Raw genomic sequence first — 56,863 nt, forward strand, 5'->3', positions numbered from 1 at the left:
GCCCGCGGCAGCGCCGACCCCAGCTTTTCCAGCAAGTGATCGCACTGGAAAACGGACAGGGTCTGGCGCTGCGCATCCGTGCCGATATCGATCATCTCATCCATTTCGCTGCGCAAGTCGTCATGCTCTCCCGTGCGGATGATTTGCGGCGCCGCAAAGCGCTGGCTGTCGGAAATGGTCATGATGTTATCGACATGGTCGACAAGGAAGCCGTAGCGCTCGGCGCCCCGTTCCACGATGAGGATCTTGCCCGCGCTGGCGTCCGGCAAGGCCGGCATGGCGTACAACTGGCGCAGGTCGATGATGCTGATCATTTGCTGGCGTAAATTGAGCATGCCGCGCATGCAGGCCGGCATGCCCGGCGGCGTCGTGATGGCGCCGCTGAAGTCGATGATTTCGCGCACTTGCCCGATTTCCACGGCGAAGCGGGTTTCCACCGTAAACGTGATGTAGACGCGGCGCGGCGCCTTGCGCGTGGTGGCCGTTTTCGCGTCCGTGTCGGCCGGGTACAGGCGCGCGTGGCCGTCGCGCATCTCGACGATCTCGGCCTGCGACAGGATGCCCTTGTGGTCGAGGAAAATGATGTCGCCCAGCCCCTCTTTCGTGATGCAGCCGGCAAACATGGCGGCGCGCGCCTTGCTCAGCAGGGGAATCGGCAGCACCTCGTCGCCAAAGAAATGCACGATGCTGTCGACGGAATCGACGAGGAAGCCCACGGTCGTGTCGTCGAGGCGCACGACGATGATGCGCTGATCGCCTGTTGCGGCCGTGACCGCCGTGCCGGACGCGGGCGCCTGCAGCAGCGCGCCGAAGTCGACGACGGCCACCTGGCTGCCGCGAAAATGCATGCGCCCCAGGCACAGTTCGCTGTTCAGCAGGGAGCTGTGCAGTTCCGGCACCCGGATGATTTCCTGGATGGCCAGCATTTCAAAGGCAAACGTGGCGCCGGCCGCACGGAAGCTGACGCATTGCCGGCGTTCGCTTTGGGCATGGTAGCGGGCCGTGCTCAGCTTGGCGCCCGTCGCCTGCAGGGCCAGCACATGGGGCACGTTTTCGATGCGCAGCAGGGCGTGCGGGTCGAGTACCTGCAGCAGGCGCGCGCCGCCGCCCTGCAGGATGGTGCCGGCGATGACGGCGTGGCTGTCGCCGGCCGCATATTGCAGGGCGCTGCGGGCGCTGGCGGGCACGCGCAGGATCTCTCCCGTATCCTGGAAGACGATGCCGATCAGCACTTGCTGGAAGTCGAGGATGGCGATCTTGTCCGTGGCCACGGCGCGCGGCGCATCGGCGCGGAACAAGCGGCCCAGGTTGACCACCGGAATGACGCTGCCGCGCAAGGTGAACATGCCTTCCAGATACGCGGGCGACAGGGGCAGGGCCGTGACTTTCGCGGGGTAATTGACGACTTCGCGGATGCAACTGGCGGGCAGGGCGAATTCATCGTCGCCCAGGTGGAAGGAGCCGAACAGTTCTGTGGCCGTGCCGCTTGCGCCCTGCGCTTGCAAGCCTGTCGCTTCATGCATATCCATATGCGCCTTCCTTGCGTGGAATCCATTCGGGTTGCGCCACCACATCGGTGACGGCATAGCTGTGCCGGGCGCAATCGATCAGCAACTGGCGCCCATGGCGGCCGCCCAGCGCGCAAAAACTGACGTGCAAGCCGCACTGGTCCAGGTACTTTTGCGCCGCTTCCGCGTTTTGCCGGCCCACTTGCAGGCGTCCATTGCGCGGGCCAAACATGCTGGCGCCGCCCGCCAGCACCACGTCGATATCGGCGTAGTCGGCCTGGCGCACGCCCATCAGGCGCAGCAGCGAAGGCACGGCCTGGCTTACATAGCGTGCCCCCAGGCTGCTGTCGGCGCCCGGCGCTTCCGGCAGCAAACAGTGGGCCAGACCGCAGCACGGGCCATTCTTCCAGATGAAGCCGATGCCGATGCACGAGCCCAGCAAGGCTTGCAGCTGCTCGCCATGCGTGCCCACGCTAAGTTGTCCCATGCCAACATGGTGCAGCGGCAAGCCAGGGTCGAGGATGATGCTCATGCGCTACCCGCCTTATAAATCATGGGAAACTCAAATTGGTAGCCGGTGCCGAGCCGGGCGATGGTTTCCGACTCGCCCAGGATCAGCCGGCCTTCGTCCTTCAGGCTCAGGCGCGCCTGGCGCAGCACGGTTTCCTGGTGCTCGGCATCGAAATAAATGAGCACGTTGCGCAGGAAGACCAGGTCGAACTGCCGCGCCGGGCGCAATGCGTCCAGCAGATTATGCTGGGCAAAGCTGACGTTTTGCCGCAATTCCTCGTTGACCTGGACGCCATACGGCGCGGGCGTGAAATATTTGCGCAGCAAGTCCGGGTGCGACAGGCGGATGCGCTCGACGGAGCGGCCGCTGTACTGGCCGGCCCGCGCCGCGCCGAGGATCTGCTGCGAAATGTCGCTGGCCAGGATCTGGTAGCGGAAGGCGGGCGCTTGCAGCTTGAATTGCTCGCACAGCATGGCGATCGAATACAGTTCTTCGCCGCTGGCGGCGGCCGCCGACCAGATGGACAGGCAGCCGTCCGGATGCGCGCGGGCCCAGGCGGGCAGGTAGCGGTCGCGGAAATAATCCCAGATCGACGGCGTGCGGAAGAACAGGGTGTCATTGGTGGTCACCAGGTCGATGAAATGGGCCACTTCATCGCGGTCGCTGGCCACGCGGTCCAGATAAGCCTGGTAGCTGTGCAGGGACAGCGCCTGCAGCCGTGGCTGCAAGCGCCGTTCCAGCAAGACGCTCTTGCGCGCCGTCATGGCGATGCCCGTATGCTCGCGCACCAGCGCGATCAGGGTCGTCAGCACCTCGGGCGTCAAGGTGGCCGCGTGGCTCATGGCCTACACCACGAAGCCGGAGACAGTCTGGTTCAGGCTGCCAGCGCGCTCGTTCAAGCCGTCCGTCGAGCGGGCGATGCTGTCGCAGTTGGCAGCCGACTTTTCCGTTTCCTCGGCGATGTACTGGATGGCCGTGGACACTTCGCGCGCCGTCAGCAGCTGCTCGTTGGCCGCCTTCGAGATATCGGAAATGGCCAGGGTGGTTTTCGCCACGCCCGAGACGATCTTGTCGAAGGCGTCGCTGGCCTGCCGCGAAATCTCGCTGCCCGTCGAGACGCGCTTGACGGATTCGTTGATCAGCTTGGAGATTTCCTTGGTCGCTTGCGAGGAACGCTCGGCCAGCTTGCGCACCTCGTCGGCGACGACGGAAAAGCCCAGGCCGTGCTCGCCCGCCCGCGCCGCCTCGATGGCCGCATTGAAGGCCAGCATGTTCGTCTGGTTGGCGATTTCGCTGATGACCTTGACGATTTCGCCGATGTCTTCCGACGAGCGGTTGATCAAGTCCATCGCCTCGATCGACTTGGCGACGGCGCGCGCGCCCGCTTCCGCTTCCTGCTGCGTGGCTTTCGCCAGGAAATCGGCATTCGAGGTGTTTTCCGCGATGGAATTGATGGAGAACGTCAGGCCATCGATGGAGGCGTTCATTTCTTCCACCGTGGCGCCCAGCGCCTGCGTGCCCACGGCCACGCCCGTGGCCCGTTCGGCGATCGTGTGCGAGGCGTCGGCAAAGCCGTTGGCGGCCGACACCACGTTGCCGATCACGCCGCGCAAGTCGACGATCATCTTGCTGATGCCGCCGGCCAGCAGGTCGATCGGCTCGTCGCCCTCGGGCACGATATTGCAGGTCAGGTCGCCTTGCGCCGCGCGCGCCACCGATTCGAGCAGGGCATTGACCTTGCGGCTGTCGTTGGCGGCCTTGGACTGGATGCTGTTTTCCAGGTTCACCTGTTCGCTGATGTCGATGGCGAACTTGACCACTTTATATGGCTTGCCGTTCAGGTCGAGGATGGGGTTGTAGGTGGCCTGTATCCACACCACCTTGCCATGGTTGCCCAGGCGCTTGTAGCGGCCCGCGTCGAATTCGCCGCGGTTGAGCTTTTGCCAGAATTTCTTGTACTCGGCGCTGCTCGCATACTCGGGCTCGCAGAACATGCGGTGGTGCTCGCCCTGGATATCGCTCAAGTCGTAATCCATGACGGCGAGGAAATTCTCATTCGCTTCCAGCACATTGCCCTGCATGTCGAATTCGATCACGGCCTGCGCCTTGCCGATGGCGCTGACCTTGCCTTCGTATTCGACATTGCGCTTTTTCAGGGCCGTGATGTCGGTAGCGAACTTGATGACTTTATACGGCTTGCCGTCCGCGTCGAGGATGGGGTTGTAGGAAGCGTTGATCCACACTTCGCGCCCATCCTTGGCGCGGCGCTTGTATTCACCCTGGTCGAATTCGCCGCGTCCCAGCTTGGCCCAGAAGTTGCTGTATTCGTCCGTTTTGACATACTCGGGGTCGCAGAAGATGGCATGGTGCTTGCCTTGCACTTCCGCCAGGGTATAGCCGACGACACGCAGGAAATTCTCATTCGCATGCAGGATGGTGCCGTCGAGCTCGAATTCGATGACGGCCTGGACACGGTTCAATGCAGTATTTATCGCTTGTAAGTCCAGATCCTGGGAGTGGCTGACATGGCTGGCTGCGTCCATAGTATTTCCTTCGGGGTGAGAAGAGGAAGGGGAGCGATAAGGCTGCTTTTATTATTTTTTCTGCTATCGGTTTAAGACAATGATTAAGACAGCGGTGTTATTGCATGGGCCGACACCTGGTGATAATCGGTGAGAATGTGCGCGATGAACGGCCGCCAGTGTTTGCCCCGCAGTATGCCTTATGGTAAATAAATTGTAGAGTATTGATTTGAATCAATAATTTTATTATTCCCCAGCATCTGGCGAAAAACAAGGGGCGGGAATAAATAATGTCAAAATTGTCGTAATTAGCCCATGCTGGCATATAACAAAGTCACTTTTTCGAATAATAAAACGACGTTATTATTATTGTGATTTTATTATTTAAATGAATATCCAAGTGATAGCTTCTACTGGCGCTTGCTGCATGCAGCAGAATCTTTCCGCAAACGATGTTGTACCATGGCGTAACATGCTGACGGCTGCGCGCACGCGACAAAAATAATACGAGCGTTCTTTTATGCGGTATAGTGAAGCTTCATCCCTTGCAACCACCTCATCGCTGAGCAAAAATCAATAAGGAAGAGACATGAGTGCTGAATATCAAGTGAACGGCGCCGTTGCCGTCATTACCCTGGCCAACCCGCCCGTGAATGGCCTGGGCCTGGCGACGCGCACGGCCGCCGTGGCCGGCATCCGCCAGGCGCTGGCGGACGAGGCCATCAAAGCCATCGTCATCACGGGCGCCGGCAAGGCCTTTTCGGGCGGCGCCGATATCAAGGAATTCAATTCGCCCAAGGCGCTCACGGAACCGACCCTGCACACCCTGATCAATGTCGTCGAGCAGTCGACCAAGCCGGTGGTGGCGGCCATCCACAGCGTTTGCATGGGTGGCGGCCTGGAGCTGGCGCTGGGCTGCAACTATCGCGTGGCCGCGCCTGGCGCGCAGATGGCCTTGCCAGAAGTCAAGCTCGGCATCTTGCCGGGCGCGGGTGGCACGCAGCGTCTGCCTAGAGTGCTGGGCCTGGAAATGGCCCTGAACATGATCGTTTCCGGCACGCCCGTCGCGTCCGAAAAACTGGCCGGCACGGCCCTGTTCGACGAAGTCATCGCGCCCGGCGCCGATTTGCTGGCCGCCGCCGTGGCCTTCGCCACCAAGGTGGCCGACGTGCGCCCGTTGCCGAAAGTGCGCGAGCGCAAGGTCGACTATCCGAACCACGAAGCGTTCCTGCAGTTTTCGCGCAATACGGTGAAAGCCATGTCCGGCCCGTTCCCCGCACCGCTCAAATGCGTCGATGCCGTGGCGGCTGCCGTGACGATGAAATTCGACGAGGGTTTGAAGTACGAGCGCGACCTGTTCATGCAACTGGTGCAGTCGCCTGAATCGAAAGCCCTGCGCCACGCTTTTTTTGCCGAACGGGTCGCCAGCAAGGTGCCCGACGTGCCGTCCGACACGCCCGTGCGCGCCATCGCCAGCGCGGCCATCGTCGGCGCCGGCACCATGGGCGGCGGCATCGCCATGAACTTCGCCAACGCGGGCATCCCCGTGATCTTGCTGGAAACCAAACAGGAAGAGCTGGACAAGGGCCTGGCCACGATACGCAAGAATTATGAAAACACGGTCAAAAAGGGCAAGCTGACGCAAGAGAAGGCCGAGCAGCGCATCGCCCTGGTCAGCGGCACCTTGGCCTACGTCGACATTGCGCAGGCGGACATCGTCATCGAAGCCGTCTTCGAGGAACTGGGCGTCAAGGAAACCGTCTTCAAGCAGCTTGACGCCGTCATGAAGCCGGGCGCCATCCTCGCCTCGAACACGTCTACCCTGGATCTGGACAAGATCGCCGCGTTTACCAAACGGCCGCAAGACGTGGTCGGCACGCATTTCTTCAGCCCGGCGAACGTCATGAAGCTGCTGGAAATCGTCCGCGGCGCGAAGACCGGCAAGGACGTGCTGGCCACGGCGCTGGCGCTGTCGAAAAAGCTCAAGAAAACCGGCGTCGTCTCGGGCGTGTGCGATGGCTTTATCGGCAACCGCATGATCGAGCAATACAGCCGCCAGGCCGGTTTCCTGCTGGAAGAAGGCTGTCTGCCGGAACAAGTTGACAAGGCGGCCGAGAAATTCGGCTTTGCCATGGGCCCGTTCCGCATGGGCGACCTGGCCGGCAACGACATCGGCTGGGCCATCCGCAAGCGCCGCTACGTGGAAAAACCGGACGTCACGTACTCGAAGACGGCCGATCTGCTGTGCGAATTGAAACGCTACGGCCAGAAGACGGGCGCCGGCTGGTACGACTACAAGCCGGGCGACCGCAAGGCGTATCCATCGGAACAGGTCAACGCCATGATCATCCAGCACTCCGCCGACATCGGCGTGGCGCGGCGCAAGATCAGCGACCAGGAAATCGTCGAACGGCTCGTGTATGCGCTGGTCAATGAAGGCGCGCGCATCCTGGAAGAGGGCATCGCCCTGCGTGCCTCGGACATCGACATGGTGTATTTGACGGGCTATGGCTTCCCGCTGTTCCGCGGCGGCCCGATGTTCTATGCGGACACGGTCGGCTTGCCGAACGTGCAGGGCACGATAGCCGGCTATGCCAAGGGCCGCCACGGCGAAGCGTGGACGCCGGCGCCGTTGCTGGTGAAACTGGCGGGCGAGGGCAAGGGTTTCAATAGCTGATGTTGGGCTGTTGAATGACAAAGGGCAGATTTCTCTGCCCTTTTTTTATTTCTTCTTCGCCACCATCTTGACCGCCTCGTTGACGATGACGGGGTTGTCCTTCTGGATGTAGTAGCCGGCGCCCGTGATGCGCTCGACGGCTGGCGCGCCGGACAGGCGCTGCCAATCCTTTTCCTGGGCCCGCACCACGTTCTCGAACGAACCCATTTCCTCGATGCCGAACTTGTCGCGTACCAGCAGCATGGCGGGCACGCGCAGCGGGCTGCTCATGTCGACATGCTGCAGGCACTGCGTCTGGGCATCGAATTCGGCCGATTCCGTACTGTTGAACATGAGTTTGCGCCGCGTTTTGACGAGCATGGCGTAGGCGGACGCGTCCGTCTGCAGGCGGTTCCATTGCTGCGGGTGCGTGGGATCGAGCAAGACCAGGCCGGCCACGTCCTGCGGGTACAGCCTGGCATACACATATTGGTACAGCCCGCCCAGGCCATGGCCGACCAGCACATACGGCGGCTTCAGGCCCGCTTGCGCCAGCAGGGCGCGCTGCTGGGCGGCAATGGTGCACGGGTCGCGCGGCGTGGTGGTTTTTTTGCTGTCGCCGTAGCCGGGACGGTCATACACGAGCACGCGGTGCTGCCGAGCTACTTCGGGCACCACCTTGGCCCACACATCCTTGCCGTCGCCCATGGCCGACTGGAAGACCACGGGCAAGCCGCCCTGGCCGCTCAGGGTGTAGGCGATGCTGGCGTCGGGCAGGGCGGCCGTGGCCGGCACGCCGGGCATGACCGGGGTCGATGGCAACAGGGAGCAGCCGGAAAAACAGCCTGCCAGCAGCAGGCCTGCGCTGGAGAGGAGCATGGTGCGCGCGGGGCGGCCGACGAATAGATGATGCATGAATCTCCTTCTTGGTGCACGGACCGGGGACGGGTATGGCTTGCCAGCCATTATAGGCAAATCGTGCCGAAGTGGAAATGCCGAACAGAGGCGGATTTCCCGTCCTGTCAGCCGGCGTCGGCGTGATGGCAGACGGCTTCGATGCGGTTGCCGTCCGGATCGAACAAAAAGGCCGCGTAATAGCTGGCGTGATAGTGGCGCAAGCCGGGCGCGCCCAGGTCGATGCCGCCGTGCGCCAGCCCCGTATGCCAGAACGCTTCCACGGCCGCGCGCGAGGGGGCCTTGAAGCAGCAATGGCGGCGCGGCGCGTCGTCGGGCGTGGGGCCGAGGCGCACGGAAAAATAGCTGCGCTCGGGATGCTGCGCATCGCTGCGCTCGCCATAGCCTATCCATGCATCGGCATGGTCGCTGCCCACCTTGGGCACGCCAAGCGCGGCGAAGATGGCGTCGTAGAAGCGCTCGGCGCGTTCCAGGTCGCTGACGGTGAGGGAAACGTGATCTAGCATGGGTACTCCGCTATAAAAACAAGGACGGCCATAGCATAGCCCGGATCAGGGCGGCCGTGGGCGGAAGTGACCGAGTGATACTGTTGCTGGCCGACTGCCGGTTAAGGGCGGCTGGCGAGCCGGGCCACGATGCTGCGGCTGAACAGCTGCACGCGGGGCGCGAACAGCATCACGGCGCAAAAGGCCACGGGCCAGGCGGCAAAGAACGCATGGCGCCAGCGGAGCAGGAAGTCGGCCTGCAGGCCGATATTGAGCCAGGTGACCCAGGCGCTCATCAGCAGGGTCATGACCAGCGACATCAGGAAGGCAAATACACAGCGCAAACGCAGGGCTTCGGACATGGGGCACTTTCAACATGGTAAGGATATGCAGCGTAACGACTTGCAGCAATCTATACTAGAGCCATATTTTTAATTTCAAATTCCGAAAATGCAATCATGCTTGATGATTTAGCCTTATTTGTCGCCATCGTGGAGGCGGGCAGCCTGCATGCGGCGGCCGTCAAGGAAGACTTGCCCGCCGCGACCGTCACGCGCCGGCTGCAAAAGCTGGAAAGCCAGCTCGGCTACCGCTTGCTCAACCGCAGTGCGCGCCGCTTGCAGCCGACGGCGGAAGGCTGGCAATACTACGAGCAGTGCCGTCCCCTCGTGCACGCCCTGCGGCAGGCGACGCAGCAGCTTGACGCCAGCCTGTCGGCGGTCTCGGGCAGCATCCGCGTGCTGGCGCCCGTCAACTTCGCCAGCGGCTTGCTGACGCCGGCCTGGGTCAGCTTCATGCAGAAGTATCCGGACATCCGGCTGGAGCTGGAACTGTCGAACCTGCTGCAAGACCTGGTGGGCAGCGGCGCCGACCTGGCCATCCGCGTGGGCGCGCTCGACGATTCCTCGCTGATGCAGCGCCGGCTGGGCAGCGCCGCGCTGGTGATGGTGGCCGCGCCCGGCTATCTGGCGCGCGCCGGCGTGCCGCGCGACTTGCAGGCATTGGAAAAGCACGAGCTGATCGTGGCCGAGCCGCTGCGCAGCTGGCGTTTGCGGCGGCCCGGCGACGGCGCCGAAATGGTGATCGAACCGCAGGCGCGCCTGCGCGTCAACGAGATGCGCCTGGCCGTGGAGATGGCCGACGCGGGGATTGGCATCCTGCTGTGCCCGCTTTTGCAATGCCGCGAGGAAGTGGCCCGGGGCAGCCTCGTGCGCGTCTTGCCCGACTGGATGCCGCAGCCGCGCCATGTGTATGCCGTGTGGACGCAGCGGCGCTACCTGCCGGCCCGCGTGCGCGTGCTGCTCGAGCACCTGGCGGCGTTTGCGGCGGATAATCCCTTGTTGAACGAAGAGCCGGGCGTTTAGCTTGCCTGTTGCTGCGTCAGCCACAGCGTGAACTGGCGCAGCGCTGGCGTAAAACCGCTGGCTGGCGCGGCACCGGGCCTGGCCTGGGCCAGGAAATACGCGATGGGCGCCTGCATGGCGGGAGAGTGCCGCAGCAACAGCGCCACATGCTCGTCCAGGTTGGCGGGCCAGCCTGGATCGCCATCCTGGCGCAGGGTGTTGCAGGAACGAATCAGCTTGCGCGACGCTTCGCGCTGCAGGCGGGCGATGACGGCAGGGTCGCGCTCGTCATCAAGGCGCTGCGCATACTCGTCCAGCACGCGGGCAAAGTCGCCATTCACGGCCAGGGCAATGGCGCGCGAGGGCGCGAACGGCGCAAAGTGCCGCGCCAGGTCTTCGCCCCACAGGCAGCGGCACTGGTGCTTGAGCCAGTAGCCCCAGCTGTACAGGTGTTCGGGCGCCAGTACCTGGGCCCGGTGGCCGATATCGAAATCGATCTTCATTACTTCCCGGTGGCGCGCCTGCAAGGCCAGGCGCAGCGCTTCCAGCGCGCCGGCCTGCTGCTGCGTGGGCGGATGGCGCAGTACCAGGGTCAGGTCGAGGTCGGATACGCCCGGCGTGGCGTCGCCGCGGGCGACGCTGCCATACAGGTATATGCCGTCCAGCAAGCTACCGGCGTGCGCAGCCAGGCTGGCGCAAACGTCTTGCAGCAAGGCGTCGAAATGGTGCTGCAGTGGGCCGCAGGGGGCGGGAGGAATGGTCGGCATGCCTGGTACGAATCCGCTGGGAGAAACTGCCACCATAGCATGCAGTGGCGGGCGCGCAGGCAATCCTTTCCATTAAGTAATACCGAGCGCTTGTACTTTTCGTCAAGATCGCGTTAAGATAAAGCTGCCCGCTTATCCAGTGGGCAATCTGGTGTTTTTCGCGCAATCCCGTCCCTATCCATGAGAGTAGCAATGAAATATCTGATCATTCCCTTCTTGCTGGCCATCACCGGCTGCGAAGTACTGTATGACGCGAACCGGGACAAGATCGGCGAGTATTGCAACAGCCTCAATAATTTTGACGACCGCAACGCCTGCCGCAAGCGCAACCAGACCAGCTATCAGGAATACGTGCAGCAGCGCGACCAGCTGAAAAAGAGCAAGAGCGACAAATAAGCTCGCCGCCGCAGACGCCGCATACGCTGCACAAAAAAACAAACGCCGCTGACCAGTCAGCGGCGTTTTGCTTTGCGGACCCCGGCCTTGCGACCGGGGCTTGCTTCAGATTAATCGTCAGCGTAGATATTGTTGTCCTTGGTTTCCTTGACGAACAGGGTGCCGATCACGACAGTCGCCAGGGCGACGACGATCGGATACCACAGGCCATAATAAATGTCGCCCTTGAAGGCCACCAGCGCGAAGGCCGTTGTCGGCAGCAAGCCGCCGAACCAGCCGTTACCGATATGGTAGGGCAGGGACATCGAGGTGTACCGGATACGCGTCGGGAACATTTCCACCAGCATGGCGGCGATCGGGCCATATACCATGGTCACGTACAGCACCAGGATGAACAGCAGCAAGACGACCATCGGCTTGTTGATCTGGTCCGGATCGGCTTTCGCAGGGTAGCCCGCTTCCTTGATGCCGGCGCCCAGTTCTTTCTTCAGCGCCACTTCGTGGGCCTTGCTGTCCGCATCGAAGTTCAGGCCGTCCGGCGTCATGACGGCGTTAAACGATGTAAATTCCTTCGTACCGATGCGCACCTTGGCGATGCTGCCCGCTGGCGCGTCTTCCTTCGTGTAGTTCACCGAGCTGTTCGACAGGAAGCCCGTGGCGATGTCGCACGACGAGGGGAATTTCTTGGTGCCCGTCATGTTGAACTGGAAGTGGCAGGACGCAGGATCGGCAACCACCACTACTGGCGAGTTCTTCAGTGCCGCTTCCAGCTGCGGGTTGGCGAAGTGGGTCAGGCCGTTGAAGATCGGGAAGTAGGTCGCCGCGGCGATCAGGCAGCCGCCGAGGATGATGTACTTGCGGCCGATGCGGTCGGACAGGCTGCCGAAGAACAGGAAGAACGGCGTGGCCAGCAGCAGTGCGATGGCGACGAGCACGTTGGCCGTTGCCAGGTCCACTTTCAGGGTCTGGATCATGAAGAACAGGGCGTAGAACTGGCCCGTGTACCACACGACTGCCTGGCCGGCGGTCAGGCCGATCAGGGCCAGGATGACGATCTTCAGGTTTTTCCACTGGCCGAATGCTTCCGTCAGCGGGGCTTTCGAGGTCTTGCCCTCGGCCTTCATCTTGGAAAACGCCGGCGATTCATTCATGGCCAGGCGGATCCACACGGAAATACCCAGCAGGATGACGGAGACCAGGAAGGGAATGCGCCAGCCCCATGCCTCGAAATCCTTTTCGCCGGTCGCCAGGCGGGTGCCCAGGATGACCATCAGCGACAGGAAGAAGCCCAGGGTTGCCGTCGTTTGTATCCACGCCGTGAACGCGCCGCGCTTGCCTTCAGGCGCGTGCTCGGCCACATAGGTGGCTGCGCCGCCGTACTCGCCGCCCAGCGCCAGGCCTTGCAGGATGCGCAGGATGACGAGGATGATCGGTGCGGCGATGCCGATGGAGGCGTGGCCCGGCAGCAAGCCGACGATGAAGGTGGAGCCGCCCATGATCAGAATGGTGATCAGGAAGGTGTACTTGCGGCCGATCATGTCGCCCAGGCGGCCGAAGACCAGTGCGCCGAACGGACGCACGATGAAGCCGGCGGCGAAGGCCAGCAGCGCGAAGATGAAGGTGGTGGTGGGGTCGCCGATGAAGAATTGCTTGGCGATGATCGATGCCAGCGAACCGTACAGGTAAAAATCGTACCATTCAAAGACGGTGCCCAAGGATGACGCAAAGATGACCTTGCGTTCCTCTGGCGTAATCGGCGTTCCTTTGGTGGAAATTTTCCGTACGTCGGCCGAGCCGGATGGTGATGCCATGGTTTGTCTCCCTATGTTTTATAGTGAACTGATGCCGCGGTCTTTTTGACCATTCTTGCAACAGCTGGAGGCGAGTGTGTTCTCCGAACCTTACGTCATGCTTGCTTGAAACTTACAGCAAGCTTACAAATCGATGTTCGCCCGAACTTTGCGAACGACCGTACTTAAATGTGCTATTCTCATTGCGCAGATACCTCACCCCATAATATCCCCACAAGGAGACACAGCATGAATGAAGCCGTCATCGTATCGACCGCCCGCACGGGCCTGGCCAAGTCCTGGAAGGGCGCGTTCAACATGACGCATGGCGCCACCCTGGGCGGCCATGTGCTGGCGGCCGCCGTCGAGCGCGCGCGCATCGAGGCGGAGGAAGTGGAAGACGTGCTGGTCGGCTGCGCCTTCCCCGAAGGCGCGACGGGCGGCAACATCGCGCGCCAGGTGGCCTTGCGCGGCGGCTGCCCCGTCACGACGGCCGGCATGACCGTCAACCGTTTTTGTTCTTCAGGCTTGCAGGCCATCGCCCTGGCGGCGCAGCGCATCATCGCCGGCGAAGGCGATATCTATGCGGCCGGCGGCGTGGAATCGATTTCCTGTGTGCAAAACGAAATGAATACGCATATGTATCGCGACGTCTGGCTGCAGCAGCACAAGCCGGAAGTGTACTGGCCCATGCTGCAGACGGCCGAAACCGTGGCCAAGCGCTACCAGATTTCGCGCGAGCGCCAGGATGCCTACGGCGCGCAAAGCCAGCAGCGCGCAGCAAGCGCCCTGGCTGCCGGCCTGTTCGACGCGGAAATCGTGCCGATGACCACCATCATGGGCGTGGCCGACAAGGCCAGCGGCATGCTGGTGTCGCGCGAAGTGACGATTTCCGCCGATGAAGGCATCCGCGCCGACACGACGTATGACGGCGTGGCGAAGATCCGCCCGGCCATTCCTGGCGGCGTCATCAGCGCTGGCAACGCCAGCCAGTTTTCCGATGGCGCCTCGATGGCCATCGTCATGAATGCGAAAGTGGCCGAAGCGAAAGGCTTGCAGCCGCTGGGCATCTTCCGCGGCTTCGTCGTGGCCGGCTGCGAACCCGATGAAATGGGCATCGGCCCCGTGTTTGCCATCCCGAAACTGCTGAAAAAGGCGGGCTTGACGGTCGCCGACATCGGCCTGTGGGAACTCAACGAAGCGTTCGCCGTGCAAGTGCTGTATTGCGCCGATACCCTGGGCATCCCGATGGACCGCCTGAACGTCAACGGCGGCGCGATTGCCGTCGGCCACCCGTATGGCGTCTCGGGCGCCCGCCTGACGGGCCATGCCTTGATCGAAGGCAAACGCCGCGGCGTCAAATACGTGGTGGTGACCATGTGCATCGGCGGCGGGCAGGGCGCGGCCGGCCTGTTCGAAGTGCTGTGATGTAGCGTCAACCCAGTCTGCGGGCGGCTTCCAGGGCCGCCCGTTTGCATTCCGCGCCCGCTTCCTGCAAGGCGCGCCGATAGCGGGTACAGTAATGCTTCATTAATAAACAAGCAGCCTGCCACCATGATCAAACACATCGTTTTCTGGAAATTGTTAGACCACGCCGAAGGCGCCGACCGCGCCACGAACGCCTTGAAACTGAAAGCCTTGCTCGATTCCTGTTCCGACCTGGTGCCCGGCATATTGAAATTCGAGGCAGCCGTGGCCCAGCCGGGCCTGGAAGCGACCTACGACATTGTCCTGTACAGCGAATTCGCCAGCCGCGAAGCGCTGGATGCCTACCAGAACCACCCCGAGCACGTGAAAATCAAGCCGTTTTTTGGGGCTGTACGGGAAGCGCGGCAGTGCATGGACTATGAGATTTAGTCGTTACGCAACAGACATCCGGGGTCAGACCCGGTGTCGGGAATATCAATAGTAGTCATCAACTTTATTGACAGGAGCATCATGAGCACATACCAACGCATCGTCCTCGCCTCGCGGCCCGCGTCCAATGAGGAAGTGCAGCCGGCGCATTTTCGTCTGGAAACGAAAGACATTCCCGCCATCAAGGATGGTGAATTGCTGGTACGCAACCAGTTCCTGTCACTCGATCCCTACATGCGCGGGCGCATGAGCGCGAACAAGAGCTATGCGGCGCCGCAAGCGCTCGATGAAACCATGATAGGCGGCACGGTGGGCGTGGTGCTGGAATCGAAGCATCCGAAGTTCGCCGTGGGCGACACGGTCGTGGGAACCCTGGGCTGGACGGAAGTGGCCGTGTCGGACGGCACGATGCTGCGCAAGGTCGACACGACGCATATCCCCGCGTCCGCCTACCTGGGTTCCGTCGGCATGCCGGGCATGACGGCCTGGTATGGCTTGAACCAGATCATGGCGCCGAAAGCGGGCGAAACCGTGGTCGTGTCCGCCGCCAGCGGCGCCGTGGGCAGCGTCGTGGGCCAGCTGGCGAAATTGAAAGGCTGCCGTGTCGTCGGTATCGCCGGCGGTGCGGAAAAATGCCGCTATGTTGTCGAAGAACTGGGTTTCGATGCCTGCGTCGATTACAAGGCGGGCAATCTTGAGGCCGATCTGGCGGCGGCCACGCCGGATGGCATCGACGCCATCTTTGAAAACGTGGGCGGCGCCATCTTCGACGCGGCGCTGGCGCGCACCAATGCGTTTGGCCGGATTGCCGTGTGCGGCTGGATCGCCGGCTACAATGGCGAACCGACGCCGCTCGACAATGCGCGCCTGATCCTCACCAATCGCCTCACCGTGCGCGGCTTCATCGTTTCGGAACAGCCGGAATTCTGGCCGCAAGGGCTGGCCGAACTGGGAACCCTGGTGGCAACAGGCAAGCTGAAATTCCGCGAATCCGTGGCCGACGGCCTGGCCAGCGCACCCGAAGCCTTCATCGGCCTCTTAAAAGGGTGCAACTTCGGCAAGCAGCTGGTGAAGTTGTAACCGATCTGTCCTGAAGTGACCGGGCGTGCCGCCAGTTCCTCGCCCGCCTGCGCCCGGTAGCACAGCAAAGCTTTCAATAGATCGGGAGCGTGAAATCCTCGTCGATCTTGCGCGCCCTGGCCGTGGAGTTCGCTTGCAACAGCGACTGGATCAGGGCGCTGCCGAAGCACCGTTGCAGCAGATGTGCGATGGCTATGCCGAACCGCGTCCGCACGTGCATGAGCCGGATAAGGCGAGGGCTCAGTTCCCGCTGTGTACGCTCGGCATACGGGCGAAGGATGCGTTCGTATGCCTCGAAAGCCTGGGTGTGGGTCGCGCACCTCTTGATTTCCCCCGCCAGCACGTAGGCTCCCACCAGCGCCAGAGCCGTGCCCTTGCCCGTGAATGGCGTCGGGCAGTGCGCCGCATCGCCCAGCAAGACCAGTCGGCCTTTTGACCAGGTGGAAGCTTGCACCTGGCTCATCGGCCCGAAGTAGAAGTCCTGGACGGCATCAAGCTCGGCGATGATACGATCGGCCACCTTGCCCCGGCCTGCCAGCGCCGCACGCAGCATCTCGCGCCGCGACGGCGCCGTCGGACTCCGCATGTCAGGTTCAGCGGCAGGAAAGGTCATCAGCACGGTAATTTCAGTCAGGCCACCTGGCCTGAGGTTGATCATCGTACCGCCAATGCCGTTGACGGAGCAGGCCCAGAAGTCGTCTTCCGGCCGCCGGGGAATGTTGAAAAACGCCATGTAGGCACCGAGGTAACGCATGCGCGTTTCAGCAGCCAGCGCCAGGTCTCTGGTCGGCGAGCTCACGCCATCGGCGCAGATCACCAGTTCAAAGTCCTCTGCCGTGCCATTGGCAAAGGTTGCCCGCACACCATTTTCAATCTCTTCAACGCCACTGACGGACGTGCCAAAACGGTATTCGCAAGTGCCGTGGGTCGCATCGAACAAAATACGGGCGAAATCGCCGCGCAGGATTTCGAAATCGCAGGTCAGTCCACCGATACTACCTTTCGGAAAAACAGCCACCACCTTGCCGGCCGCATCGAGCCACTTCTGTCCGCATTCCAGCGTGTTGCGCGCCTCGACCTGTTCCGTCAAACCCATGAGCTTGATGACCTGCTGCGCGGCATCCTTCACATCGACGTTCTGTCCGCCGACCCTGAGCGCGCCGGCCTTTTCGACGAGCACCACCGAGTAGCCGTACTTGGTCAGCCACCAGGCACACGCTGGGCCGGCGATGCCGCCGCCGCAGATCAGGATTTTCTTCGTTTGTTCCATTTGACAGCTTTCGTGGTTGTGATGTCACTGTCCATGTTAGGCGCGCCACGTGTTGGTCACAATGAGCCAACAGGCCATGTTATATTGAATTCTTGCCACTGATACTGACCCTTGAAAGGTGCCCGATGCCTGTTTTCAGCGACGATTCGTCCAGTGAATGGGAAGACCCCGACTCCGTGCCAAGGCCGGTGGTCACGCTTGGCGCCGTTGGCCGCGAGATGGATAGCCACAAGGAGGCGGGTTTCCATCAGCATCGAAAAGGCCAGTTCCTGCTCTGGATGCGGGGCGTGCTGACCTGCGAGGTCGACGGCGGCTTCTGGCTGGTGCCGCCAGGAAGCGCCATTTGGGTGCCTGGCGGCACACAACATCGAATGGATGGGGCCGGCACGGTCGATTGTTACGTGGTGTATGTCGATCCTGCGGTGGACGACGCGTTGCCGCGGGAGTGCTGCACCTTGTCGACCACGCCGCTGCTGCGTGAATTGGTGATCCGTTCAGCGGCATTGCCGATGCGCTACGAAGAGGGCGGCATGGCGTCACGAGTGATGACACTGCTTCTCGACGAAATGGCGCTGGCGCAGCCCGGCCAGGTTCATCTTCCCCTGACGCCAGACAAGCGGCTACGCAAACTGGTCGAGTGGATCATGGCGCGTCCGTCCGATCCGGGCAACATCGAATCGTGGGCGCAGCGGATGGGCATCAGTGCGCGCACGCTGTCACGCCTGGTGTCCCGGGAAACCGGCATGAGTTTCGGACGCTGGCGCAGGCAACTGCATATCCTGCTCGCCTTGCAATGGATGGCCAGGGGCGCCACGGTCCAGCATGTCGCGGAGGGCCTGGGCTACGAGAACGCGAGCAATTTTGTCGTCATGTTTCGCAAAATACTCGGTGAAACACCTGGACGTTACTTGAAATCGAACGCTTGAGCCGCACCACCTGCCAAGGCGTGGCAGGCCGTGCGACAATGGCGGCCCCTCTCTTATTACCGCATGCCATGACCAAGCACACTATCCGCCTCGGCGACTGGGCCACCCTGGGCCCCGACGCTACCGCCATCCGTTTTGAAGTCTTTGTCGATGAACAGAAAGTGCCGTCCGAGATCGAACTCGACGACATGGACGCCGTCTGCCTGCACGCCGTCGCCTATGACGACTTTGGTGCCGCCATCGGCACGGGCCGGCTATTGCCCGATGGCCACATCGGCCGCATGGCCGTGCGCCAGCCGGGCCGCGGCACGGGCGTGGGCGGCGCCATGTTGACCTTGCTGATGGAGAAAGCCCGCGAACGGGGAGACCTGGCGGTGGTGCTGAACGCGCAAACCGTGGCCGCGCCATTCTATGCGCGCCACGGTTTCGTGCAGCAGGGGGAACAATTTGAAGAGGCGGGGATTGCGCATGTGGAGATGCGGCTGGTGTTCTAGGGTATTGTCGGATTACGCGCAAGGCGCGTAATCCGACAATACCAGCACAATCAGTTCTGCGCGTGCGACTGGCGCCATTTGTCGAGGATCACGGCCAGCACGATCACGACACCTTTCGCCACATACTGCCAGAACGACGACAGTCCCAGGATCGTCAAGCCATTGTTCATCACGCCGATGATCAGGGCGCCGATGACGGTACCCCAGACGGAACCCACGCCGCCCATCAGGCTGGTGCCGCCGAGCACGACGGCCGCAATCGCATCGAGTTCATAACCTGTGCCCCAGTTGCCGTTGGCCGCATACAGACGGCTGGCCGACATGGCGCCGCCCAGGCCCGCAAACAGACCGCTGATCGTGTAGACAAACATCAGCACGAGGCCGACCTTGATACCCGTCAAACGTGCTGCCTGGATATTGCCGCCGACGGCGTAGATATGCAGGCCCAGGGTTGTCTTGCGCAAAATAAACCACGTCAGCACGACGACGGCCGCCGCCAGCCAGATCAGCCAGGGCACGGCCAGGAAGCTGCCGTTGCCCATCCATTCGAAGCTCGGAATTTCCGTGTTCAGCACGCTGGTGCCGTCCGCCAGCAGGTAAGCGGCGCCGCGCAGGGCTGTCATGGTACCCAGGGTCACGACGAAGGGGTTCAGGCCGACGAGGGCGACCAGCACGCCATTGAGCGCGCCCAGCAGCAGGCCGACGATGAGGAAGGCGGGAATCGAGAAGCCGGCGAACTGGGCTGACAGCGACATCAGCATGCCTGCCACGGCCGAGACCGCCAGCACGGAGCCGACGGACAAATCGATGCCGCTGGTCAGGATGACGAAGGTCATGCCGGACGCCAGCACGATGTTGATCGACACCTGGCGGAAGATGTTCATGGTGTTATTGCTGGTCATGAACGTCGACGTGCCGTCGGCCGAGAAATACACGGTCAGGCCGTACATGGCCAGGTAGAGCACCACCAGCACGGGCAGCATGCCCAGGCGGCGCATCAGGTTCGAGGCATTGAAGGGTTCGCCGGCGCGCGCGGCGCCGCTGGTGGTACTCGTTGTCATGTTGAATCTCCTGAATGATTATTTTTATGCCGCTTCTTGCAGCGTGGCATAGGCAAGGATGTTTTCCTGCGTGATGTCGTCGCCCGTGACTTCGCCGGTGAGCCTGCCTTCGCACATCACCATCACGCGGTCGCAAATGCCGACCAGTTCGGCCAATTCGCTGGAAATGCACAGCACGGCTGTGCCCGCGTCCGCCAGCTGGTGGATGATCTTGTAGATTTCGCTCTTCGCGCCCACGTCCACGCCCCGCGTCGGTTCGTCGAGGATGAGCACTTTCGGCGCGATGGCCAGCCAGCGCGCCAGCAAGACTTTCTGCTGGTTGCCGCCGGACAGCCCGCCGACGATGCCGTCCGGCCCCGATACCTTCACGTTGAGGTTGCTGATCGCCTCGCGCGTGAGCTGGGTCAGGGCGCCACGGTTGACGACGCCCGCCGTCGAATGCCTGGACAGGATATTCATCGACATGTTTTCCATGGCCGACAATTGCATGAACAGGCCCAGGCTCTTGCGGTCTTCCGGCAGGTAACCGATGCCGTGGCGGATGGCCGCCAGCGGCCGGTGGATATGCACTTCCTGGCCATCGAGCCACACTTGCCCCGATTGTTTCTTGTCGGCGCCAAAGATCAGGCGCGCCAGTTCCGTGCGGCCTGCGCCGACGAGGCCGGCAAGGCCCGTCACTTCCCCCGCATGCAGGGCGAACGAGGCAGGCTTGACCTTGCCGCCGCCCACGTTTTCCACGCGCAAGCGCTCGGCGCCGCGCGTCGTGCGGCGCTGGTGCGAATAAAAGTCATCGGCAGGGCGGCCAACCATCATTTGCACGACTTTCTTTTGATCCAGCTCATCCTTGCCCAGCTCGCCCACATAGGCGCCGTCGCGCAGCACCGTGATGCGGCGCGCCAGGCGTTCCACTTCGGCCATGCGGTGGCTGATGTAGAGCACGGCCAGGCCCTTGTCGCGCTGTTCTTCGATGATGCGGAACAATTGTTCTGTTTCCCGGTCGGACAGGGCGGCAGTGGGCTCGTCCATGATCAGGATGCGGCTTTCATGCACGAGGGCGCGGGCGATTTCCACCTGTTGCTGCTCGGCAATCGACAGCGCCGACACCATGGTGTCGGCGTCGAAGCGGGAACCGAGGTCGGCCAGGATGGCGTTCGTGCGCGCGCGCATTTCGCCGCCCTTGACGGTCCAGAACGGTCCTTGCGGCTCGCTGCCCATGAAGACGTTCTGCGCCACCGTCATGTTCTTGGCCACGCTCAATTCCTGGTAGATCAGGTTGATGCCCAGCGCGCGTGCCTCGCCCGGGTTGCGGATACGAATCGGTTTACCGTCGAGTATGATTTCGCCCGCATCCGGCGTGTACACGCCCGACAGGATTTTCATCAGGGTGCTCTTGCCGGCGCCGTTTTCGCCCATCACGGCATGGATTTCGCCGCTGCGCACCGTCAGGTGCACGCCGCGCAGCGCGCGCGTGGCGCCAAAGCGCTTCTCGATGCCGCGCATTTCAAAAATAATATCGTCGCTCATGACTGTCCTTCCTTGCTGGTGAAACTGGCGCCGCCTGCCAACTGGCTGGCGGCGCCACGTGGTTCAGGTCAGGCAGATCAGTTCTTTACCCAGCCCGTGTAGGTGGCGACGTTTTCCTTGGTGATGGCCGGGGTCGGCAACAGCACCATGGTTTGCTTCGGCGTGCGGCCGTTCATGATGTCGTAACCCATCTGCACGGCGTCGGTGGCCATGCGGTACGGGTTTTGCGCCGAGGTGGCGGCAAACAGGCCGGCCTTGTTTTTCAGGGCGTTCTGGCCATCGGGCGCGCCATCGACTGCCGTGATCAGTTTCACGTCCGTGCGCTTCGATTGCTTGATCGCCAGTTCGGCGCCGATACCGGTCGGATCATTGATGGCGAACACGCCGTCGATCTTCGGATGGGCCGTCAGCAAGTTCGACATCACGGTCATGCCGCCGTCGCGGCTGCCGCCGGCGTTCTGGTTGTCGGACAGGATCTTGATATCCTTGAACGCGGCCAGGGTTTTCTTGCAGCCATTCACGCGGTCGATCACGGACGTGACCGGCGGGCCGTTCAAAATCACCACATTGCCTTTGCCGCCGATCTGCTTGGCCAGGTAGGCGCACGACACGTCGCCAGCCATGGTGTTGTCGGACATCACGGTGGCCGAAGCGCCCACGGCGCCCACGTCAACGGCGATCACGACCACGCCCGCATTGCGCGCTTTCTTGATGGCTGGCGCGATGCCCTTGGAGTCGACGGCGTTCAGGATGATGATGTCGGTCTTGTTGGCGATGAAGTTCTCGATCTGGTCCACCTGGGTGTTCAGGTCATACTTGCTGGACACTGTGGTGACTTTCACGCCAGGGCCACCGAGCTTTTTCGCGCTTTCTTCCGCGCCGCGGCCGATGGCGACAAAAAACGGGTTGGCCAGGTCGCCCACGCTCACGCCGATCGATTTCAGCGGTTTGTCAGCAGCGAAAGCGCCACAGGCGGCGGACAGCAGCAGGGAGGCGGTAATGACTTTTTTCATGAGGATCTCCAAGGGTTTTTATTGTAAAAAACAAACGGTGCTACGGGTAAAAACGGGGTGCAAACTTATTGATTGCGTAATTTCTCGATCATGGCGTCCAGCTTGCCCGCATCGACGGCAAAGCCGCGGATGCCTTCGGCAAGTTTCTCTGTCGCCATCGCGTCGTCGTTCAAGGCGTAGCGGAAAGCGGCTTCGTCATACGTGATGGCCGGCTGCGCCGCGCCCAGGTCGCCGCCCAGGGCGCGCTCGAATGGTGCGTCAAGCGCTTCGAGCTTGGCCAGCAAGTCGGGGCTAATGGTCAGCAAGTCGCAGCCGGACAGGGCCGTGATCTGCCCCACGTTGCGGAAGCTGGCGCCCATCACTTGCGTGGCGATGCCATGTTGTTTGTAGTAATTGAAGATGCGCGTGACCGACTGTACACCTGGATCGTTGGACAGGCTGCGCGCCGCTTCGTCCCATGCCGCGCCCAGCGATTTTTTATGCCAGTCGTAGATGCGGCCCACAAACGGCGAAATCAGGCGCACTTTCGCGTCGGCGCAGGCAACGGCCTGGCAAAACGCGAACAGCAGAGTCAGGTTGCAAAAGATGCCGTCTTTTTCCAGCTCGCGCGCTGCCTGGATGCCTTCCCAGGTGGCGGCAACCTTTATCAGCACGCGCTCGCGCTGGATGCCGGCTTGCTCGTACAGGGCGATCAGGCGGCGTCCGCGGGCGACGGTGGCATCGCGGTCAAAGCTCAGACGGGCATCGACTTCCGTCGATACGCGACCCGGCACTACCTTCAAGATTTCCAGGCCGAAGCGCACCAGCACCTGGTCGACGATATCGTCCAGCGCAGCGTGCTTGTGCGCGGCGACCGTGCTTTCCAGCAAGGGCGCGTAATCGGGCTGCAGCACGGCTTTTAAAATCAGCGACGGGTTGGTGGTGGCGTCTTGCGGCGCGAAGCGCGCCAGTTGCAGGAAGTCGCCCGTGTCGGCGACGACGGTGCTGTGTTGTTTCAATTGTTGCAGCTGATTCATTACTATTCCTTATCACTGAGTTGGTGCAAGGCTTGCACGGCGGGAAACAGGCTACGGTAGCGGCCGTAACGGATGCTCAAGGCTGCGCTGTGCGCGGCATCGGGCAAGAAAGTGTTTTTGATGGGTAACTCTTGCGTCAGCAGGCTGGCGTCACCGATGGCGGCAAAGCCCAGCTTGGCCGCCCCCAGGCTGGCCGACAATTCGCTGTTGTGAAGGGTGCGCATTTCGCGTCCCAGCACATTGGCCAGCAATTGCGCCCAGTACTGGCTGCGCGCGCCGCCGCCCACCAGCATGCAGTGGGGAACGACGGCACCTGTCGACGTGACGGCCGCCATGGCGTCGCGCAAGGCGAAGGCCACGCCTTCGAGCACGGCGTAGCCGAGCTGCGCCGGCGTGCTGTCATGGCCCAGCTGCAAGAAGGCGCCGCGCACTTGCGGGTCGTTATACGGCGTGCGCTCGCCCGACAGATATGGCAGGAACAGGGGCGCGGACGGGGCGACGGGGGTATCGAGCGGCAAGCCCGCTTCCACCAGCGCCAGCAGGGCTGCCTCGTCGGACTGGCCCAGCACGCCCGTCGCCCAGCGCAGGCAGCTGGCACCCGACAGGATCGCGCCCATCGCATACCAGCGGCCGGGCAGGGCGTGGCAAAAGCTGTGCACGCCGCCGGCCGGATTGCCCAAAGGCTGTTCTGTGACTGAAACGATGGCGGCGCTGGTGCCCAGCGAGATAAAACTGTCGCCGCCATTGACGGCGCCGATGCCCACGGCCGAGACGGGGTTGTCGCCGCCGCCGCCCGCCACCACCACGTTTGCTGGCAAGCCCAGCTTGTCTGCCATGGCCGCCAGTACCGTGCCCGTGGCGGCGTCGCCTTCGGCCAGCGCCGGCATCTGCGCCAGGGCCAGGCCGCAGGCGGCCAGCATGGGGGCGAACCAGGCACGGTTGGCCTCGTCCAGCCACAGGGTGCCAGCCGCGTCGGACATGTCCGTCAGTTTGATCCCCGTCAAGCGCAGGCGTAGATAGTCTTTCGGCGACAGCAGGCAGGCGATGGCGGCAAAGGCGTCTGGCTCGTGCGTTTGCAGCCACAGCAGTTTCGGCGCCGTCAGGCCTGCCATGGGCAGGCTGCCCGTCACGTCCGCATACGCGGGATAGTCGCGCGCCAGGCTGGCCGCCTCGGCTTCGGCGCGCGCATCGTTCCACAGGATGGCGGGGCGGATCACGTTATCGTTGCTATCGAGCAGCACGGCGCCATGCATCTGGCCCGACAGGCCGATGCAGGCGATCTGTGCGTATTCCTGTGGCCAACTGGCGCGCAGCTGGCCCAGCGCGTTGACGCAGGCGGCCCACCAGTCCTGCGGCGCCTGTTCGGACCAGCCTGCTTGCGGGCGGCTGGTGTCGATGCGCACGGAAGCCTGGCCGCGCACCTTGCCGGTGCTGTCCATCAGCACGGTTTTCAGTTCAGAGGTACCGAGGTCGATACCGAGGGAAATCGCTGGATGCATATTGTTTGCTGTAAAAGGTCAGGGGCAGCCGCAGGAATTGCGTACGCGCAAGGTTGGCGACAGGCGCTGCACGTGCTGGGCGCGGTCGGGATGGGCGATGCGGTCGATCAACAGGTCGACGGCCATGGCGCCCAGCTCTTCCAGCGGCTGCGCCATCACGGTGAGGCGGGGGCTGAAATAATCGGCCCAGTCGAAATCATCGAAGCCGGCCAGCGCGACGTCTTGCGGTACCGCAATGTGGGCGTCGCGCAAGGCATGCATGGTGCCGATGGTCATCAGGTTATTGCCGGCCACGATGGCTGTCGGGCGCTGTCCGGCGGGTAAGGCCAGCAATTCGCGCGTGGCCGCGCCGCTGCGCTCCAGGTTGGAATCGCCCGAGCGCAGCAGGTCCGCATCGAAGGTGATATTGGCGCGCTGCAAGGCCAGGCGGTAGCCGTCGATACGCTCGTCCGTCGTGGACAGGCCGGGCGCGCCCGCGATGAAGCCGATGCGGCGGTGGCCGTGGGCCGCGATCAGATGGCTGACCAGTTGCGCCGTCGCCTCGACGTTTTCCACGCCCACCTGGTCGAACGGCTGTGGCGACATCCGGTCGACCAGCACGGAAGCGATCTTGTTGCTGGTTAAATAGTCGAGGGCGCGGTTGTGCGGATCGCCGGACGGCGCCAGCACGATGCCGTCGACCCGGCGCTGATGCAAGTTCTGCACCACCTTGAGTTCCTGCTCGGGATCGTCATGCGTATCGGAAAACAGCATCATCAAGCCATGACGCGTGCAGGCCGCTTCGATGGCGCGCACGGTTTCGCTGAAGTAATGATTGGTGAAGGCGGAAATGGCAACCCCGATGGTGCCCGACGAGGAACCGGCCAGCGCGCGGGCCAGCATGTTCGGCACATAGCCGATCTGCTGCATGGCCGCGTTGACGGCGGCGACGGTTTTCGGGCTGACCTTGCGGGTGCCGTTGACTACGTGAGAGACGGTCGACAGCGATACGTCCGCCGCCCGCGCTACATCTTCCATGGTGGCCATGGTGTCTCCTGAGGTTTTTTTTATTATTGTGTGCTGCGATAGTGTGCGGCTGTGTCGCCGCGATTGAAGCTATCGTAAACAAAAGAAAGCGCTTGCGCAAGCGCTTTCTTTTTTTGCGCGAACGATGTTTTGCCAAGGCAAGGAAGCCGCGCAGGAGGGACGGGATGCGGAAACAGGGCGGAGCCGGACGGTGCCGGCCCCGCAAGAATTACTGAATTACCAGCTCATGCAATTCGCCGGGAGAGTCCGGGAACAGTTTCACAACGGTGGAAGTGCGCGTGCCGTAGCCCGGCGTTTCGATGCAGACGGCGGACAGTACGCGTTCGAGGTCGAGCGGCACACCTGTGTCCGGCAAGCGGAAGTCGGGCGCGCGCGTGGTGTCGGCCAGCATGTCGAAATACGCTTCATCGGGCGCACCCTGGCATAGCAGGCTGGCGAACTGGGCCTTGGTCTTCAGGACTTTCGGCCACGGCGCGTCGAGCAGGGCGTTCGACAGGCCGTAGATGCCCGGTTCCAATGGCTGGCCATTGCGCGCATCGCCATCGCCCCGGTTGGAAAACCAGATCAGGGTATCCGCATCGCCCAGCACCAGATTAAAACCGTTGTAGGCTGTGCATCCGGGGCGGATTTGCGCGATGTAGTCTTGCGGCGACATGTTGCCGGCCAGATAGTCGGCCACCAGGGCGCCGCGCGAGGGGGCGTCCGGATCGCGGTCTTGCGGGCTGCGGATATTCGTGATGGCGGCAAAGCGCGAGCTGCCGCTGCCGGCTTGGGTGATGCCCATCCAGCTGCCGCCCGCCTGCAGGTCGCGGCCTGCATACACTTGCGGGTGTTCGGCCCAGGCGCCGGCGGGGGCGCTGGCGCGTTCATAGAATTCGTCGCGGTTGGCGGCGGCAATCAGCGGGATGTGCGGATTGACTTTCCAGGCAAAAACGATCAGGCACATGGAGGCAAATCCATGAACACTTCCGTATGGCGCGCGCCGGCCGTCAGGGACAGCAAGCCCGCTTCGTCGGATGCGCTGGCCAGCAGTTCCGTAAAGCCTTCGCCGACGACGGGATAAATTTCCATCCACGTCTGCAAGCCATCCTTGGCGTCAGGGCGGCGCTTCAATTGCGGCGCCACGCCGGACGCGGCCGCCAGTTTCGCCTGCAAGGCACGCACCCGCGCTTCCAGCGCCTGGGCGTGCTCTTCCTTAACTTGATAGTAAATGTACAAATCTTTCATAGCATTCTCACAAGTCGAGTGCGTCTAGCACGTAAGGCATGGACAGGAACTGCACGTGAGCGCCCTGGGCCGAACCGTAGCGCACGGCGCCGGCGGCACTTGCACCTTCTTCGATCGCCCCCAGCTTCATTTCGACGAGGGCGTCAATGCCGCCTTCACCATTGGGCGCGGCGTTGACGAGCATGCCGCAAGGCTGATCCGGATCGCTGACGGCGAACAGTTCGCCGCCGGCCACTGCCGAGGGATCGGCGATGCTGACGAGGGTGGTGCGGCGCTTGAGCTTGCCCAGATACTGGCTGCGCGCGACGATTTCCTGGCCCGGGTAGCAGCCTTTCTTGAAATTGACGCCGCCCAGCAGCTCGAAGTTGACCATTTGCGGCACGAACTGTTCTTGCGTGGCGGCCGTGATCTGCGGGATGCCCGCGTGGATTTCCGACAATTGCCAGGCGTCATTGCCGCCCTTGGCCAGCTGTTGCGTCAATTGCGGCCACGCGTCGCGCGCCGTGGCGGCCGACGTCAGCCATTCATAGCGGGCGCTGCCAAAGGCATCGGCCACGCGCAGCAGCGTGCCCAACGGGTTATCCACCTTGCTGAACGGCGTGGCGGGCAGGGTGGGGAACCAGGCGGATAGGGCCGTGCCGGCAAGTTTGCCGCCCAGGCCCAGGACGACCTGGTTCGCGTCGTCAAAGGACGCATCGTGCAGCTTGGCCTTGGCGCGCAGCACGAACATCTGCAAGCGCTTCTGGATGGCTGGCTGTATGGCGCGCGGCAATTGCAGATAAATGGTGGTGGCGTTGCGCCACATCAGGAAACTGGCCAGCATCCGGCCCTTCGGCGTGCAGTAGCCGGCCAGGCGCACTTGCTCTTGGCTCAGGTGTTCCACATCGTTGGTCAGCTGGCCGTGCAGGAAACTGGCTGCCTCGTCGCCGTTCAAGCCGATCAAGCCCTGGTCCGTGATGGCCGCGACAAAACCGTCTTGCAGCTGGGGCACTGTCAGGGACTGGCCGAAATCGGCGATAGGGGCGGCGGCGAGGGGAGCGCTGCTGTCAGGCGCGCCATCGATGGCAACGGGGCGGGCGCCTTGGGCGGTTAAAAATTGATTCCAGTTATTCATAATTTCCATTAGATCAGCGATTAAGCATTATCATTACGGGTTCATTATAGTGATGTCGCGCAGATTGCGTCGGCAGCGGCAAGATTGCCAGTGTTGGCGCCGCTTTGCGCGCACTTGCTTCACAAATGAACGATCATAACAAGCGGACGTTGGCCATCAGCGCCCGCATCACAAGAATCGGAACAATGGCTTTCTTTAAAAAACTTGTAGTCAGCTCAGTCATCGCCGCCATCGGCGTCGGTGGTACTTTTGTGTACTGGGCGCAGCAGCCCATCACCACGGACGGCGAAGCGATTCCGTTTACCATCGCGCCGGGCAGCGGCGCGCATGCGGCCGGCCAGCAGATCGCGGACGCGGGCGTGCCCATCGTGCCCATCCTGTTCAACATGCTGGCGCGCATCGAAGGCAAGACCTCGAAGATCAAGGCCGGTTCCTACGAGTTGAAACCGGGCACCACGCCGCAGCGTTTGATCACGCAACTGGCGCGCGGCGAGTTCGCGCAAGAGTCGCTGACCATCATCGAAGGCTGGACCTTCAAGCAGATGCGCCTGGCGATGGCGAATCACCCTGGCCTCAAGCACGATACCGTGGGCCTGTCCGACAAGGAACTGATGGCGAAAATCAGCCCGGAATACATGTTGCCGGAAGGCTTGTTCTTCCCGGACACGTATTTGTTCGCCAAGGGCGCCAGCGAAATGCAGATTTTCAAGCAGGCGCACACGGCCATGATCGGCCGCTTGTCCGAAGCGTGGTTCAAGCGCGATCCGGCCTTGCCATATAAAAACCCGTACGAAGCGCTGATCATGGCTTCCATCGTGGAAAAGGAAACGGGACAAAAGTCCGAGCGCGCCATGATCGCCGGCGTGTTCGTCAACCGCTTAAAAACAGGCATGCTGCTGCAGACGGACCCGACCGTGATCTATGGCATGGGCGATAGCTACCAGGGCAAGATCCGCAAACGCGACCTGGAAGCGGACACCCCGTACAATACCTACACGCGCGGCGGCTTGCCGCCCACGCCGATCGCCCTGGCCGGCGCGCAATCGCTGACGGCGGCGCTGGCGCCGGCCCGCACGCAGGCGCTGTATTTCGTCGCGCGCGGCGACGGCACCAGTCAGTTCTCGGCCAACTTGCCCGACCATAACCGCGCCGTGAACCAGTATCAGCGTTAATATCATTACAAGATTAAGAGTTTCATGACACAACACTATCAACCCCGCTTCATCACCTTCGAAGGCATCGATGGCGCGGGCAAGTCGACGCATATCGGCTTTGTGACCGACTACCTGCAGCAACGGGGCGTGACCCTCGTTTCATCGCGCGAACCGGGCGGCACCAGCCTGGGCGAAAAGCTGCGCGAACTGCTGCTGCATGAAAAAATGCATCTGGAAACGGAAGCCTTGCTGATGTTCGCCAGCCGCCGTGAACACATCGCGCAAGTCATCGCGCCCGCCCTCGAACGTGGCGAGTGGGTCATTTCCGACCGTTTCACCGATGCCAGCTTCGCCTACCAGGGCGGCGGACGGGGCATGGACTTGCGCAAGATGGAAGCGCTGGAAGCGTGGGTGCATCCGCACTTGCAGCCGGACCTGACGTTTTTGTTCGACGTGCCGCTGGCCGTGGCCAGAGCCCGCCTGGACGCCACGCGCGCGCTCGACAAGTTCGAGCAGGAACGATCGGACTTCTTTGCCGCCACACGCAACGAGTATCTGCGCCGCGCAGCCCAGTTCCCGGAACGCTTCCGCCTCATCGATTCCACGCAAAGCATTGCCGATATTCAAGTGCAACTCGCGCAACTGCTTGATGTTTTGCTTGAAAAAAGTATTGCAACACCTTGATTTGCAAAGAATAAAATGACCAGTACTCTCTATCCGTGGCAACAGGACGCTTGGCAGCAATTGCAAGCCTTGCGCCCACGCATGCCGCACGCCATTTTGTTCCATGGCGCGCAGGGCATCGGCAAGGCCGACTTCATCGAGCATTTCGCGCAAGCGCTGCTGTGCGAAGACGTGCGCGCCGATGGTCATGCCTGCGGCGCCTGCGCCTCGTGCGGTTGGTTTAGCCAGGGCAACCATCCCGATTACCGCCGGGTCCGTCCGGAAGCGCTGGAAGACGACGTGGCGGACGACGGCGAAGAGGGCGAAGGCGCCAAGAAAAGCGCCAAGACCAAGACGCCGTCGAAAGACATCAAGATCGAGCAGATCCGCAATCTGGCCGACTTCATGAACATTTCCACGCACCGCCAGGGCTTGCGCGTGGTGGTGCTGTACCCGGCCGAGGCGCTCAATACGCCTGCCTCGAACGCCCTGCTGAAAACGCTGGAAGAGCCGCCGCCGGGCACCCTGTTCCTGCTGGCATCGAACAGCCTGGACCGATTGCTGCCGACCATCCTGTCGCGCTGCCGCAAATTCGCCTTGCCCATGCCCAGCCACGAGCAAGCCTTGACGTGGCTTAAGCAACAAGGCTTGAACGATGCGGACAGCTGGCTGCGCGAGCAGGGCGGCGCGCCGCTGGCCGCGCTGGCCCAGTCAGAATCGGGCGGCCGCGAAGAAACGGAACAGTTGCTGCAGGTGCTGGCCAACCCCGGCGTGGAAGCGGCCCTGAAGGCGGCGGACAAATTGCAGAAGTCCCCGCTGGCGCCGTTGGTTGCTTCATTGCAGCGCTGGCTGTACGACGTGTTTTCCGTCAAGCTATCCGGCACCATCCGCTACTACCCGCGCCACCGGCGGGAGCTGGAAGCGCTGGCCGGACGCATCAACGTGAGCCGGCTGATGGCCGCCATCAAGGCCGCCAACGAACGCCGGGCGATTGCCGAACATCCCTTGTCACCCAAGCTGTTCCTGGAAGACATGCTGCTCGACTACGCATCCAGTTGCCAATAAAATCAAGCGCTTGCGTTATCAAGTTAATCCAGATTGTACGCTTCTTGGCCTGCTTGGAATGGCTTAGCCGCAAGCACTTCACAGGCTTCCCCGTTTGCCACGCTTGGCTCCCCGGTGATACAGTCATGGCACTGGACAGCAACGGAGGCGGGCATGAAACGAGTCACTGGCATCGGCGGCATCTTTTTCCACGCGCAAGACCCGGCCGCGCTGCGCGCCTGGTACCAGCGCCACCTGGGCCTCGACGTGCAGCCGTGGGGCGGCGCCGCTTTCAGCTGGACGGACGCCGAAGGCAAGCCGACTGGCGGCACCACCATCTGGTCCGTCGCGGCCAATGACAACGAACAATTCGCGCCCGGCAAGGCATCTTTCATGATCAACTACCGGGTCGACGACCTCGACGCGCTGCTGCAAGCCTTGCGCGACGAAGGCTGCAACGTGCTGGAAAAGGCACCCGATTCCGAGTATGGCCAGTTCGGCTGGGTCATCGATCCCGAAGGCAACAAGGTGGAGCTGTGGCAGCCGCCGCAGGGGCAGTAGGCGGACCACGCGGGAGTCGTCAGCAACAGGATGGATTTGCACCTTCACTCTGCCAGATTCCGCTCCCTCCGGTACAATCCCGCCTTATGTATATCGATTCCCATTGCCATATCAATTTCCCCGAGCTGGCTGCTCGCATGCCCGAGATCCTGGCCAAGATGGCCGAGAACAAGGTGACCCATGCCTTGTGCGTGTCCGTCGACTTGCCGGACTTTCCACAGGTGCTGGCCTTGGCCGAGCAGTATCCGCATATCTTCGCTTCCGTCGGCGTGCATCCCGACTACGAGGACACGCCTGAACCGTCCGTGGAAGACCTGGTGCGCCTGGCCGACCATCCGAAGATCATCGCTATCGGCGAGACGGGCCTCGACTATTTCCGCCTGACGGGTGACCTGGAGTGGCAGCGCGAGCGTTTTCGCACTCACATCAAAGCTTCAAGAATCACGCGTAAGCCTTTGATTATTCACACAAGATCGGCTAGCGAAGACACCATACGCATCATGCGCGAAGAAGGCGCGGGCGTGTCGGACGGCGGCGTGGCCGGCGTCATGCATTGCTTTACGGAATCGCTGGAAGTGGCGCGCGCCGCCATCGACATGGGCTTCTATATTTCGTTTTCCGGCATCGTCACGTTCAAGAGCGCCAAGGATCTGCAGGCCGTGGCCCTGGAAGTGCCGCTCGAGCGCATCCTCATCGAAACGGATTCGCCGTACCTGGCGCCCGTGCCGTTCCGCGGCCGCATGAACGAGCCTGGCTACGTGGCCCACGTGGCGGAATACCTGTCGACCCTGAAAGGCATACCGCTGGCTCAGGTGGCGCAGCAGACGACGGATAATTTCTTCAATTTATTCAATCAGTTGCCATAACTTCTTAAGGTCAGACATGATGAAAAAACTTGCGCTGGCGATGCTGCTGTGCTGCGCCACCGCCAGCCACGCGGCGCCGGAACCGGACGCTTTCTTCCGCGCCGTGTCCGTGAATAACGTCAGCGGCGTGCGCAGCATGCTGCTTGACGGCATGAATCCGAACCAGCCTGACGCGCAGCGGGGCGACATTCCCCTGGTGCTGGCCTTGCGCGACGATGCGGACCGGGTTTTCCAGGTACTGCTCGACGCGCCCGGCATCGACATCGAAGTCCGCTCGGCCAATGGCAACACGGCGCTGATGATGGCGGCCTACAAGCACAAGCTGGACGCCGTGAACGCCTTGCTGGCCAAGGGCGCCAAGGTCAACCAGAGCGGCTGGACGGCGCTGCACTATGCGGCCTCGGCGGGCGACTTGCCCATCATGAAGATTTTTCTCGACCGCGACGCCGTGGTCGATGCGCGCGCCCCTGCCAACGTCACGCCGCTGATGTTTGCCGCCCGCGAAGGGCAGGAGGGCGCCGTCAAGCTGCTGCTGTCCTGGGGCGCGGACGCCAGCCTGAAAAGCGACCATGGCTGGACGGCCGTGCAGTTTGCTCAGGCGGGTGACAAGCCCGGTGTAGTCGCCATCATCGAAGCGGCACAGAAGGCGCGCGCAGCACGTAAATAAGCAGATGCAAGTCATGCATTAATTTCAATACTTTCCATGCCAGCGCTGAAACTGGCATGGAATTGCCTCTCACCTCAGCCCTTTGTTCTCCTTGCCGATTAACGATAATGATCGTGTCGCATTAATCAGGAGATACGTCGCATGGGTCATCACCTCACCGTCAGGCGCCGGCTGTATTGTCGCCGCCCCTCGCGCAGTCCGTGCGATATCACTGCTTTCTGGAATGACAAAACCGATCGGCCATCGGAGCCAGACTCCAAGAGGACAGACATGCTGAATGAACGAGAAATCGAGAGTTGTTATCTGGGGCAATTTATCCCCGTCCATTACCACCACAATATGTTGATGGACCAGAACCGCATGCACGGGTTCAAGTCGGCGATCGATTACGCGGTGAAGCCTGGCATGAAAGTGCTGGAGCTGGGCGGCGGCACGGGCGTGCTGTCGTGGTTTGCGGCCGCGCGCGCCGACAAGGTTTGGTGCGTGGAGTTCAATCCGGACATGGTCAAGGAAGCGCGCAAGATGCTGGCGCTCAATCCCAACGGTGAAAAGGTCGAAGTCGTCCATGCGGACGCCTTCGAATACCTGCCGCCAGAGCCCGTTGACGTGGTCATCTGCGAAATGATCCATGTTGGCATGCTGCGCGAAAAGCAGGTGGAAGTGATCGAATCGTTCAAGCGCCGTTACCTGGCCCGCTTTGGCGGCCCGCTGCCTATCTTCCTGCCCGAAGCCGTCATCATGGCCGTGCAGCCGATGCAGCAGGAATACGATTTCGAAGGCTTTTATGCGCCCATCGTGCAATTCCAGGAAACCACGGCCATCCATCCTGGCGTGCTGGAACTGGCGCCGCCTTCCGTCTACAGCATCATCGACTTCAGCCAGCCGACGGACAGCGTGTTCGGCTTTGACGGCAAGTTTGTCGTCGAGCGCAGCGGTACCTTGAACGCCTTGCGTTTCGTCACTAAGAACATTCTGGCCGTGGTGCCCGAGCGCTCGACCACCATCGACTGGCTGAACCACTACATGTGTTTGCCGCTGGCCACGCCGGTGGCCGCGAAGGCGGGCGACGTGCTGCAGGTGAGCTTCCAGTACCGCGCCGGTGGCTCGATCCCGTCGCTGGAAGCATCGATCCGCGCCCAGGTTATCTATGACGTGAATCTTCAGCCCGCTACGCAGAACGCCGTGTATGCATAAGCATCGTTAATTCCAAGGCAACGCCGCAGCGATTTCGTCCTGCGGCGTTTGTCCATTCAGGGTATATTTCGTCTTTTACCCACTGGACAGCTTTACTATCATGGAACAGATCGATCAGCGTTACCTCGTGCAACAGAACAAAATCAGCGATGGCGAGACCAGGCCACCCGTGTTTGCCAAGGTAATGCGCAGCAAGGAAGGCGTGTTTGAAGGCGTGTCCTTCATCAAGTCGAAGGAAAAGGCCACCATCATGACCATCGAAGATGCCAACCAGGCCATCAAATGGGCCACCAGCAAGAAGCCGAACGCGCATGAATACATCACGAAAGTGATTTGCGTCGGTCAATAAGCCCCCGTTCATTCCCGTTTTTGCGCCGTTCATCCCCGTAGCACGCAGTTCATCGCATGGCCGTTGCCGCCGTGGCGGCACTTTTATATAGTGCTGTCACGGTAGCGGGGCAAGCACAGCTTGCTCCGCACATTTCATTCTAGGGGGAACGCGATGCTGGGATTCGTGCTGTGGTTGCTGCTCTTGCTGGTGTGCTGGCCCCTGGCCTTGCTGGCGCTCGTGCTGTATCCGCTGGCCTGGCTGCTGTTGCTGCCATTCCGTTTGATCGGCATCGGCGTGGAAGGCGTCTTTGAATTGCTGCGCGCCATCGTCATGCTGCCTGCCCGCGTGCTGGGCGGCGGCCGGCGCTAAACCAGATATTTCCCATAAAAAATGGCGCCCTCGGCGCCATTTTTGTTTGCGTGACTGTGTTGCTTACAGGTCGACCATGAAACCGGCGCCGATCGATTTCTGCGAATAGTTGTAGTCGATCAAGCTCTGGCCATAGCCGGAGAAAAGTTGCAGATAGCCTTTCAGGTTGGCCTTCAAGGGGAAAGCCCAGCTGGCCTGCATGGAGCCATGCTTCTTGCTGAAATTGCGGCGGGCCGTCACGGCGTATTCATGCCCCTTGTTGCGGTAGCTCACGCGCAAGTCGCCATGTCCCATGTAATCGGTGATGTCGATATTGTCGTTGTCGGTCTTGCCATTGTCGAGGCGGTGCCAGACGCGCGCCGCGACGGCCAGGTTGTCCTTCTCCATGCCCAGCTCGGCATACACGCGGTTCCAGCTTCGCGACAGCGTCGACGTCTGTCCGTTGGACTGGTGCACGAGGCCAAAGTTCAGGTAATTGAACTCGATGCCCGCGAAATTCTTGTTGATCGGCATGACCAACATCAGTTCCGGCTGGTAATTGGTCTCGCGGAACGGGCTTGAGGCCTTGCGGTTATACGCCTGCCAGAAACTTTGCTGCGTGTAGCCGAACCACATGTCGATGGGCGTGCCGGCGATGTCTTCCAGCAGCTTCATCTTGAAGCTCAGCTGGAACGTCAATTCCACGTGCTGGCTCTTGATGCCGGCCGGCGTGAAATCCTGGAACGGTTCGTCGTTGGAGGCGTCGCTGTAATTGGCCAGCAACAGATAGGTGTCGCGGTGCGGACGGAAATTGAACAGGCCGCGCTTCGAGGCGTCGTTGAGTTCCCAGGACTGTTGCGTGCGGGAAATTGGTGCTTCCGGTGGCGCCGAGCCTGCCTGTGCGATGGCGGGAATGGCGGCGTTGACGGCGTCCGGCGTGGCCACGCCAGGCGGGCTGACAAACGTGAGCGGGGCGACTTCGGCGGCGGCCGCCAGGGTGACAGCGGCGGTGGCGGGATCGCCGCCGGCCGCGATGGTGGCCTGTTCCGCTGCCTTGGCCAGGGTGTCGAAGCAGCCCAAACGGGCGCTGGCGTCACCAAGCACGGCGCAACGCTGCATTTGCTGTTCCAGTTCGCCGGCCATGGCCAGCGCTGGCGACGCCAGCAGGGAAGTGAGGATTATTTTTCTTAGTCGGATAGTCATAGGCTGAGTGGGGCATGTCGTTCGGTGCGCACCTGGGCTGCATGCCGGCGGCGTCGCCTTGCACGATAAATCACCGTGCGTCTTGATCCTGATTAATCTTTGTTAGATTAATAGAGTTGAAAGTATAGCTGAATCGCACATTTCCCCCTGCGTCCCTGACGTGCGCGCGGAGGACAGTGTTGTGCGCTTGGTAAACAGCCTGCTGCCGTACCGCCCAAATCGATGTCTGCTACACTGGAAAACCGGCGCAAACCCAGTGAGGCCGGGGCTAGCCATGGAGATTGTGATGACCCGCAAAACACCTATCGAGCGCTACCGCAACATTGGCATCAGCGCCCATATCGACGCCGGCAAGACCACCACCACCGAGCGCATCCTGTTTTATACGGGGGTCAATCACAAGATCGGCGAAGTGCACAATGGCGCTGCCACCATGGACTGGATGGAGCAGGAGCAGGAACGGGGCATCACCATCACCTCGGCCGCCACCACGGCGTTCTGGAAAGGCATGGCCGGCAACTTCCCCGAACACCGGATCAACATCATCGATACGCCCGGCCACGTGGATTTCACGATTGAGGTGGAGCGCTCGATGCGCGTGCTCGACGGCGCCGTGATGGTCTACGATGCCGTCGGCGGCGTGCAGCCGCAATCGGAAACCGTCTGGCGGCAAGCCAATAAATACCATGTGCCGCGCATCGCCTTCATCAACAAGATGGATCGCGTGGGCGCGGATTTCTTGCGCGTGCGCAAGCAGATCGCCGAGCGCCTGAAGGGCGTGGCCGTGCCCATCCAGCTGCCCATCGGCGCGGAAGAGCATTTCACGGGCGTGATCGACCTGTTGAAAATGCGCGCCATCACCTGGGATGACGCCAGCCAGGGTGTGCAGTTCAGCTATGGCGAGATTCCCGCCGAGCTGCTGCCGCAGGCGCAGGAGTGGCATGACCACATGGTCGAGCACGCGGCCGAAGCCACGCTGGACATGACGGAACGCTACCTGAATGGCGACACGTTTACGGAAGCGGAGCTGAAACAGGCCTTGCGCGCGCGCACCATCCGCAACGAGATCGTGCCCATGTTGTGCGGCAGTGCCTTCAAGAACAAGGGCGTGCAGGCGATGCTCGATGCCGTCATCGAATACCTGCCGTCACCGATGGAAGTGCCGCCCATCATGGGGCACGACGAGCACGACAACGAGGTGGAGCGGCATCCCACGGATGAGGAATACTTTTCCGCGCTGGCCTTCAAGATCATGACGGACCCGTTCGTGGGGCAGCTGACGTTCTTCCGCGTGTATTCGGGCGTGGTGAACTCGGGCGACATGGTCTACAACCCCACCAAGAGCGCGCGCGAGCGGCTGGGGCGCATCCTGCAGATGCATGCGAACGAGCGCAAGGAAATCAAGGAAGTGTATGCGGGCGACATCGCCGCCGCCGTGGGCCTGAAAGCCGTCACCACGGGTGACACCCTGTGCGCCATCGACCACATCATCGTGCTGGAAAAGATGATTTTCCCGGAACCCGTGATCTCGCAGGCGGTCGAACCAAAGACCAAGCCTGACCAGGAAAAGATGGGCATCGCCCTGAACCGTCTGGCGCAGGAAGATCCGTCGTTCAGGGTGCATACGGACGAGGAATCGGGCCAGACCATCATGTCGGGCATGGGCGAGCTGCACCTGGAAATCCTGGTCGACCGCATGCGGCGCGAATTCGGCGTGGAAGCCAATGTGGGCAAGCCGCAGGTGGCGTACCGCGAAACCATCACGCGCGCGGTGGAAGACGTGGAGGGCAAGTTCGTCAAGCAATCGGGCGGACGGGGCCAGTACGGCCACGTGGTGCTGAAACTCGAACCCTTGCCGCCAGGCACCGGTTATCAGTTCGTCGACGCCATCAAGGGCGGCGTGGTGCCGCGCGAATTCATTCCGGCCGTCGACAAGGGCATCGTCGAAACACTGAAGGCTGGCGTGCTGGCCGGCTACCCGGTCGTCGACGTGAAGGCCACCTTGACGTTCGGTTCCTACCACGACGTCGATTCGAACGAAAACGCGTTTCGCATGGCCGGTTCCATTGCCTTCAAGGAAGGCATGCGCAAGGCGTCGCCCGTGCTGCTGGAACCGATGATGCAGGTGGAGGCGGAAACGCCGGAAGAGTTCATGGGCAACGTCATGGGCGACTTGACGGCCCGGCGCGGCATGGTGCAGGGCGTCGACGATATTCCCGGCGGCGCGGGCCGCATCGTCAAGGCCCTGGTGCCGCTGGCGGAAATGTTCGGTTACTCGACAACGCTGCGTTCGCTGACCCAGGGCCGCGCCACCTACACGATGGAATTCAAGCACTATGCGGCCGTGCCCAAGCATATACTCGACCAGGTGGCCGCCGCGGGCAAAGCCAAGTAACTGGATCAAACCCGCAAAGCAGAGGCCGGGGTCGTACCCTCAGGGTACGACCCCAGTCCTTGCCGTTGGGTTTAACGTGCAAGATTCTGCGCAATGATGGCATCGGCCATCTTCTCCGCCTCGTCCACCGGCTGGCTCAGGGCCTGGGTCGTGTAGACAGTGCTGGCTACCATCGGCTGGTCCAGGGTCGCGCCTTCGCCATGGCTCGTGTCCACCGTCACCGTGGTCGACAGACCGATGCGCAGCGGGTGGGCGGCCAGTTCCTTCGGATCGAGCGTGATGCGCACGGGTACGCGCTGTACCACCTTGATCCAGTTGCCCGTGGCGTTTTGCGCCGGCAGCAGGGAAAATGCGCTGCCCGTGCCGGCCGACATGCCCAGCACCTTGCCGTGGTACACCACCTTGCTGCCATATAAATCCGTTTCGATGGTCGCCGCCTGGCCAACACGGATATTGCGCAATTCGGACTCCTTGAAGTTCGCATCGACCCATAATTGATCGAGCGGCACGATGGACATCAGGGGCGTGCCCGGCGTTACGTGGCTGCCCAGTTGCACGCTGCGCTTGGCGACATAGCCCGAAACGGGCGCAACGACGGCGTTGCGGCGCACGGCCAGCCACGCTTGCAGCACGTCACCCCTGGCCGACAGCACGGCCGGATGACTGGCCAGGTTCACGCCGGCCACGCCCGATTTGGCCGACTCGGCCTGGCGCTGCGCCACCGTCAACGCCGCTTTCGCATCGTCGACGGCCTGTTTCGCATGGGCCAGGTCTTCGCCCGAAATCGTCTGGTCCGCCGCCAGCGGCGCGCGGCGAGAAAGGTTGCCTTGCGCCGTGGCCAGGGCCAGCCGGCGCTGCTCGATGACGGCGTCGTACTGTGCCACGTTCGCATAGCGTTCGCGCTCCTGACGCACGACGTTGCCCAGTCGCGCCTGCGCCTGGCTCAGGGCCAGGTCCGCATCGATGGCGTTCAGGGTGATCAGCGGCGCGCCCGCCTTGACCATCTGCGTCTCGTCGGCGCGGATGGCGTCGATATTGCCCGTCACTTGCGCGGACAGGGTGACCAGGTTGCCGCCCACGTAGGCGTTGTCCGTGACTTCTTCCTTGGCCAGCACCAGCTGGTAATATGCGGCCCAGGCCGCGCCCGCGACGAGGAAGGCGGCCGTGATGGCGATGAGGACGGCCTTGCGCTTGCCCGGCTGTTCGGTGGGGGTGGTCGTTGCTGTGGTATCGCTGCTCATGATGTGTTCCGTAATCGATGGTTATTGTTTGCTGGCGCTGTCGGCGAAATCGCTGCTGCCCCGGTAGCCGCCGCCCAGCGCCACGCTCAGGCTGATTTCCGCGTTCTGGCGCTGGTTTTGCAGCTGCATGCCCAGGTCCACCTGGCCGCGCACGGTCATTTCCGCATTCAGTTGCGTGGCGCGGTCGGCCAGACCTTGCTTGAGTCGCGCATTCGCATTGCGCAATTGCGCTTCGCTGGCGCGCAGGTTTTCCTGCTGCAGGCGCAGCTGGTTTTCCACGCCTTGCACCCTGGCGCCGGCCTGCGCCACGTCGCGCACGACGTTGAAGACATTCTGGTTGTAATCGGCGATCAGTTCGTTGCGTTCGCTGCGCGCGCCACCGAGCTGCGCCTGCAGGCGGCCGCTGTCAAACAGGGGCAAGGACAGGGCCGGGCCGATGAACAGGGTGCGGCTGCCGGACTGCAGCAGCTTGCCCAGCTTGATCGCATCGAGGCCGAACGAGGCACCCAGGTCGATATCGGGGTAGAACGATGCCTGCGCCGCCTCGATGTTGCTCATGGCCGCCTGGACTCGCCAGCGCGCCGCCTGCAAGTCGGGCCGGCGCGCCAGCAATTCCATGCCCAGCTTGCCGGGCAGGGCGTGCGGTAGCGGCTGGGCCTGCTTCGGCTGCAGTGTCGCCAGGACCGTGCTGTCGGCGCCGAGGAGCGCGCGCAAGGCTTCGCGTTCCGTGACGATCTGCGTTTTCAGCAAGGCAATCTGCTGCTGCAGCAGGCTCAAACGCGTTTGTGCGGACAGGTGGTCGTCGCTGACGCCGAGGCCGTTGACGATGCGTTTTTCCTTGTCCAGCACCAGCAGCTGTTGCAGTTGCACCAGCGCATGCAGGTTGTCCATGCGAGCCCAGCCGTTTTGCATGCTGAAATAATGGCGGGCGATCTCGGCGGCCAGCATCTGTTCCGCCATCGCGTATTCGGCGCGGCGCGCATTGACTTCGCCGAGGCTGGCCGCGATCTGCGCCTTGTGCTTGCCCCACCAATCGAGGTCGTAATGGGCTTGCGCGCCCACGGTGATTTCATTGTAGTAATTGCCGCCGATGGGGGCCGGCATCAGGCCATTGCCCGAATAGCGCTGGCGGCTGGCATTGGCGCCCAGGTCGATCCTGGGGCCGCGCTGCGCATGCTGCGCGTCAAACGTGGACAGGGCCGAGCCGATGCGGGCATTCGCCACGTCCAGGCTGGGGCTGGCGGACAGGGCGTTTTCAATCAGCTGATCCAGCTGAGTATCCTGGAACTGGCGCCACCATTGTGCGGCGGGCCAGCCGTCGCTGGCCAGGTGGATGTCGGCCGCCAGCTGTATCGTGGCCAGGTCTTGTTGCGGCAACTGTTGCGTGTCGGGCGGGATGCTGGCGCAGCCGGCCAGCGACAAGCTGAGCGCCAATATGCGCAGGGAGAGTTTCATAGGTGTGTGCATGAGGGTTATTCCATGGCCGCGTGGTCGACCACGACAGGCGCATTCTTCTTCGGTGGTTTGATCAGGAGCAAGAGCGGCAGCACGAGGATGGTCAGCCACATCATCAGCCAGAAGTCGTCGAGGTAGGCGATCATCGACGCCTGCCGCGTGATTTCGCCATTCAGGGCTGCCATGCCGGAAGCCGTACCCAAGTTGTAGACGCTGGCAATGGCGGGGTCGTGCAGGGCAGGATTGGCGATAGTGATGTGTTCCGTCAGGGACGCATGGGCGATCTGCGTATTGCGCACCAACAAGGTTTGTACGAGCGCGATGCCGATGCTGCTGCCGATATTGCGCACCAGGCTGTAGATCGCCGTGCCTTCCGCCCGCATCTGCGGCGACAGGGTGGCAAACGTGGCCGCGCTCAGGGGCACGAAGACGAGGCCCAGGCCGATGCCCTGGATGATGCCGTTCCACACGACCGTTTTCGGCACCAGGTCCAGGGTGAAATTGGCCATCTGCCACAGCGAGAACGCCGTGATGGAAAAGCCCACGCCCAGCAGGATGCGCGTATCGATCTTGCCCGTCAGCCTGCCGACGATCAGCATGGCCAGCATCGTGCCCAGGCCGCTGGGTGCCGTCACCAGGCCCGCGATGGCCGCCGGGTAATTCATCAAGCCTTGCAGCATCGACGGCGTCAGCGCGCGGGTGGCGAACAGCACCATGCCGACGATGAAGATGAACAGCAAGCCGCTCACATAGTTCGAGTTTTTCAACAGACGGTAATCGAGGAAGGACTTGCCGGCCGGGCGCAGGGCCGTGTGGGCGATGAAATAGCACAAGCTCATGGCCAGCACGATGGCCTCGATCCACGTTTCGGTGGAAGAAAACCAGTCGTTCTGCTCGCCCCGGTCCAGCAGCATCTGCAGCGCGCCGATCGACAGGCTGAGCGTTGCAAAGCCGAACATGTCGAAGTTCATGCGGCGGTTCGGCGGGTCCTTGCGGATGTAGTGCCAGATGCCATAGAAGGCCATGGCGCCGATGGGGATGTTGATGAAGAAGACCCAGCGCCAGCTGTAGCTGTCCGTCAGCCAGCCGCCCAGTGTCGGTCCCAGGATGGGGCCGATCATCACGCCCATGCCCCAGATGGCCATGGCCGAGCCATGTTTCTCGCGTGGATTGATGTCGAGCAATACTGCCTGCGACAGCGGCACCAGCGCCGCGCCGAACACGCCCTGCAGCAGGCGCGCAGCGACGATCTCGGACAGGGTGCCGGACAGGCCGCACAGCACGGATGCGAGCGTGAAGCCGGCAACAGACACGAGAAAGGTGTTCTTCTGGCCGAAGCGGTCGCACAGCCAGCCCGTCAGGGGCGTGGCGATGGCGGCGGCAACGATGAAGGAGGTCAGTACCCAGGTGATCTGGTCTTGCGAGGCGGACAGGCTGCCCTGCATGTGGGGCAGGGCGACGTTGGCGATGGTGCCGTCGAGCGCCTGGATGATGGTGGCGAGCATGATCGAAATCGTGATCATGCGCCGGTTCAGGGTGGGGTCTTGTGAGGCGGGCAGCGCCGGTGTGGCGCTGGCTGTGGCCGAACTCATGCGGATTTCTCCGTGGCCGCCTGTAACGCTTCCAGCAGTTCGGTGGCTGCCCGCAGCTGATCGGGAGCTATGCCCTGCAGCAGTTCCTTGCGGAAGCCATCCGCTTCCTTGCGCACGGTGTCATACACCTGCATGCCCGCCTCGGTCAGCACGACGAGTTTCACGCGGCGATCCGTTTCCGATGGCTGGCGCTGCACGAAGCCCGATTTCACGAGCCGGTCCAGCATCGACACCATGGTGGGGTTTTCCACGCCCAGTTGATGGGCCAGCTCGCTTTGCGAGGGCGGCTGCGGCGACTTGGCGATCATGGCGATGCACATCCAGCTCGCTTGCCCCAGGTCCAGGTCCTTCAGGCGCCGGTCGATGGCATGGCGCCAGCCGCGCGCCGTCTTGTGGAGGGCGGCGGAAAAGCGCTCTTCGATAGAAATCATAAAGTAAGTCGTCTAATGGTTAGGTATCTAACTAATATTCTAGCATGCTGGTTTGGCCGACGTACAGGCCTTCCCGTTTGTCGGCGCCGCTGGTACATTAGTGCCAGTCCATCACCATCAGGAGAGCGCCATGACCACCGCAGAACAGAAGCAGGACGGACAGCACCGCGACAGCAGCGACTTTGTCATCACGCAAACCTTCGACGCGCCGCGCGAACTGGTGTTTCAATCGTGGGTGGAGCCGGAGCGCCTGGCGCAGTGGTGGGGACCTGTCGGCTTCGAATTGAGCGTGCTGGCGCTGGACTTGCAGCCGGGCGGCATTTTCCACTACGGCATGCGCGCCGATAATGGCTACGAGATGTGGGGCAAGTTCACCTACCAGTCTATCGAAGCGCCTGAACGCATCGTTTCCATCCTGTCGTTTGCGGACAGGCAGGGTAATGCCGTGCAGCATCCTGTCAGCGCCACCTGGCCGCTGGAATCGTTCAATACCATGACGCTCACGGAAGAGAATGGCAAGACGACGATGACGTTACGGTCCACGCCGCACAAGGCCACCGATGAGCAGCATGAGACTTTTGTCCAAGGGCATGAGTCGATGACGGAAGGCTTCAAGGCTACCTTTGCCCAACTGGCCCAGTACCTGGCACGTGTTCAGTAATATTTAAGAACAGCGGGCCAGAGCCGCGGGCCTGAGAAAATGTCCATGGCTGCGTTGCTTGGTCTCGCCGTACATGCGTACTGTCTTCGCCCGCGCGCCTTGCCCTGGCCATTTTTCAGGCCCGCTGGGCCCGGGGGCCTTTGTTTGGGGCGCGGGCGTGTTCTTGCTGTCGTTGGCGGTTTGCGGTTGAGGAAGGTCTGCTTACGCCCCATTGCAGACGTTCGCGTGCTCGCGTTTAACGTGAATCTAATCAACTCGCTGAGCATCTCCAAGAGGAGGGGGCAGCTTTGACGCCTCAGCGCTAGGAATCTCTTCCCAGTTGACTACATTGCCGTTCGGCAGAATGACATCCTCACCTGTTCGGATGCTCCGTGCGAACGCTTGTACGACCTCAACATTGACTCTGCGGCTCAGAACCTTTTGCTCATCTTGGGCGCGATACCAGATACCGCCCAAGTGTTCCCATTTCGCAGTGCTGACATGCTGTGTATAGAAGGCTCCGATGGGTCTTCCGTTGTCCTGCGCCCGACTTCCGAAGACCATGTGGATGGCAGCGGTCAAGGGAAATATAACATCTTGAACATTCTTCCTGTGTTGGGGATTTGGTCTGTAGGTCATGCTAATCGTGCTCTCCATGATTTACACTGCATGTCCGCGGCTCCAATGGCCGAGCTTGGCCGAGAAGCGTCATCTTTTTCCGTACCGCGCTTCAATTGGGGCGAAGAAGACTTGCTCTAAAAGCTCATTCATGAGCAAGGTTCTATCGTTAGCACCCAGCGCTTGCCGTATGGAAGTCGGCACGTTCGCTACCTAGGCCTTAGCCGCCACGATCTCAGGATCATTGTCACGGTCCACCTTGCCTAGGGTGACGCCGATTACCAGGTCAGCGGCGTTCGAGCCGCACTTTGCCTCTTCACTGCCATAAATCGAGCGCATCGCAACTGATGCCTGCTGAACTGTTATTCCCAGCGGCGCGAATGCAGTTTGAATCGATGCTAGCACCACGAGACCGCGTAGTTCCGTGCTGGCTTTTCCTGAAGTTTCTATCTGTGTGAAAATTGTTGCCGTCCCTACGACATAGCCCAAAACATATGGATCTGCAATTAGCTCAGTGGGCAAAGTGCCGAGCCTCAGCTCCAAGATTCCGAAGAGCTGCCGGAGTTTAGCGCAGACCGTTTCAACCACAATGTCATTTTTCTTCTTGCCGAATCCGAACATAATCTACACACCTTTGTTGCAGTGCCCAATTCGCCATCCTTGATAGGGAGCTATTTGGCAATCTGAGTATTCACGACGGGCCGCTTTTGGCCGGTACCGCCTCGAAGCAGACGGTGGTCCAGATGCATCGTTTGAATTTCACCTTGAAATACCCAGCCAGATTGGGATCATTGCAGTGTCATGATCAGTGAGTCCGCTGACCCCATCGACAAGATACAAATTTGGACAGGTTGAATCGAAATATTCTTCTATGTCGTCCAAAATTATGTAAGGTTCGTCGGTAACTTCGTTCTCAACCAACCACGACTCAATCTCTCGTTGACGGATACCGGGTACATAGTCAGTCGTACTTTCCATGATTGGAGTAACGCCTATGAAACGATTAGAGAAGTGCTCACCTCCATGACCTTTCAATAGTTCTACCAATTGTGCCAAAGAAAATTGCTCACGCCAGGTTGATGTGATGACCACAGAAATCTCAGGAATTTTTTCCAAGATTGTCCATAGTGACGGAGTCGCTGAAAAATGACTGCTGGTCGACGTCATCGGAAATGGATGAAGTACACCATCAAAGTCTAAGAAAAGTATCATTCTGTGGTCGCTAAGTTGAAAGGCAGACTGTCTGCTTCTGGCCGGTTGCCGCTGTTGACGGGGTCCGCCCCATAGCGGACGGCCACGTCTGTGCCAAGGTCATCTGCGGGGCCGCGCCTCGAACTCATCGACCAAACGATACAATTTGCTTAATTGTGTTTCAGAATCGCCAGAACCTTCAAGTTCGTCGATCCGATGCCGCACAAGATAGAATTGGTTCTCCCCCCGGATATTGCCGGTTGTCAGAATCTCTTCAAGGCGTTTAGCTTCCTTGGCAGCGAAATCTGGATAAAACGTACGCACGGCGCTGCTTAGCGCAGCTACAACTTGGGAACGGTTCTTTAGTTCAACATCCGCAAGGAACAAGGGCAATTCACGTAGGCCTTGCTCAAGGCCGGCAGCAATTCTCGACTTCGATTCGCCTGCAGAAAGAAACTTCTCATACTGTGCCTTTGCCAAATTCCATGAGTCTCGCAGATCGGAAATTCGTCGGTCTGACAGTTCAGGTAATGATGCATAGAACTGCTCGAAGACATTGAACAGTTTGTCGTATTTCGTTCGGGGTTGGTTCGACGCTTCGTTCATCAAGTTCCCTAGGTTAAATCGATTGACCGCTTCTGGCCGGTTGCCGCCGTCGGCAGATTCCGTCCCATTGCGGACCTTTACGGGAAAACATCGACTATCCAAATATAACATCATGTCCCTGGGAGATTTCGGCGCAATATTGTTGATCGAACTCAGCGCGGCTGGCGACATTCCCCCATAGCGTCGAAATGTAGTGGAATTCCAGTTCGAACGGCTCTTCGAAAGCGCTTACGTCTGTCGCGTATTCGCAATTCCGACTTAGCATTCCTAGCCAATTTGGGTATCCCAATTTCGTGTAGAGCGGTGTCAGCTTCATGTCGATTGTCCAGATCGTTTCCTTGCCTTGGAGATAAGCATGTCTGAGCTCTACTATATATTTTCCCGCCGCCAGTTGGTCATCGAGCCGCTCAGAACCTGGATATCGCTCAACGATCACTTCTACCAACGGCAGCACCTCATCAAGTCCTCTTGCACTTACCAACAAGATTATCTCTAAGTCATCGCCCTCTTCGTCCAAGTCCAGGCGCTCCACTGCCCAATCCACACATGCGGCACACACTGCACCGTTGACAAAACCATGACGCAGTTTGAAATACAGGGTTTCGAGTTGAGCAATATTTTTCATGTTACCTCTGGATTTCAACATTTTTAGGCCAGCAGAACGGCTGCTTTTGGCCGCTTGCAGTCAACCTCACTAACTTGAAAACTAGCCTACACTCCAGGGCGCCTTGCATGGTTGCTACATCTCTCTACATACTTCTGGCACCTGACACACTGCATCAGTTCATTTTTTCGACATCTGACCATCTGAATGCACCAGTACGCCTTGCTCGTTGAACTGCTCAGTACTCTGCAGCTCGCCTTTCTCATTGTAAACTAGCCGAATGTATAGCTTGCCGTTACGGTGGTAACTGTTTTGCACACCTACGGGCAGACCATCGCGCCATTGTCCCAACGACTCCAGCTTGCCGTCGTCAAAATATGTAGTCGCGACTCCATGTTTGCGCCCATTTGCATCGAGCCTTACCTGTGATCCGATATTGCCATCGCTATCATAATCCCGGTAATCGCCGACCATCTTGCCTGAAACAAAATCAGCCGCATCGGTCTGTCCGGAGATTCGCACCACGTCGCGTCTTATCGTATCGAAGATCTCCACCTTCCAAGTACCGGGAAGCGCTGCTTTCGGCAAGGGCAACACCAGCAGATAAGGCGAGCGCTCCTTGACCTGCGGCATGAGTTCTTCGTCCAAGTACAGGCGCGCCTTATCGTCGAAACAGGAGCTGGGGCCGCAACCGGCAATCATGCGTGCAAACGGTATCGCCTCCTCGCCAGTTTTCCCTACAGGGCAGCCAAACAAGGTCACGGCCATTGGTGTCTTATCGTGGATCCGTTGGACGAGTCCGGATCTGAGGTCCGCATATTCGTCTTTGTTCTCGAGCATCCCCTCCTTCATGCGCAGCTGATTGCCACCACATGCAGTCGTTTCCGCCACGGTGAGTACCTCGGCACCTTCGCTGTCCTGCCCGCTAGAAATAGCCGTAAACACATGCCGTTGAATAATATCGGCCTTCGCCGTTATTGGCCCAAGGAGCATGGCACTTAACGCCATGCATATCATTTTCTGATTGATCAAGCACATCTCTAAACAATACGCCTCTAATAATAATGGTTGGGGGGAGCCGATGAATGCTTTCCAATGTCCGCTTATAGCAGGAGGCTGCCTGAAAGGCATCACCTAAGCATAGCGGAAGAGCAGCGTCTCGCTTTACAAGCGCCCGTCGTTAGTATCATGGATCGACGTACTCGGAAGCAGAAGCCTTGCCTCCCTCATTGGCGCACCAAACCGTAACACGGCGCCTGACGTTGACAGCACCACAACCCAGTCGCCCTTGATTGTTATTTGATCAAATGGATTGGATTGATCCGAAACAAACGTCCAAACAGGTTCATGATTTTGCAGCGATTCCAAAACGACTACGCCGATTGAGCCGTGTTCCATAGCCTCTCCGCATTTAACTATGTACTGTCCACCATACAGCTCTTCTTGCGCCAGAATCGCGACATTGAGCCAACCGCCAAGCTCCTGTTTTTCATGTACTCCGACCATCCAGGTTTCGTGCACTTCGTAGATGTCACCGTTGCTGCACATGAGGCCATTGTAGCTTCGTACCTCCTGGTTCACCCACTTTATTGCCATTACTGTCATTGATTCCATATTTAGAAACGGGCGACTGCACGCCCTGAATTAAACAACATCTACTTTACCGAACCATCTGCCCGGAGCAGCTCAGAGGGGCTGTCGTCGATGCAGTTTGCTTAGACTGCCGGACTCACGATTACTCGCTGCGGCCAGAAATAAGGTTTGCATTGATCCATGATGCCATGTCGGTAACAGGAAGGGTGCGGAGTTGATTGAACGTGCCTTGCTTGTCCCATGCGACACCCCGACCCTGAGCAAAGGCCGCACGATACTTACGCATCATGTTTTGCGGGTCGCGCGCCAGCTCGTCCAACAAATACTGCACGCTCCACTCCGAACGCCTGAAGGGGCGGCCAAGGGCCGCTTGAAGCTTGTCGGCGACCTCCCCGTAAGTCACGGTGTCGCCAGCCAGATATACGATCTCGTTCCGGATACGGGGTTTGGCGAACACGATCTCGGCAGTCAGCGCTCCGATATCGTGCGGAGTCGTCAACGTCACAGCGGTGTCAAGACTGCCCAGGGCGTGGACTGCGTCGTCGTGCAGGTCAACAACACCGAATTCAGGCTCAAACAGGTAGCTCATGAACATCCCGGTCGAGATGATGACCCACTCAGTCTGGTGCTGACTGCGCAGTAACTCGCGCACGTCCAACTGTGCGTCGAAGATGTCCTGTGGACTGCCACGACCGATCACGTCAAAATCGACCCCGAACTGCCATGGGAAGTATCTCGGTATCCGCGCCTGCAAGGCTGCCCGCGCCAGCTTCATTGGCGTGTCGATTCCCGCGGCATAGCCTGCGCAACCGATTACTGTGTCATATTGCGCAAATACTCCGGCGAGCTCATCAATGGAGCTCTTCACAAGGTCGCCTATGACGATCTCGATCCCAAGACCTTGGATCTCCGCGATATCATGTCGCCTGCCTGATACACTGGACTCAACGGCACTTGCGCGCAGCAGCACGCTGATCTTTGCACCGTCCATGTCCTTCGCGCGGCGCGCAATATTGCGTAGCACCGGAAGGCCGAGCTCCCCGGCACCGAGCACGAGAATGTTTTGAGACGTGGCGTTAGGATCCGTTTGGCTCATCGGATAGCTTGGCGGCACCAGCAGTTGGCGGTCCTGATCGGACATTGTTGTTTCTCCTGTAAGTATGATGCCTGCACTGTAGCAGGTGCAGCAACGCAGAAAAAGCAGCCCAGGAGGTTTTCAGCATGCAGAAAATCCGAACAATATTGGGGTATAGTGCCGTTTCCTTTAGCGCCACACGGACAAGACATGGATCGCGTACAAGCAATGCAGGTATTCCTTCGCGTGGTCGAGAGCAAGAGTTTTGTACGCGCAGCAGAGACCTTGGGTTTGCCCGCATCGTCGGTCACCGGCATCATCAAGCGGCTGGAAAAACACTTGCAGACGCGCCTGCTGAACCGTTCCACTAGAAACCTCAGCGTGACACCGGAAGGCGAACGCTACTTCCACCGTTGCCGCGAAATACTCGACCTGATAGCCGACACCGAATCGAGCCTGCAAGGCTCAAGCGAGCGCCCACAAGGACGCCTGCGTGTGGATATGCCTGGCGGCATTGCCCATGCCGTGATACTGCCGCGGTTGTGGCAATTCCAGCAGCGGTACCCGGACATCTACCTGATGATCGGCGTGAATGATCGCCAGGTAGACTTGATACAGGAAGGCGTCGATTGCGTCATCCGCACCGGCAGCCTTGATGACTCGGCGCTAGTCGCGCGACGCCTAGGCGAGCTGAGCTGGATCACCTGCGCGGCGCCTTCCTACCTGGCCGAACACGGTGTTCCCGGTGTCCTGGCGGATTTGCCAGGACACCGGGCGGTCCACTATTTTTCCAGCACGACGCGGCGAGGGAGCGATCTGCATTTCGTCGACGAAGACATCAGCATTGTCGTCCCGGTGCCGGGAACGGTCGCGGTCAATGAGACTGGGCTGTACATCAAGCTGTGCCTTGATGGCCACGGTTTGACGCAGCTAGCTGAGATTCTGGTAGCGGACCATTTGCAGGCCGGAAAATTGGTCGAGGTGCTAGCCCACAGCCGGCCGACGCCGGTGCCGGTATCATTGCTCTACCCCCATCACCGCTTCCTATCGCCGGCGATGCGAGCGTTCGCTGACTGGACGACTGAGCTGTTCAGCAACACCGAACTGAAGTGAAATCAGTTGCCGCTCAAAACTAAGTATTTATCTGCGCAGCTCTTAGCTCTTTGTGAACGCGACAAATTCGAAACACATGATGGAATTCGAACTGCCATCGCGCCACCCGGTTAAATGCCAGGACTTGGCATTTGCGCTGAGTTCGGCCAAGCGCGGTGGAGTTCCATCGTGATTGCTGCGGCCGGGAGGAATCGTGAATGGCCATGACACGCTTTCGTCGAGAACTTCTGCTCGAATCATGCATGGCCCCAAACCGGAATAATGCTTCAAGGCAGCATCCCCAACATTCCCCGAATCACCGGCAATATCATCCCCCAGGCATTCGACGTCGCCGCAATCTCGTCATAATGGCTGGCCCCAGGCAAGATCAGCACTTCCGCATGGTCGCCGGCCAGCCGGGCCTTGGCCGCATAGTCGTGCGCGACGCGGGGCGGGGAGATCGTGTCGAGCTCGCCTGTGATCAGGACGGTGCGGCTGCCGTTGGGCATCAGGTCGGCCGCATTGGTGTCGCTGTAGATGTCGGGGCGCTCGGTGCTGGCGCTGCCTGCCAGTTGGGCGATGTCGCGCTCGCAGCTGGTCTTGATCAAGTCTTTCTCATGGCGCAGGTCGGCCAGGCCGCCCAGGCTGACAATGTTTTTTACTGGCAGGAACTTGTCGCGGTACAGGGGGCTGGTCTTTGGCAGCCTTTCCCGGCCGGCGATCCATTGCACCAGCTGGCCGCCTGCCGAGTGGCCCATGGCGAGGAGGCGGTTCACGTCCAGCTGGTATTCGGGGGCGTGCTGCTGCAGGCTGTCCAGTGCCGCGTGCATGTCTTCGTAGGTGCCCGGATAGCCGCCACCCGGCTCGTCCACGCGCCGGTATTCCACATTCCACACGGCGATGCCTTGCGCCACGAGGGCGCCGGCCACGTTGCGCATCTGCTTGATGCCGCCGAAGGCTACCGTCCAGCAGCCGCCATGCACGAGCACGACGACGGGGAACGGTCCGGTGCCTTCGGGTCGGAACAGCTGCGCGTATTGCGACGGCGCGGGGCCATACGCGATCTGCGCCGTAGGCGGGGGGCCGTTCAGGGCCAGGTAATCGTCCAGGCTCATGGGGGCGGCGACGGCGCCGTGGACGGAGGCGAGCAGGGCGGTGGCGATCAGGGAGGATGGCAGGGAAGTAGGCATGCTGGAATTCGCTTGAGAGGGGAGCAACACTTTAGCATAGGGCCGCAGGGTCGCAGAGATCAAGCAGTGCGCTGTTTTCCTCCTGCAAGAGGGGTGCCCCATGGTATATTCCGGGCATCAGTTTTCCCCTTATCGACACGGTGCACGCAAACAACATTCTTTCCTTGCTGGACGCCGAGCATAGTGCGCTGGGCAGCATCGCGGCAGGCGCCGACCTGGCTCATGCATTGGAGCATTTGTTGCTGGCGCTGCAAGACCTGGCCGAGGGCGGCGCGCATGCCTGCCTCGTGCTCATCGACGAAGCCGACCGCTTTTGCGGCTTGTCCGCGCCCAGCCTGCCACAAGACCTGTGCCTGGCCCTGCGCCACGGCGGCGAGCAGCCATCCCCGTTCGGCACGGCCGCCTTTTCCGGCGCGCCCGTGTATTGCGGCGACATCACGCGCGACGTGAACTGGAGCGCGGGACGCAAGGAAGCCATGCTGCACGGCTACCGCGCCTGCTGGGTTGCTCCCGTGTTTGGCGCCAAGGGGCATATCCTGGGCGTGCTGGGCCTGTTTTTCCCCGCGCCATGCCATCCGACGCAACCCGAAACCGAATTGCTGGCGCTGGCCGCGCGCGTGGCCGCGCATGTCATCGAGCGGGGCCAGCTGGAACAGGCGCTGCACGACAGCCGCGAACACTTTCATTACGCCATAGAACTCAACACGCAAGTGCTGTGGACGGCCGACGTCGACGGCAAGCTCGACTATGTGGCGCAGCGCTGGCGCGAATGGACGGGCGGCAGCGGCCTGGGCAGCAGCTGGCTGGACGCCATCCACCCGGAAGATGTGCCCCATTCCTTGGCGGCCTGGAGCGAAGCGGTGGGCAGCGGCCAGCCTTTCGACCAGGAAATGCGCGTGCGCCGGCAAGACGGTCAGTACCGCTGGATGCATTCGCGCGCCTACTGCCGGCAAGATGGGCGCGGCCAGCCGGCGAAATGGTATGGCTCGTGCGAGGATATCGACGAACACTGGCAGGCGCGCAATGCCTTGCTCGACAGCGAAGCGCAGTTCCGTTCGCTCGCTTCCACCATGCCGAACCAGGCCTGGCTCGCGCATGGCAGCGGCGCCACCTACTGGGTCAACGAGCAGGTCTGCGAGTACACGGGGCAATCGCTGAAGTCGCTGGTCACCAGCGGTTTTCGCCACTGCGTGCATCCGGACGACGTGCAGGCCACGCAAAAAAGCTGGGACCGGGCCGTCGCCACCGCCAGCGCCTATGAACACGAGTTCCGCATGCGCCGCGCCAGCGACGGCGCCTACCGCTGGTTCCTGGCGCGCGCCTTGCCCCTGTTCGACGAGGCGGGCACGGTGCTGCGCTGGGTGGGCACGAATACGGACGTGCAGGAACAGAAGAACGTGCTGGAAAAGATGGCCTACCTGAATTCCTCGCTGGAAGTGGAAATGGCCAACCGCACGGCCGACCGCGACCGCATGTGGCGGCTGTCGACAGACATCATGCTGGTGGCCGACCTGGCCGGCATGATCATCGCTGTCAATCCCGCCTGGAGCAAGATCCTCGAGCGGCCGGAAATCGAGTCGCTGGGCATGGATTTCATCAGCCTCGTGCATCCCGACGACCGCATGGCGGCCTTGAAGGATTTGTCGCGCCTGGCCCATGGCGCGCCCACCTTGCGCATGGAAAACCGCTACCGGCGCCGCGATGGCGGCTACCGCTGGATTTCCTGGACGGCCGTGCCGGCGCAAAAACTGATCCACGCCATCGGCCGCGACGTCACGGACGAGAAGGAGGCGCGGCTGGCGTTGGTGCGCAGCGAGCAAGCTTTATTGCAGGCGCAAAAGCTGGAATCGATCGGCAAGCTGACGGGTGGCGTGGCCCACGATTTCAATAACGTGCTGCAAATTATCTCAGGCAATTTGCAGTTGCTGAAGCTGACCGTGGCCGACAATCCGCAGGCGGCCAGGCGCCTCGCTTCGGCCGCCTCGGCTGTCGAACGGGGCGCCAAGCTGTCGTCGCAACTGCTGGCCTTTGCGCGGCGTCAACCTTTGCGGCCGCTGGTGACGGACCTGGGGCGCTTGCTGCGCCGCATGCACGAGCTGATCCGCCGCGCCCTGGGCGAGGCGATTGCCGAGGAAACCTTCATCAGCGAAGGCTTGTGGCATACCCTGGTCGACCCGAATCAGATGGAAAACGTGCTGCTGAACATGGCCATCAACGCGCGCGACGCGATGGAGAAGGGCGGGCGCCTCACTTTTACCTTGAGCAACGTCACGCTCGATGCGGCCTACGCCAGCCGGCATGCGGACGTGCTGGAAGGACAATACGTGCTGCTGACCATCACCGACACGGGCCATGGCATGGCGCGCGACGTGATCGACCAGATTTTTGAGCCCTTTTTCACGACCAAGCGCGAAGGCGAGGGCACGGGCCTGGGCCTGTCCATGGCTTACGGCTTCATCCGTCAGAGCGCGGGCCACATCAAGGTGCACAGCGCGCCTGGCGCCGGCACGACGTTCAAGATTTACTTGCCCCGTTCGCTGGAAAAGCTGGCCGAGCCGCCACCGGGCCTGACGGGCCCCGTGCTGGGCGGCAGCGAGACCATCCTCGTGGTGGAAGACGATGCTCCAGTTCAACATACGGTGGTCGACATGCTGCGCGGCCTCGGCTACGACGTGCTGCACGCGGATGACGGCGCCTCGGCCCTGGCCCTGCTGGGCACGGGCGTACCCATCGACCTGCTGTTTACGGACGTGGTTATGCCTGGGCCCGTCAGCAGCAAGGAACTGGCGCAACAGGCCAGGCTGCTGCTGCCGGACCTGGCCGTATTGTTTACCTCGGGCTATACGCACAACGCCATCATGCAGGGCGGGCGGCTCGATCCGGGCGTCGAATTGTTGAGCAAACCGTACCAGCGCGAAGACCTGGCGCGGCGCATCCGCCATGTGCTGGCCGACCGCCGCCTGGTGGGTGCGCCCGACCCGTCCGGGCGGCGCATCCTGCTGGTGGAAGACAATGACGATGCGCGCGAAATGACCACCGAGATGCTCAATATGCTGGGCCACACCGTGCACGGCGTGGCCAGCGCCGAAGAAGCCTTGCCCTTGCTGGCCATGCCGGGCCTGGACGTGCTGGTGACGGACATCAGCCTGCCCACCATGTCAGGCCTGGAACTGGCGCGCCATGCGCGCGCGCACTGGCCGCAGCTGGACGTAGTGTTTGCTTCCGGGCACGATTGGGGTGCCAGCCTGATGCAGGACGCCAGCGCGCGTTTCCTGCGCAAGCCGTTTGGCCTGGAAGAGCTGGCGAGCGCACTGAAGGCGCGCCGGCTCGACGTCTATTAGCTTAGCGGCTTGATGGCAGCAAGGCTTGCTGCAATTGCTCGACGGTAAATGGTTTCACCAGGAAGCGCGCCTGCGGGTCCAGCACGCCGGAATTGGCCGGTGCGTGGCCGGTGGAAAACACCACTTCCAGCTGCGGATGGTCGCGCGCCACCAGTTCGGCCAGCTCGGCGCCCGACATTTGCGGCAAGCTGATATCGGTCAGCAGCAGTTCCAGTCCCGGCGTGTCCAGCAGGAGCAAGGCTTCCTCGGCCGTGCCCACGGCCAGCACCGTGTGTCCCAGCATGGCCAGCAGGTCGCCTGTCATGGCGCGCGCGTCGGCATTGTCTTCCACCAGCAGGATATGGCGTCCTGCCGGCAGCGCCGGCGCAGCTTGCGGCGCCAGCTGCGCGCGGTACTGGTGCAGGGCCGTCACGTGGCGGCCATTCGCCAGCAGGTGGCGGATGCGCCGCGCCAGGTCTTCGCGCCGGTACGGCTTGCTCAGCAACTCCACGCCCGGCTCCAGGCGGCCGCCCTGCATGATGGCGTCCTGCGTGTAGCCCGAGGTAAACAACACGGCCAGCTGCGGCAGCAGCACGCGGGCCTGGCGTGCCAGTGCCGTGCTAGCCACCTTGCCTGGCATCACCACGTCCGTAAACAGCAGGTCGATGGGGACGCCGCTGCCGACGATGGCCAGTGCGCTTTCGCCATCGCTGGCGCGCAGCACGACATAGCCGAGGCCGCGCAGCATGTCCACCACCGTCGTCTGCACCTGCACGTCGTCTTCCACGACGAGGATGGTTTCCTTGCCGCCCAGCACGGGGCCGCCCAGCTGCAGCGGCAGTTCCGTTTCCGCTTCAAGCGAGCGCGGCAGGTAGATGCGGAAGGTGCTGCCATGGCCCGGCAAGCTGTCCACCGTCAGGTGGCCGCCGCTCTGGCGCAGGAAACCGTACGCCATGCTCAAACCCAGCCCCGTGCCTTCTCCCTCGCTTTTTGTTGTAAAGAACGGTTCGAAAATCTTGTCCAGCAGTTCGGCGGGAATGCCCGTGCCCGTGTCCGAGACAGCCAGTTGCACGTAGTCGCCGGGCGCCACATCCGCATGGCGGGCCGCGTAGTCGCTGCCCAGCACGCTGTTGCTCAGTTCGATGGTCAGCTGGCCCTGGCCATCCATGGCGTCGCGCGCGTTGATGGCCAGGTTGAGGATGACGTTTTCCAGCTGGTGCGGGTCGACCAGGGCGCGCCAGCAGTCGTCGGCCAGCAGCAAGCGCGTCTCAATGGTTTCACCGGTGGCGCGCCGCAGCAGCTCTTCCGTCGCACGCAGCAGTTGCGCCAGGTCCGTCACCAGCGGTTTCAAGGGCTGGCGCCGCGCAAAGGCCAGCAGCTGGGCCGACAGCTTGGCGCCCCGTTCCACGGCGGCCGACGCGCTGACGATGCGCTTGGCGGCCAGCGGGTCGTCGTCCAGGCCAAGCTGCAGCAATTGCAGATTGCCGGAGATAATTTGCAGTACGTTATTGAAATCGTGGGCCACGCCGCCCGTCAGCTTGCCCAGCGCTTCAAGTTTTTGCGATTGCAGCAGGGCCATTTCGCTGTGGCGCAATGATTCCTGCATGCTGCGCAAGGTGTCTTGCGCTTCTTTTTCCACAGTGACGTGGCGTCCGGTGGCAAACACCAGGTCGCCTTCGGGCGCCGCCACCCACGACAGCCAGCGGTGGCCGCCTTCGCGGTGCCGGTAGCGGTTTTCAAAGCTGGGCATGGACTCCTTGCCAACTTGCAGCAAGGCCAGGCGCGTGGC

54 protein-coding genes (1 of these 54 cut by a window edge) are annotated in these 56,863 nt (G+C 61.5%); 21 read left to right on the forward strand and 33 right to left on the reverse strand.

The genetic code is table 11. The features are described 5' to 3' along the window. The 4 genes from SJI03_RS26400 to SJI03_RS26415 form a co-directional block, all read right to left on the reverse strand. A partial coding sequence (locus SJI03_RS26400; protein ID WP_322429171.1) for a chemotaxis protein CheW occupies nt 1–1,529 on the reverse strand: 1,529 nt, incomplete at its 3' end. Further along, nucleotides 1,516–2,040, reverse strand: coding sequence for a chemotaxis protein CheD (locus tag SJI03_RS26405; RefSeq protein WP_099377205.1), 525 nt, complete (start codon nt 2,038–2,040; stop codon nt 1,516–1,518). The genes SJI03_RS26400 and SJI03_RS26405, both read right to left, overlap by 14 nt. Continuing rightward, complete coding sequence (locus SJI03_RS26410) at nt 2,037–2,861, reverse strand: CheR family methyltransferase (RefSeq protein WP_099377204.1); 825 nt, start codon at nt 2,859–2,861, stop codon at nt 2,037–2,039. The genes SJI03_RS26405 and SJI03_RS26410 overlap by 4 nt, the downstream gene beginning before the upstream one ends. Nucleotides 2,862–2,864: 3 nt before the next feature. Next, a complete protein-coding gene (locus SJI03_RS26415) occupies nt 2,865–4,562 on the reverse strand; it encodes a methyl-accepting chemotaxis protein (RefSeq protein WP_099377203.1) in 1,698 nt (565 codons plus the stop codon). 568 nt (nt 4,563–5,130) lie between these two features. On the opposite strand from SJI03_RS26415, the gene SJI03_RS26420 reads away from it, so the two are divergent. After that, nucleotides 5,131–7,218 carry a 3-hydroxyacyl-CoA dehydrogenase NAD-binding domain-containing protein gene (locus SJI03_RS26420; RefSeq protein ID WP_322429172.1) on the forward strand — a complete coding sequence of 696 codons (2,088 nt, stop codon included), beginning with the start codon at nt 5,131–5,133 and terminating at the stop codon, nt 7,216–7,218. A gap of 45 nt (nt 7,219–7,263) precedes the next feature. Here SJI03_RS26420 and SJI03_RS26425 read toward each other — a convergent pair whose 3' ends face one another. The 3 genes from SJI03_RS26425 to SJI03_RS26435 all read right to left on the reverse strand — a co-directional run bounded on the left by SJI03_RS26425 (nt 7,264) and on the right by SJI03_RS26435 (nt 8,959). Further along, complete coding sequence (locus SJI03_RS26425) at nt 7,264–8,112, reverse strand: alpha/beta hydrolase (protein WP_322429173.1); 849 nt, start codon at nt 8,110–8,112, stop codon at nt 7,264–7,266. A 107-nt stretch (nt 8,113–8,219) separates the two neighbouring features. Further along, nucleotides 8,220–8,618 carry a VOC family protein gene (locus SJI03_RS26430; RefSeq protein ID WP_322429174.1) on the reverse strand — a complete coding sequence of 133 codons (399 nt, stop codon included), beginning with the start codon at nt 8,616–8,618 and terminating at the stop codon, nt 8,220–8,222. A 101-nt stretch (nt 8,619–8,719) separates the two neighbouring features. Continuing rightward, nucleotides 8,720–8,959, reverse strand: coding sequence for a DUF2798 domain-containing protein (locus SJI03_RS26435; protein ID WP_322429175.1), 240 nt, complete (start codon nt 8,957–8,959; stop codon nt 8,720–8,722). A 96-nt stretch (nt 8,960–9,055) separates the two neighbouring features. On the opposite strand from SJI03_RS26435, the gene SJI03_RS26440 reads away from it, so the two are divergent. Continuing rightward, nucleotides 9,056–9,961, forward strand: a complete 906-nt coding sequence (locus tag SJI03_RS26440; RefSeq protein WP_322429176.1) for a LysR family transcriptional regulator — start codon at nt 9,056–9,058, stop codon at nt 9,959–9,961. On the opposite strand, the gene SJI03_RS26445 is transcribed toward SJI03_RS26440, so the two are convergent. Then, nucleotides 9,958–10,707: a nucleotidyltransferase domain-containing protein gene (locus SJI03_RS26445; protein WP_322429177.1), complete on the reverse strand. Its 750-nt coding sequence runs from the start codon at nt 10,705–10,707 to the stop codon at nt 9,958–9,960. The genes SJI03_RS26440 and SJI03_RS26445 overlap by 4 nt on opposite strands. Nucleotides 10,708–10,899: 192 nt before the next feature. On the opposite strand from SJI03_RS26445, the gene SJI03_RS26450 reads away from it, so the two are divergent. Further along, a complete protein-coding gene (locus SJI03_RS26450; protein WP_035819100.1) occupies nt 10,900–11,103 on the forward strand; it encodes a hypothetical protein in 204 nt (67 codons plus the stop codon). Nucleotides 11,104–11,213: 110 nt separating this feature from the next. On the opposite strand, the gene SJI03_RS26455 is transcribed toward SJI03_RS26450, so the two are convergent. After that, on the reverse strand, nt 11,214–12,914 hold the full coding sequence (locus tag SJI03_RS26455; RefSeq protein ID WP_322429178.1) for an MFS transporter: 1,701 nt from the start codon (nt 12,912–12,914) through the stop codon (nt 11,214–11,216). A gap of 228 nt (nt 12,915–13,142) precedes the next feature. Here SJI03_RS26455 and SJI03_RS26460 point away from each other — a divergent pair, with 228 nt between their 5' ends. The 3 genes from SJI03_RS26460 (at nt 13,143) to SJI03_RS26470 (ending at nt 15,830) form a co-directional block, all read left to right on the forward strand. Then, the gene (locus tag SJI03_RS26460) at nt 13,143–14,321 is read left to right on the forward strand and encodes an acetyl-CoA C-acyltransferase (RefSeq protein WP_322429179.1); all 1,179 of its coding nucleotides are present in this window, start codon (nt 13,143–13,145) and stop codon (nt 14,319–14,321) included. A gap of 126 nt (nt 14,322–14,447) precedes the next feature. Continuing rightward, the gene (locus tag SJI03_RS26465; protein ID WP_099377195.1) at nt 14,448–14,750 is read left to right on the forward strand and encodes a Dabb family protein; all 303 of its coding nucleotides are present in this window, start codon (nt 14,448–14,450) and stop codon (nt 14,748–14,750) included. 81 nt (nt 14,751–14,831) lie between these two features. Further along, nucleotides 14,832–15,830, forward strand: a complete 999-nt coding sequence (locus tag SJI03_RS26470) for an NADP-dependent oxidoreductase (protein ID WP_416208791.1) — start codon at nt 14,832–14,834, stop codon at nt 15,828–15,830. A gap of 73 nt (nt 15,831–15,903) precedes the next feature. On the opposite strand, the gene SJI03_RS26475 is transcribed toward SJI03_RS26470, so the two are convergent. Continuing rightward, nucleotides 15,904–17,100 (reverse strand): FAD-dependent monooxygenase, encoded by a 1,197-nt coding sequence (locus SJI03_RS26475; protein WP_322429180.1) that lies wholly within the window; start codon nt 17,098–17,100, stop codon nt 15,904–15,906. A 125-nt stretch (nt 17,101–17,225) separates the two neighbouring features. Here SJI03_RS26475 and SJI03_RS26480 point away from each other — a divergent pair, with 125 nt between their 5' ends. Continuing rightward, a complete protein-coding gene (locus SJI03_RS26480) occupies nt 17,226–18,026 on the forward strand; it encodes a helix-turn-helix transcriptional regulator (protein WP_322429181.1) in 801 nt (266 codons plus the stop codon). Nucleotides 18,027–18,094: 68 nt separating this feature from the next. Beyond that, nucleotides 18,095–18,520 carry a GNAT family N-acetyltransferase gene (locus SJI03_RS26485; RefSeq protein ID WP_322429182.1) on the forward strand — a complete coding sequence of 142 codons (426 nt, stop codon included), beginning with the start codon at nt 18,095–18,097 and terminating at the stop codon, nt 18,518–18,520. A 50-nt stretch (nt 18,521–18,570) separates the two neighbouring features. Here SJI03_RS26485 and SJI03_RS26490 read toward each other — a convergent pair whose 3' ends face one another. The 9 genes from SJI03_RS26490 to SJI03_RS26530 form a co-directional block, all read right to left on the reverse strand. Further along, nucleotides 18,571–19,581: an ABC transporter permease subunit gene (locus tag SJI03_RS26490; RefSeq protein WP_035819084.1), complete on the reverse strand. Its 1,011-nt coding sequence runs from the start codon at nt 19,579–19,581 to the stop codon at nt 18,571–18,573. Between the two features lie 24 nt (nt 19,582–19,605). Next, the gene (locus SJI03_RS26495; RefSeq protein WP_322429183.1) at nt 19,606–21,105 is read right to left on the reverse strand and encodes a sugar ABC transporter ATP-binding protein; all 1,500 of its coding nucleotides are present in this window, start codon (nt 21,103–21,105) and stop codon (nt 19,606–19,608) included. A 77-nt stretch (nt 21,106–21,182) separates the two neighbouring features. Next, on the reverse strand, nt 21,183–22,118 hold the full coding sequence (locus tag SJI03_RS26500; RefSeq protein ID WP_077404737.1) for an ABC transporter substrate-binding protein: 936 nt from the start codon (nt 22,116–22,118) through the stop codon (nt 21,183–21,185). 65 nt (nt 22,119–22,183) lie between these two features. Then, nucleotides 22,184–23,134, reverse strand: a complete 951-nt coding sequence (gene tal / locus SJI03_RS26505) for a transaldolase (RefSeq protein ID WP_099377190.1) — start codon at nt 23,132–23,134, stop codon at nt 22,184–22,186. A 2-nt stretch (nt 23,135–23,136) separates the two neighbouring features. After that, nucleotides 23,137–24,621 carry a xylulokinase gene (xylB, locus tag SJI03_RS26510; protein ID WP_322429255.1) on the reverse strand — a complete coding sequence of 495 codons (1,485 nt, stop codon included), beginning with the start codon at nt 24,619–24,621 and terminating at the stop codon, nt 23,137–23,139. A 30-nt stretch (nt 24,622–24,651) separates the two neighbouring features. Then, the gene (locus SJI03_RS26515) at nt 24,652–25,659 is read right to left on the reverse strand and encodes a LacI family DNA-binding transcriptional regulator (RefSeq protein WP_322429184.1); all 1,008 of its coding nucleotides are present in this window, start codon (nt 25,657–25,659) and stop codon (nt 24,652–24,654) included. 208 nt (nt 25,660–25,867) lie between these two features. After that, nucleotides 25,868–26,605, reverse strand: coding sequence for an NRDE family protein (locus SJI03_RS26520; RefSeq protein WP_099377187.1), 738 nt, complete (start codon nt 26,603–26,605; stop codon nt 25,868–25,870). Continuing rightward, nucleotides 26,596–26,886 carry a DUF4936 family protein gene (locus tag SJI03_RS26525; RefSeq protein WP_034784600.1) on the reverse strand — a complete coding sequence of 97 codons (291 nt, stop codon included), beginning with the start codon at nt 26,884–26,886 and terminating at the stop codon, nt 26,596–26,598. The genes SJI03_RS26520 and SJI03_RS26525 overlap by 10 nt, the downstream gene beginning before the upstream one ends. Nucleotides 26,887–26,893: 7 nt before the next feature. Beyond that, nucleotides 26,894–28,009, reverse strand: coding sequence for a folate-binding protein (locus SJI03_RS26530; RefSeq protein WP_322429185.1), 1,116 nt, complete (start codon nt 28,007–28,009; stop codon nt 26,894–26,896). Nucleotides 28,010–28,185: 176 nt separating this feature from the next. Between SJI03_RS26530 and mltG the strand changes: the two genes are divergently transcribed. From mltG to SJI03_RS26575, 9 genes are all read left to right on the forward strand, one after another. Further along, on the forward strand, nt 28,186–29,172 hold the full coding sequence (mltG, locus tag SJI03_RS26535; protein WP_099377185.1) for an endolytic transglycosylase MltG: 987 nt from the start codon (nt 28,186–28,188) through the stop codon (nt 29,170–29,172). 24 nt (nt 29,173–29,196) lie between these two features. Then, nucleotides 29,197–29,838 (forward strand): dTMP kinase, encoded by a 642-nt coding sequence (tmk, locus tag SJI03_RS26540; RefSeq protein ID WP_099377184.1) that lies wholly within the window; start codon nt 29,197–29,199, stop codon nt 29,836–29,838. A 15-nt stretch (nt 29,839–29,853) separates the two neighbouring features. Further along, complete coding sequence (locus tag SJI03_RS26545) at nt 29,854–30,882, forward strand: DNA polymerase III subunit delta' (protein WP_322429186.1); 1,029 nt, start codon at nt 29,854–29,856, stop codon at nt 30,880–30,882. Between the two features lie 153 nt (nt 30,883–31,035). After that, the gene (locus tag SJI03_RS26550; protein WP_322429187.1) at nt 31,036–31,422 is read left to right on the forward strand and encodes a VOC family protein; all 387 of its coding nucleotides are present in this window, start codon (nt 31,036–31,038) and stop codon (nt 31,420–31,422) included. An 86-nt stretch (nt 31,423–31,508) separates the two neighbouring features. After that, nucleotides 31,509–32,288: a TatD family hydrolase gene (locus SJI03_RS26555; RefSeq protein ID WP_322429188.1), complete on the forward strand. Its 780-nt coding sequence runs from the start codon at nt 31,509–31,511 to the stop codon at nt 32,286–32,288. 16 nt (nt 32,289–32,304) lie between these two features. Continuing rightward, entirely contained in the window at nt 32,305–32,955 is a 651-nt protein-coding gene (locus tag SJI03_RS26560) for an ankyrin repeat domain-containing protein (RefSeq protein ID WP_322429189.1), read from the forward strand. A gap of 270 nt (nt 32,956–33,225) precedes the next feature. Continuing rightward, nucleotides 33,226–34,149, forward strand: coding sequence for a methyltransferase domain-containing protein (locus SJI03_RS26565; RefSeq protein ID WP_322429190.1), 924 nt, complete (start codon nt 33,226–33,228; stop codon nt 34,147–34,149). Nucleotides 34,150–34,249: 100 nt separating this feature from the next. Continuing rightward, entirely contained in the window at nt 34,250–34,498 is a 249-nt protein-coding gene (locus SJI03_RS26570) for a hypothetical protein (RefSeq protein ID WP_099377178.1), read from the forward strand. Between the two features lie 153 nt (nt 34,499–34,651). Beyond that, nucleotides 34,652–34,849, forward strand: coding sequence for a hypothetical protein (locus SJI03_RS26575; protein ID WP_034784591.1), 198 nt, complete (start codon nt 34,652–34,654; stop codon nt 34,847–34,849). A gap of 63 nt (nt 34,850–34,912) precedes the next feature. On the opposite strand, the gene SJI03_RS26580 is transcribed toward SJI03_RS26575, so the two are convergent. Next, nucleotides 34,913–36,031, reverse strand: coding sequence for a phospholipase A (locus SJI03_RS26580; RefSeq protein ID WP_233516062.1), 1,119 nt, complete (start codon nt 36,029–36,031; stop codon nt 34,913–34,915). 286 nt (nt 36,032–36,317) lie between these two features. On the opposite strand from SJI03_RS26580, the gene fusA reads away from it, so the two are divergent. Then, entirely contained in the window at nt 36,318–38,426 is a 2,109-nt protein-coding gene (gene fusA, locus SJI03_RS26585) for an elongation factor G (protein ID WP_322429191.1), read from the forward strand. Between the two features lie 71 nt (nt 38,427–38,497). On the opposite strand, the gene SJI03_RS26590 is transcribed toward fusA, so the two are convergent. The 4 genes from SJI03_RS26590 to SJI03_RS26605 are packed head-to-tail and all read right to left on the reverse strand — an operon-like array spanning nt 38,498 to nt 43,145. Beyond that, nucleotides 38,498–39,667, reverse strand: a complete 1,170-nt coding sequence (locus tag SJI03_RS26590) for an HlyD family efflux transporter periplasmic adaptor subunit (RefSeq protein ID WP_322429192.1) — start codon at nt 39,665–39,667, stop codon at nt 38,498–38,500. Nucleotides 39,668–39,688: 21 nt separating this feature from the next. Then, nucleotides 39,689–41,134 carry an efflux transporter outer membrane subunit gene (locus SJI03_RS26595; RefSeq protein WP_322429193.1) on the reverse strand — a complete coding sequence of 482 codons (1,446 nt, stop codon included), beginning with the start codon at nt 41,132–41,134 and terminating at the stop codon, nt 39,689–39,691. A 5-nt stretch (nt 41,135–41,139) separates the two neighbouring features. Continuing rightward, nucleotides 41,140–42,714, reverse strand: coding sequence for a DHA2 family efflux MFS transporter permease subunit (locus SJI03_RS26600; protein ID WP_322429194.1), 1,575 nt, complete (start codon nt 42,712–42,714; stop codon nt 41,140–41,142). Continuing rightward, on the reverse strand, nt 42,711–43,145 hold the full coding sequence (locus SJI03_RS26605) for a MarR family transcriptional regulator (protein WP_322429195.1): 435 nt from the start codon (nt 43,143–43,145) through the stop codon (nt 42,711–42,713). Before SJI03_RS26605 ends, SJI03_RS26600 begins: the two co-directional genes overlap by 4 nt. A 130-nt stretch (nt 43,146–43,275) precedes the next feature. Here SJI03_RS26605 and SJI03_RS26610 point away from each other — a divergent pair, with 130 nt between their 5' ends. Beyond that, complete coding sequence (locus SJI03_RS26610; RefSeq protein WP_099377172.1) at nt 43,276–43,806, forward strand: SRPBCC family protein; 531 nt, start codon at nt 43,276–43,278, stop codon at nt 43,804–43,806. Nucleotides 43,807–44,616: 810 nt separating this feature from the next. Here the strand turns inward: SJI03_RS26610 and SJI03_RS26615 are convergent. From SJI03_RS26615 to SJI03_RS26645, 7 genes are all read right to left on the reverse strand, one after another. Then, nucleotides 44,617–45,024, reverse strand: a complete 408-nt coding sequence (locus tag SJI03_RS26615; protein WP_322429196.1) for a hypothetical protein — start codon at nt 45,022–45,024, stop codon at nt 44,617–44,619. Nucleotides 45,025–45,162: 138 nt separating this feature from the next. After that, nucleotides 45,163–45,615: an HAD domain-containing protein gene (locus SJI03_RS26620; RefSeq protein ID WP_322429197.1), complete on the reverse strand. Its 453-nt coding sequence runs from the start codon at nt 45,613–45,615 to the stop codon at nt 45,163–45,165. A 99-nt stretch (nt 45,616–45,714) separates the two neighbouring features. Continuing rightward, entirely contained in the window at nt 45,715–46,200 is a 486-nt protein-coding gene (locus tag SJI03_RS26625; RefSeq protein ID WP_322429198.1) for a hypothetical protein, read from the reverse strand. A 94-nt stretch (nt 46,201–46,294) separates the two neighbouring features. Continuing rightward, nucleotides 46,295–46,825, reverse strand: a complete 531-nt coding sequence (locus tag SJI03_RS26630) for a hypothetical protein (RefSeq protein ID WP_322429199.1) — start codon at nt 46,823–46,825, stop codon at nt 46,295–46,297. Nucleotides 46,826–46,984: 159 nt separating this feature from the next. Next, a complete protein-coding gene (locus SJI03_RS26635) occupies nt 46,985–47,836 on the reverse strand; it encodes a hypothetical protein (protein WP_322429200.1) in 852 nt (283 codons plus the stop codon). A gap of 132 nt (nt 47,837–47,968) precedes the next feature. Continuing rightward, nucleotides 47,969–48,409 (reverse strand): hypothetical protein, encoded by a 441-nt coding sequence (locus tag SJI03_RS26640; protein ID WP_322429201.1) that lies wholly within the window; start codon nt 48,407–48,409, stop codon nt 47,969–47,971. 130 nt (nt 48,410–48,539) lie between these two features. Beyond that, entirely contained in the window at nt 48,540–49,493 is a 954-nt protein-coding gene (locus SJI03_RS26645) for an aromatic alcohol reductase (protein ID WP_322429256.1), read from the reverse strand. 189 nt (nt 49,494–49,682) lie between these two features. Here SJI03_RS26645 and SJI03_RS26650 point away from each other — a divergent pair, with 189 nt between their 5' ends. Next, nucleotides 49,683–50,585 carry a LysR family transcriptional regulator gene (locus tag SJI03_RS26650; protein WP_099377167.1) on the forward strand — a complete coding sequence of 301 codons (903 nt, stop codon included), beginning with the start codon at nt 49,683–49,685 and terminating at the stop codon, nt 50,583–50,585. A gap of 266 nt (nt 50,586–50,851) precedes the next feature. Here SJI03_RS26650 and SJI03_RS26655 read toward each other — a convergent pair whose 3' ends face one another. Next, nucleotides 50,852–51,754 carry an alpha/beta hydrolase gene (locus SJI03_RS26655; protein ID WP_322429202.1) on the reverse strand — a complete coding sequence of 301 codons (903 nt, stop codon included), beginning with the start codon at nt 51,752–51,754 and terminating at the stop codon, nt 50,852–50,854. A 140-nt stretch (nt 51,755–51,894) separates the two neighbouring features. Between SJI03_RS26655 and SJI03_RS26660 the strand changes: the two genes are divergently transcribed. After that, a complete protein-coding gene (locus SJI03_RS26660; protein WP_322429203.1) occupies nt 51,895–55,095 on the forward strand; it encodes a PAS domain-containing protein in 3,201 nt (1,066 codons plus the stop codon). 1 nt (nt 55,096) lies between these two features. On the opposite strand, the gene SJI03_RS26665 is transcribed toward SJI03_RS26660, so the two are convergent. Next, a protein-coding gene (locus SJI03_RS26665; RefSeq protein ID WP_322429204.1) for a response regulator crosses the window boundary here: on the reverse strand, nt 55,097–56,863 show its 3' portion. The gene runs 1,119 nt beyond the window's last position; only the last 1,767 of its 2,886 coding nucleotides appear in the window; its start codon lies beyond the right edge, outside the window; its stop codon occupies nt 55,097–55,099.

This window comes from Janthinobacterium sp. GMG1 (assembly GCF_034427795.1).
Classification (GTDB): Bacteria; Pseudomonadota; Gammaproteobacteria; order Burkholderiales; family Burkholderiaceae_D; genus Janthinobacterium.

Coding starts and splice junctions, on each gene's coding strand:
- SJI03_RS26590 (WP_322429192.1), bottom strand. CDS start 39,667: ATGAGCAGCGATACCACAGCAACGACCACCCCCACCGAACAGCCGGGC.
- SJI03_RS26445 (WP_322429177.1), bottom strand. CDS start 10,707: ATGCCGACCATTCCTCCCGCCCCCTGCGGCCCACTGCAGCACCATTTC.
- SJI03_RS26480 (WP_322429181.1), top strand. CDS start 17,226: ATGCCTGTTTTCAGCGACGATTCGTCCAGTGAATGGGAAGACCCCGAC.
- SJI03_RS26530 (WP_322429185.1), bottom strand. CDS start 28,009: ATGGAAATTATGAATAACTGGAATCAATTTTTAACCGCCCAAGGCGCC.
- tmk (WP_099377184.1), top strand. CDS start 29,197: ATGACACAACACTATCAACCCCGCTTCATCACCTTCGAAGGCATCGAT.
- SJI03_RS26550 (WP_322429187.1), top strand. CDS start 31,036: ATGAAACGAGTCACTGGCATCGGCGGCATCTTTTTCCACGCGCAAGAC.
- SJI03_RS26485 (WP_322429182.1), top strand. CDS start 18,095: ATGACCAAGCACACTATCCGCCTCGGCGACTGGGCCACCCTGGGCCCC.
- SJI03_RS26565 (WP_322429190.1), top strand. CDS start 33,226: ATGCTGAATGAACGAGAAATCGAGAGTTGTTATCTGGGGCAATTTATC.
- SJI03_RS26500 (WP_077404737.1), bottom strand. CDS start 22,118: ATGAAAAAAGTCATTACCGCCTCCCTGCTGCTGTCCGCCGCCTGTGGC.
- SJI03_RS26425 (WP_322429173.1), bottom strand. CDS start 8,112: ATGCATCATCTATTCGTCGGCCGCCCCGCGCGCACCATGCTCCTCTCC.
- SJI03_RS26640 (WP_322429201.1), bottom strand. CDS start 48,409: ATGACAGTAATGGCAATAAAGTGGGTGAACCAGGAGGTACGAAGCTAC.
- SJI03_RS26610 (WP_099377172.1), top strand. CDS start 43,276: ATGACCACCGCAGAACAGAAGCAGGACGGACAGCACCGCGACAGCAGC.
- SJI03_RS26470 (WP_416208791.1), top strand. CDS start 14,832: ATGAGCACATACCAACGCATCGTCCTCGCCTCGCGGCCCGCGTCCAAT.
- SJI03_RS26600 (WP_322429194.1), bottom strand. CDS start 42,714: ATGAGTTCGGCCACAGCCAGCGCCACACCGGCGCTGCCCGCCTCACAA.
- SJI03_RS26495 (WP_322429183.1), bottom strand. CDS start 21,105: ATGAGCGACGATATTATTTTTGAAATGCGCGGCATCGAGAAGCGCTTT.
- SJI03_RS26595 (WP_322429193.1), bottom strand. CDS start 41,134: ATGCACACACCTATGAAACTCTCCCTGCGCATATTGGCGCTCAGCTTG.
- SJI03_RS26475 (WP_322429180.1), bottom strand. CDS start 17,100: ATGGAACAAACGAAGAAAATCCTGATCTGCGGCGGCGGCATCGCCGGC.
- SJI03_RS26605 (WP_322429195.1), bottom strand. CDS start 43,145: ATGATTTCTATCGAAGAGCGCTTTTCCGCCGCCCTCCACAAGACGGCG.
- SJI03_RS26555 (WP_322429188.1), top strand. CDS start 31,509: ATGTATATCGATTCCCATTGCCATATCAATTTCCCCGAGCTGGCTGCT.
- SJI03_RS26655 (WP_322429202.1), bottom strand. CDS start 51,754: ATGCCTACTTCCCTGCCATCCTCCCTGATCGCCACCGCCCTGCTCGCC.
- SJI03_RS26580 (WP_233516062.1), bottom strand. CDS start 36,031: ATGACTATCCGACTAAGAAAAATAATCCTCACTTCCCTGCTGGCGTCG.
- SJI03_RS26515 (WP_322429184.1), bottom strand. CDS start 25,659: ATGGCCACCATGGAAGATGTAGCGCGGGCGGCGGACGTATCGCTGTCG.
- SJI03_RS26430 (WP_322429174.1), bottom strand. CDS start 8,618: ATGCTAGATCACGTTTCCCTCACCGTCAGCGACCTGGAACGCGCCGAG.
- SJI03_RS26525 (WP_034784600.1), bottom strand. CDS start 26,886: ATGAAAGATTTGTACATTTACTATCAAGTTAAGGAAGAGCACGCCCAG.
- fusA (WP_322429191.1), top strand. CDS start 36,318: ATGACCCGCAAAACACCTATCGAGCGCTACCGCAACATTGGCATCAGC.
- SJI03_RS26415 (WP_099377203.1), bottom strand. CDS start 4,562: ATGGACGCAGCCAGCCATGTCAGCCACTCCCAGGATCTGGACTTACAA.
- SJI03_RS26645 (WP_322429256.1), bottom strand. CDS start 49,493: ATGAGCCAAACGGATCCTAACGCCACGTCTCAAAACATTCTCGTGCTC.
- tal (WP_099377190.1), bottom strand. CDS start 23,134: ATGAATCAGCTGCAACAATTGAAACAACACAGCACCGTCGTCGCCGAC.
- SJI03_RS26560 (WP_322429189.1), top strand. CDS start 32,305: ATGATGAAAAAACTTGCGCTGGCGATGCTGCTGTGCTGCGCCACCGCC.
- SJI03_RS26650 (WP_099377167.1), top strand. CDS start 49,683: ATGGATCGCGTACAAGCAATGCAGGTATTCCTTCGCGTGGTCGAGAGC.
- SJI03_RS26405 (WP_099377205.1), bottom strand. CDS start 2,040: ATGAGCATCATCCTCGACCCTGGCTTGCCGCTGCACCATGTTGGCATG.
- SJI03_RS26465 (WP_099377195.1), top strand. CDS start 14,448: ATGATCAAACACATCGTTTTCTGGAAATTGTTAGACCACGCCGAAGGC.
- SJI03_RS26570 (WP_099377178.1), top strand. CDS start 34,250: ATGGAACAGATCGATCAGCGTTACCTCGTGCAACAGAACAAAATCAGC.
- SJI03_RS26410 (WP_099377204.1), bottom strand. CDS start 2,861: ATGAGCCACGCGGCCACCTTGACGCCCGAGGTGCTGACGACCCTGATC.
- SJI03_RS26435 (WP_322429175.1), bottom strand. CDS start 8,959: ATGTCCGAAGCCCTGCGTTTGCGCTGTGTATTTGCCTTCCTGATGTCG.
- SJI03_RS26420 (WP_322429172.1), top strand. CDS start 5,131: ATGAGTGCTGAATATCAAGTGAACGGCGCCGTTGCCGTCATTACCCTG.
- SJI03_RS26615 (WP_322429196.1), bottom strand. CDS start 45,024: ATGTTCGGATTCGGCAAGAAGAAAAATGACATTGTGGTTGAAACGGTC.
- SJI03_RS26490 (WP_035819084.1), bottom strand. CDS start 19,581: ATGACAACGAGTACCACCAGCGGCGCCGCGCGCGCCGGCGAACCCTTC.
- SJI03_RS26460 (WP_322429179.1), top strand. CDS start 13,143: ATGAATGAAGCCGTCATCGTATCGACCGCCCGCACGGGCCTGGCCAAG.
- SJI03_RS26575 (WP_034784591.1), top strand. CDS start 34,652: ATGCTGGGATTCGTGCTGTGGTTGCTGCTCTTGCTGGTGTGCTGGCCC.
- SJI03_RS26630 (WP_322429199.1), bottom strand. CDS start 46,825: ATGAAAAATATTGCTCAACTCGAAACCCTGTATTTCAAACTGCGTCAT.
- SJI03_RS26625 (WP_322429198.1), bottom strand. CDS start 46,200: ATGAACGAAGCGTCGAACCAACCCCGAACGAAATACGACAAACTGTTC.
- SJI03_RS26520 (WP_099377187.1), bottom strand. CDS start 26,605: ATGTGCCTGATCGTTTTTGCCTGGAAAGTCAATCCGCACATCCCGCTG.
- SJI03_RS26620 (WP_322429197.1), bottom strand. CDS start 45,615: ATGATACTTTTCTTAGACTTTGATGGTGTACTTCATCCATTTCCGATG.
- SJI03_RS26440 (WP_322429176.1), top strand. CDS start 9,056: ATGCTTGATGATTTAGCCTTATTTGTCGCCATCGTGGAGGCGGGCAGC.
- SJI03_RS26455 (WP_322429178.1), bottom strand. CDS start 12,914: ATGGCATCACCATCCGGCTCGGCCGACGTACGGAAAATTTCCACCAAA.
- SJI03_RS26545 (WP_322429186.1), top strand. CDS start 29,854: ATGACCAGTACTCTCTATCCGTGGCAACAGGACGCTTGGCAGCAATTG.
- SJI03_RS26450 (WP_035819100.1), top strand. CDS start 10,900: ATGAAATATCTGATCATTCCCTTCTTGCTGGCCATCACCGGCTGCGAA.
- mltG (WP_099377185.1), top strand. CDS start 28,186: ATGGCTTTCTTTAAAAAACTTGTAGTCAGCTCAGTCATCGCCGCCATC.